Annotated in this window: 50 protein-coding genes, 2 tRNA genes, 1 other RNA gene and 4 pseudogenes (1 of these 57 running past the window's edge); 19 read left to right on the top strand and 38 right to left on the bottom strand. The window is 69.7% G+C overall.

All coding sequences use genetic code 11. The annotated features are described in order from the left end of the window. Both hutU and hutH read right to left on the bottom strand, forming a co-directional pair. Positions 1-678, bottom strand: the start of a protein-coding gene (gene hutU, locus AB0M56_RS27255) for a urocanate hydratase (RefSeq protein ID WP_364180604.1). Its footprint begins 975 nt before the window's first position; 678 of the gene's 1653 nt are visible here — the first part of the coding sequence; it begins with the start codon at positions 676-678; the stop codon falls past the left edge of the window. 2 nt (positions 679-680) lie between these two features. Beyond that, positions 681-2207, bottom strand: coding sequence for a histidine ammonia-lyase (gene hutH / locus AB0M56_RS27250; RefSeq protein WP_364180602.1), 1527 nt, complete (start codon positions 2205-2207; stop codon positions 681-683). Positions 2208-2349: 142 nt separating this feature from the next. Between hutH and AB0M56_RS27245 the strand changes: the two genes are divergently transcribed. Next, positions 2350-3315, top strand: a complete 966-nt coding sequence (locus tag AB0M56_RS27245) for an aldo/keto reductase (RefSeq protein ID WP_364180600.1) — start codon at positions 2350-2352, stop codon at positions 3313-3315. A gap of 26 nt (positions 3316-3341) precedes the next feature. Next, the gene (locus AB0M56_RS27240; protein WP_364180598.1) at positions 3342-4127 is read left to right on the top strand and encodes an IclR family transcriptional regulator; all 786 of its coding nucleotides are present in this window, start codon (positions 3342-3344) and stop codon (positions 4125-4127) included. A gap of 63 nt (positions 4128-4190) precedes the next feature. On the opposite strand, the gene ggt is transcribed toward AB0M56_RS27240, so the two are convergent. The 4 genes from ggt to ssrA form a co-directional block, all read right to left on the bottom strand. Beyond that, positions 4191-5978, bottom strand: coding sequence for a gamma-glutamyltransferase (gene ggt, locus AB0M56_RS27235; RefSeq protein WP_364180596.1), 1788 nt, complete (start codon positions 5976-5978; stop codon positions 4191-4193). A 200-nt stretch (positions 5979-6178) separates the two neighbouring features. Beyond that, positions 6179-6985 carry a hypothetical protein gene (locus tag AB0M56_RS27230; RefSeq protein ID WP_364180595.1) on the bottom strand — a complete coding sequence of 269 codons (807 nt, stop codon included), beginning with the start codon at positions 6983-6985 and terminating at the stop codon, positions 6179-6181. Beyond that, positions 6954-8021: a type IV toxin-antitoxin system AbiEi family antitoxin gene (locus AB0M56_RS27225; protein ID WP_364180593.1), complete on the bottom strand. Its 1068-nt coding sequence runs from the start codon at positions 8019-8021 to the stop codon at positions 6954-6956. Before AB0M56_RS27225 ends, AB0M56_RS27230 begins: the two co-directional genes overlap by 32 nt. A gap of 288 nt (positions 8022-8309) precedes the next feature. Next, positions 8310-8682: a transfer-messenger RNA gene (gene ssrA / locus AB0M56_RS27220) on the bottom strand. A 175-nt stretch (positions 8683-8857) separates the two neighbouring features. On the opposite strand from ssrA, the gene AB0M56_RS27215 reads away from it, so the two are divergent. The 5 genes and pseudogenes from AB0M56_RS27215 to AB0M56_RS27195 all read left to right on the top strand — a co-directional run bounded on the left by AB0M56_RS27215 (position 8858) and on the right by AB0M56_RS27195 (position 13117). Continuing rightward, on the top strand, positions 8858-9544 hold the full coding sequence (locus AB0M56_RS27215; RefSeq protein WP_364180592.1) for a sensor domain-containing protein: 687 nt from the start codon (positions 8858-8860) through the stop codon (positions 9542-9544). Next, positions 9541-10674 carry a sensor domain-containing protein gene (locus AB0M56_RS27210; RefSeq protein ID WP_364180590.1) on the top strand — a complete coding sequence of 378 codons (1134 nt, stop codon included), beginning with the start codon at positions 9541-9543 and terminating at the stop codon, positions 10672-10674. The genes AB0M56_RS27215 and AB0M56_RS27210 overlap by 4 nt, the downstream gene beginning before the upstream one ends. Positions 10675-10728: 54 nt before the next feature. Continuing rightward, the gene (locus AB0M56_RS27205) at positions 10729-11370 is read left to right on the top strand and encodes a response regulator transcription factor (RefSeq protein ID WP_364180588.1); all 642 of its coding nucleotides are present in this window, start codon (positions 10729-10731) and stop codon (positions 11368-11370) included. A gap of 79 nt (positions 11371-11449) precedes the next feature. After that, entirely contained in the window at positions 11450-11686 is a 237-nt protein-coding gene (locus AB0M56_RS27200) for a hypothetical protein (protein WP_364180586.1), read from the top strand. A gap of 94 nt (positions 11687-11780) precedes the next feature. After that, positions 11781-13117, top strand: a pseudogene (locus AB0M56_RS27195) (acyltransferase). Here the strand turns inward: AB0M56_RS27195 and AB0M56_RS27190 are convergent. The 9 genes and pseudogenes from AB0M56_RS27190 to AB0M56_RS27150 form a co-directional block, all read right to left on the bottom strand. After that, complete coding sequence (locus AB0M56_RS27190) at positions 13107-14003, bottom strand: amidohydrolase family protein (RefSeq protein WP_364180584.1); 897 nt, start codon at positions 14001-14003, stop codon at positions 13107-13109. The pseudogene AB0M56_RS27195 and the gene AB0M56_RS27190 overlap by 11 nt on opposite strands. Further along, positions 14000-14482, bottom strand: coding sequence for an SsrA-binding protein SmpB (smpB, locus tag AB0M56_RS27185; RefSeq protein ID WP_220246577.1), 483 nt, complete (start codon positions 14480-14482; stop codon positions 14000-14002). The genes AB0M56_RS27190 and smpB overlap by 4 nt, the downstream gene beginning before the upstream one ends. A gap of 64 nt (positions 14483-14546) precedes the next feature. Further along, a pseudogene (locus tag AB0M56_RS27180) lies at positions 14547-14690 on the bottom strand (hypothetical protein); the annotation flags it as partial. 120 nt (positions 14691-14810) lie between these two features. Then, positions 14811-15704, bottom strand: a complete 894-nt coding sequence (gene ftsX, locus AB0M56_RS27175) for a permease-like cell division protein FtsX (protein WP_220246575.1) — start codon at positions 15702-15704, stop codon at positions 14811-14813. Positions 15705-15762: 58 nt separating this feature from the next. Beyond that, positions 15763-16452 (bottom strand): cell division ATP-binding protein FtsE, encoded by a 690-nt coding sequence (gene ftsE / locus AB0M56_RS27170; RefSeq protein WP_220246574.1) that lies wholly within the window; start codon positions 16450-16452, stop codon positions 15763-15765. Positions 16453-16659: 207 nt separating this feature from the next. Next, the gene (prfB, locus tag AB0M56_RS27165; RefSeq protein WP_354866860.1) at positions 16660-17763 is read right to left on the bottom strand and encodes a peptide chain release factor 2; all 1104 of its coding nucleotides are present in this window, start codon (positions 17761-17763) and stop codon (positions 16660-16662) included. Between the two features lie 63 nt (positions 17764-17826). After that, positions 17827-18327 carry a helix-turn-helix transcriptional regulator gene (locus AB0M56_RS27160; protein ID WP_220246572.1) on the bottom strand — a complete coding sequence of 167 codons (501 nt, stop codon included), beginning with the start codon at positions 18325-18327 and terminating at the stop codon, positions 17827-17829. A 259-nt stretch (positions 18328-18586) separates the two neighbouring features. Continuing rightward, a tRNA-Met gene (locus tag AB0M56_RS27155) sits at positions 18587-18660 on the bottom strand. 53 nt (positions 18661-18713) lie between these two features. Then, positions 18714-19331 (bottom strand): TetR/AcrR family transcriptional regulator C-terminal domain-containing protein, encoded by a 618-nt coding sequence (locus AB0M56_RS27150; protein ID WP_364180582.1) that lies wholly within the window; start codon positions 19329-19331, stop codon positions 18714-18716. Between the two features lie 77 nt (positions 19332-19408). Here AB0M56_RS27150 and AB0M56_RS27145 point away from each other — a divergent pair. Then, positions 19409-20107: pseudogene (locus tag AB0M56_RS27145) on the top strand (FAD-dependent monooxygenase); the annotation flags it as partial. Positions 20108-20193: 86 nt separating this feature from the next. Further along, complete coding sequence (locus AB0M56_RS27140) at positions 20194-20814, top strand: FAD-dependent monooxygenase (protein ID WP_364180580.1); 621 nt, start codon at positions 20194-20196, stop codon at positions 20812-20814. A 183-nt stretch (positions 20815-20997) separates the two neighbouring features. On the opposite strand, the gene AB0M56_RS27135 is transcribed toward AB0M56_RS27140, so the two are convergent. The 3 genes from AB0M56_RS27135 to AB0M56_RS27125 form a co-directional block, all read right to left on the bottom strand. Beyond that, the gene (locus AB0M56_RS27135; RefSeq protein ID WP_364180578.1) at positions 20998-22119 is read right to left on the bottom strand and encodes a cytochrome P450; all 1122 of its coding nucleotides are present in this window, start codon (positions 22117-22119) and stop codon (positions 20998-21000) included. A gap of 1031 nt (positions 22120-23150) precedes the next feature. Continuing rightward, positions 23151-23224: transfer RNA gene (locus AB0M56_RS27130), tRNA-Met, on the bottom strand. Between the two features lie 67 nt (positions 23225-23291). After that, on the bottom strand, positions 23292-26288 hold the full coding sequence (locus tag AB0M56_RS27125; RefSeq protein WP_364180868.1) for a UPF0182 family protein: 2997 nt from the start codon (positions 26286-26288) through the stop codon (positions 23292-23294). A 165-nt stretch (positions 26289-26453) separates the two neighbouring features. On the opposite strand from AB0M56_RS27125, the gene AB0M56_RS27120 reads away from it, so the two are divergent. Continuing rightward, entirely contained in the window at positions 26454-27014 is a 561-nt protein-coding gene (locus AB0M56_RS27120) for a PPA1309 family protein (protein WP_364180576.1), read from the top strand. Positions 27015-27095: 81 nt separating this feature from the next. On the opposite strand, the gene AB0M56_RS27115 is transcribed toward AB0M56_RS27120, so the two are convergent. Next, positions 27096-28217: a PDZ domain-containing protein gene (locus AB0M56_RS27115; RefSeq protein WP_364180574.1), complete on the bottom strand. Its 1122-nt coding sequence runs from the start codon at positions 28215-28217 to the stop codon at positions 27096-27098. 89 nt (positions 28218-28306) lie between these two features. Between AB0M56_RS27115 and AB0M56_RS27110 the strand changes: the two genes are divergently transcribed. After that, positions 28307-29734, top strand: a complete 1428-nt coding sequence (locus AB0M56_RS27110) for a zinc-dependent metalloprotease (protein WP_364180573.1) — start codon at positions 28307-28309, stop codon at positions 29732-29734. A 486-nt stretch (positions 29735-30220) separates the two neighbouring features. Here AB0M56_RS27110 and AB0M56_RS27105 read toward each other — a convergent pair whose 3' ends face one another. After that, entirely contained in the window at positions 30221-30733 is a 513-nt protein-coding gene (locus AB0M56_RS27105; RefSeq protein ID WP_364180866.1) for a M48 family metallopeptidase, read from the bottom strand. Positions 30734-30954: 221 nt separating this feature from the next. Here AB0M56_RS27105 and AB0M56_RS27100 point away from each other — a divergent pair, with 221 nt between their 5' ends. The 3 genes from AB0M56_RS27100 to AB0M56_RS27090 all read left to right on the top strand — a co-directional run bounded on the left by AB0M56_RS27100 (position 30955) and on the right by AB0M56_RS27090 (position 34419). Then, entirely contained in the window at positions 30955-31992 is a 1038-nt protein-coding gene (locus AB0M56_RS27100; RefSeq protein ID WP_364180571.1) for a hypothetical protein, read from the top strand. 54 nt (positions 31993-32046) lie between these two features. Then, a complete protein-coding gene (locus AB0M56_RS27095; RefSeq protein WP_364180569.1) occupies positions 32047-33378 on the top strand; it encodes an AarF/ABC1/UbiB kinase family protein in 1332 nt (443 codons plus the stop codon). 102 nt (positions 33379-33480) lie between these two features. Continuing rightward, the gene (locus AB0M56_RS27090) at positions 33481-34419 is read left to right on the top strand and encodes a hypothetical protein (protein WP_364180567.1); all 939 of its coding nucleotides are present in this window, start codon (positions 33481-33483) and stop codon (positions 34417-34419) included. A 267-nt stretch (positions 34420-34686) separates the two neighbouring features. Here the strand turns inward: AB0M56_RS27090 and AB0M56_RS27085 are convergent. The 8 genes and pseudogenes from AB0M56_RS27085 to AB0M56_RS27050 form a co-directional block, all read right to left on the bottom strand. After that, positions 34687-34863: pseudogene (locus AB0M56_RS27085) on the bottom strand (sugar kinase); the annotation flags it as partial. A gap of 515 nt (positions 34864-35378) precedes the next feature. Continuing rightward, positions 35379-35561 carry a hypothetical protein gene (locus AB0M56_RS27080; protein WP_364180565.1) on the bottom strand — a complete coding sequence of 61 codons (183 nt, stop codon included), beginning with the start codon at positions 35559-35561 and terminating at the stop codon, positions 35379-35381. Continuing rightward, positions 35558-36178 carry a methyltransferase domain-containing protein gene (locus tag AB0M56_RS27075; protein WP_364180563.1) on the bottom strand — a complete coding sequence of 207 codons (621 nt, stop codon included), beginning with the start codon at positions 36176-36178 and terminating at the stop codon, positions 35558-35560. The genes AB0M56_RS27080 and AB0M56_RS27075 overlap by 4 nt, the downstream gene beginning before the upstream one ends. Before the next feature lie 4 nt (positions 36179-36182). Further along, positions 36183-36677, bottom strand: a complete 495-nt coding sequence (locus AB0M56_RS27070; protein WP_364180562.1) for a class I SAM-dependent methyltransferase — start codon at positions 36675-36677, stop codon at positions 36183-36185. 530 nt (positions 36678-37207) lie between these two features. Further along, a complete protein-coding gene (locus AB0M56_RS27065; protein ID WP_364180561.1) occupies positions 37208-37465 on the bottom strand; it encodes a hypothetical protein in 258 nt (85 codons plus the stop codon). Continuing rightward, a complete protein-coding gene (locus tag AB0M56_RS27060; RefSeq protein ID WP_364180559.1) occupies positions 37462-37803 on the bottom strand; it encodes a WhiB family transcriptional regulator in 342 nt (113 codons plus the stop codon). Before AB0M56_RS27060 ends, AB0M56_RS27065 begins: the two co-directional genes overlap by 4 nt. 154 nt (positions 37804-37957) lie before the next feature. Further along, entirely contained in the window at positions 37958-38218 is a 261-nt protein-coding gene (locus tag AB0M56_RS27055; RefSeq protein ID WP_364180557.1) for a hypothetical protein, read from the bottom strand. Between the two features lie 210 nt (positions 38219-38428). After that, entirely contained in the window at positions 38429-40522 is a 2094-nt protein-coding gene (locus tag AB0M56_RS27050) for an ATP-dependent DNA helicase UvrD2 (RefSeq protein ID WP_364180555.1), read from the bottom strand. Positions 40523-40586: 64 nt separating this feature from the next. Between AB0M56_RS27050 and AB0M56_RS27045 the strand changes: the two genes are divergently transcribed. Next, a complete protein-coding gene (locus AB0M56_RS27045) occupies positions 40587-41315 on the top strand; it encodes a DUF4191 domain-containing protein (protein ID WP_220246559.1) in 729 nt (242 codons plus the stop codon). Between the two features lie 64 nt (positions 41316-41379). Here AB0M56_RS27045 and AB0M56_RS27040 read toward each other — a convergent pair whose 3' ends face one another. Then, positions 41380-41865, bottom strand: a complete 486-nt coding sequence (locus AB0M56_RS27040; protein ID WP_364180553.1) for an RDD family protein — start codon at positions 41863-41865, stop codon at positions 41380-41382. Between the two features lie 175 nt (positions 41866-42040). Between AB0M56_RS27040 and glnA the strand changes: the two genes are divergently transcribed. After that, on the top strand, positions 42041-43465 hold the full coding sequence (glnA, locus tag AB0M56_RS27035) for a type I glutamate--ammonia ligase (RefSeq protein WP_364180551.1): 1425 nt from the start codon (positions 42041-42043) through the stop codon (positions 43463-43465). A 263-nt stretch (positions 43466-43728) separates the two neighbouring features. Then, positions 43729-45861, top strand: coding sequence for a hypothetical protein (locus tag AB0M56_RS27030; RefSeq protein ID WP_364180549.1), 2133 nt, complete (start codon positions 43729-43731; stop codon positions 45859-45861). A 163-nt stretch (positions 45862-46024) separates the two neighbouring features. Here AB0M56_RS27030 and AB0M56_RS27025 read toward each other — a convergent pair whose 3' ends face one another. The 3 genes from AB0M56_RS27025 to AB0M56_RS27015 are packed head-to-tail and all read right to left on the bottom strand — an operon-like array spanning position 46025 to position 49606. Further along, positions 46025-48196, bottom strand: coding sequence for a xanthine dehydrogenase family protein molybdopterin-binding subunit (locus AB0M56_RS27025; protein ID WP_364180548.1), 2172 nt, complete (start codon positions 48194-48196; stop codon positions 46025-46027). Continuing rightward, complete coding sequence (locus AB0M56_RS27020) at positions 48193-49155, bottom strand: xanthine dehydrogenase family protein subunit M (RefSeq protein WP_360588193.1); 963 nt, start codon at positions 49153-49155, stop codon at positions 48193-48195. Before AB0M56_RS27020 ends, AB0M56_RS27025 begins: the two co-directional genes overlap by 4 nt. Continuing rightward, positions 49142-49606 carry a (2Fe-2S)-binding protein gene (locus tag AB0M56_RS27015; protein WP_364180546.1) on the bottom strand — a complete coding sequence of 155 codons (465 nt, stop codon included), beginning with the start codon at positions 49604-49606 and terminating at the stop codon, positions 49142-49144. Before AB0M56_RS27015 ends, AB0M56_RS27020 begins: the two co-directional genes overlap by 14 nt. A gap of 217 nt (positions 49607-49823) precedes the next feature. Between AB0M56_RS27015 and AB0M56_RS27010 the strand changes: the two genes are divergently transcribed. After that, positions 49824-50390 (top strand): TetR/AcrR family transcriptional regulator, encoded by a 567-nt coding sequence (locus AB0M56_RS27010; protein ID WP_364180545.1) that lies wholly within the window; start codon positions 49824-49826, stop codon positions 50388-50390. A 67-nt stretch (positions 50391-50457) separates the two neighbouring features. On the opposite strand, the gene AB0M56_RS27005 is transcribed toward AB0M56_RS27010, so the two are convergent. The 6 genes from AB0M56_RS27005 to AB0M56_RS26980 all read right to left on the bottom strand — a co-directional run bounded on the left by AB0M56_RS27005 (position 50458) and on the right by AB0M56_RS26980 (position 56975). Next, entirely contained in the window at positions 50458-51090 is a 633-nt protein-coding gene (locus tag AB0M56_RS27005; protein ID WP_364180543.1) for a class I SAM-dependent methyltransferase, read from the bottom strand. Further along, positions 51090-51518 (bottom strand): acyl-CoA thioesterase, encoded by a 429-nt coding sequence (locus AB0M56_RS27000; RefSeq protein ID WP_364180541.1) that lies wholly within the window; start codon positions 51516-51518, stop codon positions 51090-51092. The genes AB0M56_RS27005 and AB0M56_RS27000 overlap by 1 nt, the downstream gene beginning before the upstream one ends. 26 nt (positions 51519-51544) lie before the next feature. Beyond that, positions 51545-54520 (bottom strand): bifunctional [glutamine synthetase] adenylyltransferase/[glutamine synthetase]-adenylyl-L-tyrosine phosphorylase, encoded by a 2976-nt coding sequence (locus tag AB0M56_RS26995; RefSeq protein WP_364180540.1) that lies wholly within the window; start codon positions 54518-54520, stop codon positions 51545-51547. 55 nt (positions 54521-54575) lie between these two features. Continuing rightward, positions 54576-55706 (bottom strand): inorganic phosphate transporter, encoded by a 1131-nt coding sequence (locus tag AB0M56_RS26990; RefSeq protein WP_364180538.1) that lies wholly within the window; start codon positions 55704-55706, stop codon positions 54576-54578. Between the two features lie 94 nt (positions 55707-55800). Further along, the gene (locus AB0M56_RS26985; RefSeq protein WP_364180536.1) at positions 55801-56550 is read right to left on the bottom strand and encodes a type 1 glutamine amidotransferase; all 750 of its coding nucleotides are present in this window, start codon (positions 56548-56550) and stop codon (positions 55801-55803) included. Further along, on the bottom strand, positions 56547-56975 hold the full coding sequence (locus tag AB0M56_RS26980) for a rhodanese-like domain-containing protein (RefSeq protein ID WP_364180535.1): 429 nt from the start codon (positions 56973-56975) through the stop codon (positions 56547-56549). Before AB0M56_RS26980 ends, AB0M56_RS26985 begins: the two co-directional genes overlap by 4 nt. Before the next feature lie 125 nt (positions 56976-57100). Between AB0M56_RS26980 and AB0M56_RS26975 the strand changes: the two genes are divergently transcribed. Further along, the gene (locus AB0M56_RS26975; RefSeq protein WP_364180863.1) at positions 57101-57544 is read left to right on the top strand and encodes an Lrp/AsnC family transcriptional regulator; all 444 of its coding nucleotides are present in this window, start codon (positions 57101-57103) and stop codon (positions 57542-57544) included. Positions 57545-57671: the final 127 nt, after the last annotated feature.

The following is a 57671-nucleotide window of genomic DNA, read 5'->3' as shown; positions in this document are numbered from 1 at the left end:
GCGCTCCTTCTTCGCCGCGGTGACCCGTTTGATGGCGTCGTCGAGGTGGTCGGCCACCTCGTCGAGGTAGCGCGTCTCGACGCGGCGGTGCGCGCGCTGCGGGTCGCACTCGACGACGAGCGCCACGCCGTCGTTCATGGTCACCGCGAGCGGCTGCGCGCCACCCATTCCGCCGAGGCCCGCGGTCACGGTGAGCGTGCCGCGCAGGGTACCTCCGAACTTCTTCTTCGCCACGGCGGCGAACGTCTCGTAGGTGCCCTGCAGGATGCCCTGCGTGCCGATGTAGATCCACGAACCGGCCGTCATCTGGCCGTACATCGTGAGGCCCTGCTGCTCCAGGCGGCGGAACTCGGGCCAAGTCGCCCAGTCGCCCACCAGGTTCGAGTTCGCGATCAGCACACGCGGCGCCCACTCGTGCGTGCGGAACACGCCGACCGGCTTGCCCGACTGCACGAGCAGCGTCTCGTCATTGTCCAAAATGGTCAGTTCACGCGTGATCGCGTCGAAGCTCGGCCAGTTGCGCGCGGCCTTGCCCGTGCCGCCGTAGACGACCAAATCCTGGGGCCGCTCGGCAACCTCAGGGTCCAGGTTGTTGTGGAACATCCGCAGCGCGGCTTCGGTCTGCCACGACTTCGCGGTGAGCTGGGTGCCGCGGGCGGCACGGACGATGCGAGACATTCTCAGACCTCCAGACGGGCGGCGGCCAGGACAGCGCCGGAGCGGACGAGTTCTTCGGCGGCCGCGATCTCGGGCGCCAGGTGCCGGTCGGGGCCCGGGCCCGCGACCTTCGTGCGGAGCAGGTCGCGCACCGCGCCGGTGATCGGCGACGGTTCCAGCGGCGCGCGGAAGTCGAGCGCGCGAGCGGCGGTGAGCAGCTCGATCGCCAGCACCGTGTTCAGGCCTTCGACGGCCTTGCGCAGCTTGCGCGCCGCGGACCAGCCCATGGAGACGTGGTCCTCCTGCATCGCGCTGCTCGGGATGGAGTCGACCGACGCCGGCACCGCGAGCCGCTTCAGCTCGCTGACCACCGCGGCCTGGGTGTACTGCGCGATCATGTGCCCGGAGTCGACGCCCGGGTCGTGCGCGAGGAACGGCGGCAGGCCGGCCGAACGCGCCTTGTCGAGCATCCGGTCGGTGCGCCGTTCGGCGATGCCGGCTACGTCGGCGACCGGAATCGCGAGGAAGTCGAGTACATACGCCACGGGCGCGCCGTGGAAGTTGCCGTTGGACTCGACGCGGCCGTCGGCCAGCACCACGGGATTGTCCACAGCAGACCGCAGCTCGCGGTCGGCCACGAGCTCGGCGTGCGTGAGCGTGTCGCGCGCGGCGCCGTGGACCTGTGGTGCGCAGCGCAGCGAGTACGCGTCCTGCACGCGGTTGCAATCGGGCCCGCGGTGGCTTTCGACGATCTTCGAGCCCTGCAGCGCCGCGAACATCCGCGCCGCGCTGACCGCCTGACCGGGGTGCGGCCGCAGTGCCTGCAGGTCGGCGGCGAAGGCCCGATCGGTGCCCAGCAGCGCCTCGACGCTCATCGCCGCGGTGAGGTCCGCGACGTCGAGCAGGTTGTGCAGGTCGGCGGCCGCGAGCAGCAGCATGCCGAGCATGCCGTCAGTGCCGTTGGTGAGCGCCAGGCCTTCCTTCTCGGCCAGCACGACGGGCGTGAGGCCGGCCGCGCGCAGGGCGTCGGCGGCGGGTTTGCGCTCACCTTCGTGGTCCACTTCGCCTTCGCCCATCAGCGCGAGCGCGATCGCCGCCAACGGCGCGAGGTCACCCGAGCAGCCGAGCGAGCCGTACTCGTGGACGACGGGCGTGATCCCCGCGTTGAGCAGGCCCGCAAGCGCTTGCGCGGTCTCCGGCCGCACGCCGGTGTAACCGCTCGCGAGCGTGCGCAGGCGCAGCAGCATCAGCGAGCGCACGACCTCCGCCTCCACCGCCGGCCCCGCGCCCGCGGCGTGCGAGCGGATGAGGCTGCGTTGCAGCGCGGTGCGGCTCTCCAGGGGGATGTGGCGCGTCGCGAGCGCGCCGAAGCCCGTCGAGACGCCATACGTGGGCGAGGTCGCGTGCGCGAGGTCCTCGATGTGCTGGCGGGTGGCGGCGAGGTTCTTCTCGGTCGCCTCGGTGAGCCCGACGTGCGCGTGTCCGCGGACGACGTCGACGACGTCGGACGCGGTCATCGGCTTCGAGCCCAAGAGCACTGGTTCCGGCATGTTTGCCATTGAAACAACGATCAGCGCCCGGGCGGGAGAGCCGAGTTGGCGCTAGTGTCTGGTATCCAAGACACAGCGAGGTTGGAGCTTCGCTGCGTGGCACGAGCGTCCCGCTCGTGCACCCTTCCGGAAGGTGGGTCCAGTGGAAACGTCTTCGCTCGGTGACACCGGGGTCGAGGTAACCAGGTTCGTCTACGGCGCCGGTTCCATCGGGGGCATCGGCAGCGCGGCGGCCACTCGGGGGCTGGGGATCGACGGCGCGGACGGGCTGCGCCGGCTCAGCGAGGCCTACGACCTGGGGATTCGCACCATCGACACCGCCGACAGCTACGGAGGTGGCGAGAGCGAGCGCACGGTCGGGCGCTGGCTGGCGGAGGAACCGCACGACGACGTGGTCGTGCTGACCAAGGTGGGCGGCCGCGTGCGCCCCGATCAGCCGGACATCGACCTGTCCGGGCCACACGTCGAACGGCAGCTGGCGGAGAGCATCCGGCGCCTGGGCCGCGTCGACCTCTACCTGTCCCACGCTCCCGATCCGCGCACGCCGATCGAGGAGACGCTCACCGCGTTCGCCGTCGCGCGGGAAGCGGGGCTGATCCGCGCTTACGGCGTCAGCAACGTCGATGCAGCGCTCCTGGACGCCATCCTGGACGTCGCCGCCAAGAGGTCGCTGCCTCGCCCGGTGTGCGTCCAGAATGGACTCAGCCTGCTCAATCGCGCTGACGAACGCGACCTGCTGCCGCTGGCCGCGGCGGAGGGCATCGGGTACCTGGCCTACTCACCCCTCGCGGGCGGCGTGCTCTCCGACCGGTACCTCGACGGAGCCGCGCCCGCGCCCGGGAGCCGCATCGCCCTCGCCGGGGATCGGTACTACGCGGGCATGCACTCGGCAGACAACCTCACCCGGGTCGGCGCGCTGCGGGATCTCGCACGGGACAACGGAATCAGCACGGCCGGGTTGGCGCTCGCCTGGCTGCTGGCACACCCTGCGGTGACCGCGCCGGTCGTCTCGCCCAGCACCGAGGCCCAGTGGCAGGCGGTCCGCGAGGCCGCCGGCGCGGACCTCGACGACACCCTGTTCGCCGCGGTCTCGGCCGTCTTCCGCTGACCCCCGCACCGACCGGAAGGAGCGACGTGAGCAGTTCGGACGTTCCGGCCCTGCGCAACGGCCTCGCTGTGCTGCGGCTGCTCGCGGGCCACGCCGGTCCCGTGTCCGCGGCGACCGTCGCCAGGGACCTGTATTTGCCGCGGTCGACGACGTACCACCTGCTCAACGAGCTCGTCGCCGCCGGTTTCGTCGCCCACCTCCCGGCCGAACGCCGCTACGGCCTCGGGATCGCCGCGTTCGAGCTCGGGTCGGCGTACCTGCGCCACGACCCGCTCGAACGGCTGGCCGCGCCGTTGCTGCGCAAGCTCGTGGACCGCGTCGGCCACACCGCGCACCTGGGTGTGCTGCACGGGAACGAGTCGCTGTACCTGATCAAGGAACGCCCGGCGCGACCGGAAACGTTGGTCACCGACGTCGGCGTGCGGCTGCCCGGGCAACTCACGGCGTCGGGGCGGGCGATCCTGAACCACCTGCCGGCCGCCCACGTCCGCGCGCTGTTCCCGATGGCGGCTTCGTTCGTGCTCCGGACTCAGCGTGGGCCGGATTCGCTGGCCGCGCTGCGCCGGACGTTGGCCGCGGAACGACGGCTGGGCTGGGCCGTCGAGGACGGACACGTGACGGACGGGTTCGCCTCGGTCGCGGCGCCTGTGTTCGACCACGGAGCGCGGCCGATGGCGTCGATTTCGGTGACACTGCGGCATCTTTGCCCTGACGACAGGCCGTGCGGCGAGACGTTTCCTGAGTACGCGGCGGCGGTTGCCGAGACGGCCGCGGAGCTGACGAGCCGGATCGGGGGCACGACGCCGCAGTGAAAAGGCCCGCTTCGCCACCCCTGGAATCCAAGGAGCGGCGAAGCGGGCCTTTCGTCGGGCGAATCAGCGGTGCGAAGAGATCACCATCGCCGAGGTGCCACCCCGGCGGACGGGTTCACCGGCCGCGAGGATCTTGCCGCCCGGCTTGAACTCCAGCCCGGCCGCGACACCGATGGAGCTGACCTGGCTGAAGCTCTGCCCCAGCGCTTCGAGCCCCTTCGTGGTGGGCAACGCGAGGAACGCCGGCTCCGCGTCGGACGTCTTCGCGTTGCGCTGCGACGCACGCGGCGCGGCGATCGCGTCCGGCAGGCTCATGCCGAGGTCGAGGCGGTTGACCAGGACCTGCAGCACGGTCGTGATGATCGTGGCGCCGCCCGGGGAACCGACGGCGAGCACGGGCTTGCCGTCCTTGAGCACGATCGTCGGCGACATGCTGGACCGCGGGCGCTTGCCGCCGGCCGGCAGGTTGGGGTCGGCCGCGGTGCCCTGGGTGGGCGTGAAGTTGAAGTCCGTGAGCTCGTTGTTGAGCAGGAAGCCGCGGCCCGAGACCGTGATGCCGCTGCCGGCGAGCTGCTCGATCGTGTTGGTGTAGGAGACGACGTTGCCCCACTTGTCGCTGACGACGAAGTGGTTGGTGTGCTGCTCGTTGCCGTCGGACGAAGCGGCGGGCGCGGTGGTGCAGCCGCCCTTGTGGGAGTACGGGTCACCGGGCGCGACGGGGCTCTGCCCGGCCTTGTTCGGGTCGATCTGGCACGCGCGCGTGGCCGCGAACTGCTTCGACAGGAGCTGCTGCTGCGGGACCTTCACGTACCGGGAGTCGCCGATGTAGCGGTTGCGGTCGGCGAACGCGAGGCGGCTGGCCTCCAGGTAGTGGTGCAGCGCCTGCGTGCGGTCCATCTTCGACAGGTTGTAGTTGCCCAGGATGTTCAGCGACTCCCCGACGGTGATGCCACCGCTGGAGGACGGGGCCATGCCGTAGACGTCGTAGCCGCGGTAGTTCACGCGCGTCGGCGAGCCGTCCAGTGCGCGGTAGGCGCGCAGGTCCGACAGCTGCATCGGGCCGGACATCGGCTTGATCGGCGCACCGTCGGCGACCGGCGGCTTCTGCACGGTCTTCACCAGGTCACGGCCGACGGAACCGCCGTAGAACACGCCCGTGCCCTCGCGGCTGATCTGGCGGTAGGTGTCGGCGAGCTCCGGGTTGCGGAACACCGTGCCGACCTTCGGCGCCTCGCCGCCGGGCAGGAACAGCTTGGCACTGGGCGCGAAGTGCGACAGCTTGTCCTTCAGCGACGCCGTCTCGGAGGAGAACTCGGGGTTCACCACGAATCCGCGCTCCGCGACCTGCACAGCGGGCTTGAGGTTGTCGGCGAGGCTGAACTTGCCCCAGCGCTGCAGCGCGCGCTGCCACGTGGCGAGCATGCCGGGCACGCCGACGGACCGGCCGCTCTCCACGGCGGTCTCGAAGTCGTAGGCCTTGCCGGTGGCCGGGTCGACGAACATGTCCGACCCGTCGGCGGCCGGCGTGGCCTCGCGGCCGTCGATGGTGGAGACGCGCTTGGTCTTGGCGTCGTAGTAGACGAAGTAGCCACCCCCGCCCAGCCCCGCGACGTACGGGTCGGTCACGCCGAGCGTCGACGCCACGGCGACCGCGGCGTCGGCCGCCGTGCCCCCCTTGCGCAACACGTCGATGCCCGCCTGGGTGGACTCGACGGTGTCCGAGACGACCGCGCCGCCGTACCCCTCGGCGACCGGCTGCTTGCCCCCTTGCTGCGCCTGGGCCGCGGGCACCGCGGTCCCCACGGCGACCCCCGCGGCCAGCAGAACGGTAAGTATTCGACGACGGCGCATGGCACTCCCTTTCTCAGACCACCCAGGGCCTTCCGGGACTCCCGACGAGATACGGACCACACCACGCACTCGCCGGTGAGCTTCGTGGTCGGAGGTTTACCACCCGTTGGGGTTCGACAGGAAGCTGACTTGAGGCGGATTTAGGGTGGTTGCTCCGTACGCCCACTCTCGTCCCGTCTGCCCCACGCCGCACGCTGGGCTCACTCCGCTTGAGCAGCCACCTCCTTGATGCCCTCAGCCAGAGCGAGAACGAGATCCGAACCGCGGGCACGGCGAACCTCAGTGGCCAATCGAGCCAATGCATCGTCATCGCCGACGATGTCGAGCAGCACGGCGACGCCCTCGTGGTCGAGCAGGCCAGGCATGTGTGAACCCAGAAGCCAGGCTCCCGCGAACTGGGGATCGAAGCCGTTCCGCTCGAGAACTTCGAGTTCCTCGTCGTATATGCGATCCAGGTATGGCCCGCACGAGTACCAGCCGATCATCATTCCGAGGTCGATGGCATCGTGCGTAGTCGTGAGGCGTCGATCCCACCAGGTCAGGAGCTTGAGCAAAGCCAAGGCCGGTACTGCGGGAACCTTGATGACGAGCTCGCCGGGCAGGCGCACCTGCTCGGCTGTTGCCACAGCTTCGCTCAGGCCGCGGACATTCATCCGGTGGTCGTCGGGCCAGAGGATGGTCCGATCTGCCTCCTCGATGCCGCCGTAAGGCACCACATCAACCTCGACGCCCTCCACGAGGAACGAATGGAAGCTCCGGTCACGCCGTTCGAGTTGGCTCACGAACCGTTCGAAGTCGTCCCAGGTGCCTATCGCAGCGGCGATGTCGATGTCCCGGGTGGCCCGTTCGGGTGGGCCACCGACCAGCCCGATCGACAGGATCGTGCGCGCTGTCGCCCCGACCACGAGATAGTCGACTTCTTCCCCGCGGGCGACGACATCCACCCGGGCCAGCACTCTCGCGGCGAGGAGAAGATCAGGTTCGGTCGATGCGCTTAAGTCGATCATCGCCCCTCCTGATCCGGTCTCCGTGCTCACGCTGGCGGGGGTCGCCGGACGCCAGCAGGTCTGCGTAGATCAACGGGGCCGGCACAATCCAGGACTCCGGCTCGGGCGACTGCCAGAATCGCGTCCGGATATGTACGTTTGCGTCGTTTTCCGCCCGAGCCAGACGGTGCCGGCCGATGAGCTTGACCGGCAGCCGGTCGGCGTAGAGCGTGAGTGAGGCGGGCCGCAGATGCCGATCGATGAGGCTCGCTCCCGATTCCCCGCCGACCTGGACTCCCAGGGAGAGCATCTCCACTTTCGCCTTGCTCCACCACGAAAGGTCAGCCGTGACGAACTCGGCCAGGACGAGCGAGGAGTCCAGGGTGGTCGAGTAGGCCTCCGACCAACGATCGAGAAGCTCGGCTCCGTGAGCGAGCCGCCGCTCGTTCCGAGCCTCATACAGGTAGCCGGCACCGGAGAGCTCATCGATCACCGTCTTGACCGTGCCGAGCGAAACACCGCTTGTCTCAGCCAGTCGACGGTACGGAAAGGCGATCGCCTCCGGCCAGCTGAGCAGGGCAAAAAGGACCTGAAGTCCGGCCCGGCCAAACGCCCCCGCACCTCGCAACGAGGTTCGTCCGGCAGACTTGGCGGGCTTGCGGCGGCCCCGGACGTCGATCAGGACGTCGTCCCAAGCGAGGTGGGCATTGCCCGCGGTGTCCGCATAGTCGATCCCCCGGGAACGCAGCACCTCGGCGACCGGTTCGCCGAGGTGCGTGGTGAACAGCAGAGGCGGAAGGACCGGCGGAAAATGGACTGCCGTGGCCAGCTCCGCGGTCACCCGCTGCTTGGCCTCGACGACGTACGTCCGGGTGGCACCGGATGCCGTACTGAGCTTCACGACGGCATCCATCCGATGCCCTCGCAGCGCATCGGTCTCCCGCGCCTCGGTGTTCAGCACTTCGACCCGGAGACCCAGTTCCTCGAGTCGGGAACACACCTCGGCAGGCCAGCCCATCGCGTTCAGTAAGCCTTCATGTTCATTCGAATTGAACATGCTCATATTTTGAACGCGCCCGCGCCTTCCCGCAACCTGCCACGCCGGACAGACGCCCACCCGCACACAGCAACCAGCCCGCGGGCCAACGACGAAGCCCCCACCCCTGCCACCCGCACCCGCACCCGCACCCGCACCCGCACCCGCACCCGGCAACGCAACACAACCCACCACGATGGGGGTCCAGGGGGCGCAGCCCCTTGGCGGGGGTTTGGGGGTCCGACCCCCAAAAGACACCCGACACAAGAAAACCGGCTCACGCTCCCAGTGAGCATGAGCCGGCCATTCTTGTGGAGGTGCCGGGAATTGAACCCGGGTCCTCTAGCGTCTTGACAGGGCTTCTCCGTGTGCAGTCCACTCTGTCTCTACTTGGCCCCTTCAGTCACGTGAACAAGCTGAAGTGACGAGCCCAGCCACTGTTTGCTTCCCAACCAGGCCCCGTGACCGGGTCTGGCGGTAAGCCTCCTAGCTGATGCCGGCTACCGGGTCGGAGGCGATCCCGGGCCGACAGACTCACTCTGCTACTTAGGCAGCAAGAGCGAAGTCGCGCTGGCTATTGGCCTTGGCGCTTATTGGTTTGCGATGACGCTTGCGGTGGTCTCTCGCCTGCACCGACACGCTTCCCCTGACTCAACGTCCAGAGTCGAAACCGTTCACCCCCTTGTAGGTGCTACATAACCTCACCATCATAACGCGTCCGGCAACCTGGTTGATTCCCGGAGGCATGGGGCGGGGTGGGGTTGGCCCTACCCGGAACATGCCCGCGCGCCCCATTCAGGTGAGGGCCCGGCGAAGCGATGCTGAGCAGGTCGTTCGCTTGGAGAAGGAGCCCCGCCATGGTCACCGTGTCCGCCGCGAGGAGGCGCCACCCGCCGTTGGGTCGGGCGCTGGCGTTTCTGCTGCTCAACCTGCCCTTGGGCATCGTCTCGTTCACCCTCATCACGGTGCTGCTGTCGGCCGGCGCCGGGACGCTCGTGGTGTGGCTGGGAGTGCCGCTGCTGGGACTGCTCGTCCTCCTGGCCCGTGGGGCCGGCCGGATGGAGCGCGCGCGGGTGTTTTCGCTGCTCGACACGTACGTGGACAGCCCGTATCTGCCGCTGCCGCCCACCGGCCCGCGCGCTCGCTGGACCACGCGGCTGAAGGACGGCGCCACGTGGCGGGACCTGTCGTACTTCTTCCTGCTCTTCCCCGTCGGTCTCGTCGAGTTCGTGCTGGTCGTGACGTTCTGGGCGACGAGCCTGGGCCTGGTCGCGCTGCCGATCTACTACCGCTTCCTGCCCGAGGGCGCCTGGTACTTCCCGGGATACGATGTGCGGTGGCTCACCGTCGACTCGACGGTGAGCGCGCTGCCCTGGGCGGCGCTGGGGGTGCTGTTCGCCGCCCTGTCCGTGGCGCTGACCAGGGGCCTGGCGGCGCTGCACGGCGGGCTCGCCGTGGCTCTGCTGCGGCCCACCGTGTCCCAGCGCCGGCGCATGGAGCGCTCGTGGCTGGAACTCGACGAGACGAGCACGGTGACCGGATGAGCACGGAGCAGCAGCTGCCGGAGCATCCCCGGCCGAACCCCGCGCGCACGATCGTCTACATGATCACGAGCTTCGTGTTCCGCCTGGTCCAGTTCGTGCTCATCGTGGTGGGCGCGACGGTGGGCGTGGGCACGGTCGTGGTCTGGGTCGGGTTCCCGATCCTGCTCGCGACCACGGCGTTCGTCCGCTGGTCAGGCGACGCGGAGCGCCGGTGGGCGCACACGATGCTGCGGACGCCGCTCACGAAGGTCGAGCGGCTGCCGCTCGAGGGCCAGTCGATGACGCGCCGCTGGCTCACCCGCCTCACCGACCCGACGACGTGGCGTGACCTCGCGTACCTGATGATCGCGTTCCCCCTGGCCTGCGTGGAGCTACCGGTGGCGATCGCGTCGATCGTGCTGCTCCCGATGGCGATCTGGGTGACGCCGTGGCTGGGCTGGCTCCACGGCAACCTCGCCCTGTCCCTCCTGGGCCCGAACCGCACGAAGAAGCTCGAGGAAAAGGCCGAGCACCTGCAGGCCTCCCGGGCCCGTGGCGTCGACGCGGCGGAGGCCGAGCGGCGACGCATCGAGCGCGACCTGCACGACGGCGCCCAGCAGCGGCTCGTCGCTGTCGCCATGAGCCTCGGGCGCGCGAAGTCGAAGTTCGACAACGACCCCGCCGCGGTGCGCGACCTCATCGACGAAGCCCATGCCGACGCCAAGCTCGCCGTCTCCGAGCTGCGCGACCTCGCGCGCGGCATCTACCCCGCCGTGCTCGGCGACCGCGGCCTCGACGCCGCGCTTTCGGCCCAGGCCGCGAAGTCGCCGATCCCGGTCGACGTGAGCGTGGACGTCGAGCCCCGCCCGCCGGCCGCGGTGGAGACCACCGCGTACTTCATCGTCGGCGAGACGCTCACCAACATCGCTAAGCACTCCGGTGCCACCGAGGCGGTCGTGAAGGTGTGGCGCAGCGAGACGCACGTGATCGTCGAGATCACCGACAACGGGCACGGCGGCGCCGAGGTGCGTCCCGGCGGCGGGCTCGCCGGCCTGGCCGACCGCGCCGCGACCATCGACGGCGTGATCACCGTGGTCAGCCCCGTCGGCGGACCGACCGTGATCCGGGCGGACCTGCCGTGCCAATGGTGACCCGCTCGTGAGTGAATAGCCCCGGAGCTTTTCTCTCACGAGCCTGGGGGCCTGATGCGAGTAGTGATCGCCGAAGACGCCGTGCTGCTGCGGGCGGGGGTCACGCGCCTGCTCGCCGACGAGGGCATCGAGACCGTCGCCGCCGTCGACAACGGTGACGACCTCCTCGGCGCGGTCACCGAACACCGGCCCGACCTCGCGATCGTCGACGTGCGCATGCCGCCGACGTTCACCGACGAAGGCCTGCGCGCGGCCCTCGCCGCGCGCACCGCTGTGCCCGGCTTACCCGTGCTGGTGCTTTCGCAGTACGTCGAGGAGAGCTACGCCGTGGAGCTGCTCTCCGGCGGCGCCGGCGGGGTCGGTTACCTGCTCAAGGAACGCGTCGCCGACGTCGCCGACTTCCTCGACGCCGTGCGCCGTGTCGCAGGAGGCGGCACCGCGATCGACCCGGACGTGATCGCGCAGCTGATGGCCCGCGGGCGCCGCAACCCGCTCGACGCGCTCACCGCGCGCGAATCGGAAGTGCTGGGCCTGATGGCGCAAGGGTTGTCGAACACGGCGATCGCCAACCGGCTCGTGGTGTCGCACGGTGCCGTCGAAAAGCACATCGGCAACATCTTCTCCAAGCTCGGTCTCGAAGCCAGCTCGGAAGAACACCGGCGGGTGCGAGCGGTCCTGACGTACCTGGGCCGCTGACTGCCGTCACCCGTATTGGCGGCAGCACGCGCGTAAGCGCCTCGCTTACCATGGACCAATGTCTGGTGAGGAGTTCCCGGTGACCGACCGTAGCGTCCGCTTCTTCGGCGGTCCGCTCGACGGCCGTGTCCAGGAGCTCACCGACGAGGAACCGGTCCCAGGCACGATCGTGCGCCACATCCACCTCCACGGCGGCCCGAAGATCGAGACGCTGTACGAGCTCGGCATGACCGATCACGGCTGGGAGTACCGCGTGAGCGCCACCACGCACTCGGAACCCACGCACTCCGAACCCGAGTCCGACGGCCTGAGGTAGGGACAACCCCCGTATCGACCACGGGCTGGCCGGAGGTCGAACTCGGCGGCTCACCCCGCTGTCTCAAAAGCCCGCGGCGACCAGCCTTAGAGCCATGACGACGAGCCTGCTGCGGGTCAGCACACCGGTCGCTCCCGGCGGCCGCGACAAGTTCCTCGACGTGGTGCGGGCAGGCGCGATCCTGGCCGTGATCACGCAGCACTGGGTGATGCCGGTGCTCTCCTACTCCCACGGCACGCTGGCGACGGGCAACGCGCTCGCGACGCCCGGCTGGTGGGCTATTACCTGGCTTTCGCAAGTGATGCCGTTGGTCTTCTTCGCCGGCGGCGCGGCGAACCTGATCTCCTTGCGCCGCGCGGAATCCTCCCGCGCGTGGCTCGCCGCGCGCGTCCGAAGGCTGCTGGTGCCGGTGCTTCCGCTGCTCGCCGTGTGGCTCGTGGTGCCGGATCTGCTGCAGGGCATGGGAATTCCGGCGCAGCCGCTGCAGGTGGCGAGCTCGATCGCCGCGCAGCTGCTGTGGTTCCTGTCCGTCTACCTGCTCACGGTGCTGCTCACGCCGGTGATGGTCGCGGCGCACCGCCGCTGGGGCCTGTGGGTGCCGCTGGTGATGGCCGTGGCGGGCGCGCTCGTTGACGTCGCGCGGTTCGCCGACCTCGGTCTGATCGGGTACGTCAACGCGGTTTTCGTGTGGGTGGCCGTGCACCAGCTCGGTTTCGCTTACGTGGAAGGCCGGCTCGGTGAGCTGACCCGCCGTGGTGCGCTCGCGTTGTCCGCCGCCGGTTTCGGGGTCACGGCGCTGCTGGTCGCGTTCGGTCCGTACCCGGCCAGCATGATCGGCATGCCGGGCGCGCCGGTGTCGAACATGAGCCCGCCCACCGTGTTGCTGCTGTTCCTGGCCGTGGGTCAGCTCGGTCTGCTGCTCGCGTTCCGCCCGCAACTGGTCGCCCTGGCCACCCGGCCTGGTGTCGGCACCGCGCTGAGCTGGATCGGCGCGCGGTTCATGAGCGTTTACCTCTGGCACATGCCGGCCCTGATCGTGGTCTCCGGGGTGACGGTGCTCGGCCTCGGGTACGCGAGCCGACGCCCGGTTCGGTGCTGTGGGCCGTGATGGCGCCGGCGTGGTTCGCGCTGTGCGCGGCCGTGCTGCTGGTGCTGCTGCGGCTGTTCTCCCGCTTTGAAACGCAGCGCGACGACGCGGTGATCACCGCTCGAACGCCGCAGCTCGTGCTGGCCGGGCTGCTCGCATCGGGTGGCCTGCTCGGGCTCGCCGCGCACGGGTTCCAGCCGCTGAGCGAAGGTTTCGCCCACGGCCCGATCCCCTGGGTCGTGCTGCTCGCCGCCGGGTTCGCGCTGGCCGGCCGTCAGGTGTCGCTGACGCCGCTGCTCGGCCGGGCCGTCGCGATCACGGAGGCGGCGAAGATCAAACGCTGAGCAGCTTCGCGGGGGTGTCGTGCAGCACGGCCCGCAGGAACGGCTCACCCAGGCGATCGTCGGCCGCCCAGCCGGCGATCGCCTGCAGCTGCGTGGCGTAGGAGTACGGGATGTTCGGGAAGTCCGTGCCCAGCACCACGCGGTCGGCGAACTCGACGAGCCGGTCGGTCCAGTCTGGCGGCAGCGGCGACATCTTCTGCGCGAACGGCACGCCGACCATCGTGGTGTCGATGTGCACGCGCGGGAAGCGCGCCATCAGCTCGAACGCGCTGGTGAACTCGGGCATCGCCGCGTGGGCCAGCACGGCCGTGAGGTCCGGGTGCCGTTCGAGGACCTCGGCGAACACGTTCAGACCCGTGAAATCGCCGCGCAGTGGCCCGTGTCCACAGTGGACGACGACGGGCACGCCCGCGTCGGCCAGCGAACCCCACACCGGCTTCAGCAGGTCGTCTCGCGGGTCGTACGCACCGACCTGCACGTGGGCCTTGAAGCACCGCGCGCCGGCGCGCAGGGTGGCGTCCACTGAGGACGCGGCGGCCGGCTCGGGGTAGAACGTGCCCGTGGGCACCGCTTCGGGCACCTGCTCGGCAAACTCCAGTACCCATGACGTGAGCCACTCCGCCATCCCCGGCTTGTGCGGGTAGACCAGCGGTGCGAACTGCGTCACGCCCAGCTCGCGCAGGGTCTGCACGCGCTCTTGCTCCGCCGTCCGGTAGTGCACCGGCCATTCGGTGCCGTAGTGCGCCTGCGCCTGATCGAAGTAGGCCCAGACCTTGTCCATCACGGACTTCGGCAGGAAGTGCACGTGCATGTCGACGAGCCCGTCGAGGCCGAGGGCAGCGGTCCACCGAGCGACGTCGGCGTCCGAGGTGGGACCGAGTGTCACTCCGTGAACCGGCCCTTCAGCGCGCGGCCCATGGCCTTGCTGATGTCGCGTTCGGCGTCGCGTTTGGCCAGCGTCTGGCGCTTGTCGTAGGCCTTCTTGCCCTTGGCCAGCGCGATCTCGACCTTGACCTTGCCGTCCTTGAAGTACATCGACAGCGGCACCAGCGAGAGGCCGCTCTCCTTCGTCTTGCCGATCAGCTTCTCGATCTCGCCGCGGTGCAGCAGCAGCTTGCGCGTGCGCCGCGGCGTGTGGTTGGTCCAGGTGCCCTGCGTGTACTCCGGGATGTGCACGTTGCGCAGCCACACCTCGCCGTCGTCCACGGTCGCGAACGCGTCGGCGAGCGAAGCCTTGCCCTCCCGAAGGCTCTTCACCTCCGTGCCCTGGAGCACCAGTCCCGCTTCGTAGGTGTCCAGGATGGAGTAGTCGTGCCGAGCCTTGCGGTTCGACGCGATGACCTTCTGTCCACGTTCCTTGGGCATGATGTCAACTCTACGTGGTTTCGCCCACGCGAGCCGACAGGGTTTCTCCACGCCGGCCCGCTGGTCAGGACACCGCGCTGGGCCACCGATCCGGCACGGTGACCTCGTCGGCCAGGATGTCGCTGAGCAGCCGCGGCGAAGGGTCTACGCCGAGCTCGCCTTCCAGGATCGTGTGCAGGTCGCGCAACGCCCGCACTGCGTCGGCCCGGCGGTCGCAGCACCTCGATCAGGCAGGAGGTGCGCTTGACGATTCGACCCGGCACGACAAACGCCGCGCGGGCCGGGTCGAACCCGGCCCGCGCGGCGTCTGCGGAATTTCGGCGGGAAGCTAGTGGCGCACGTACAGGCGGAGAGTGACGTACCCGGTGATCGCCGAGATCACGACCGACACGGCGAGCAGCATCGGCGCCACGGGGAACAGCAGCTCCAGCGTGGTGATCTGCGGGAAGACCTCACCCGTGAGCACGGAGTCGAGGAACGTGAGCTTGGCAGCCAGCAGGAACAGGATGCCGAGCACGGCACCGACCACGCCGGCGACCACCGCCTCCAGGAGGAACGGTAGCTGTGTGTACCACCGGGTCGCGCCGACCAGGCGCATGATGCCGACCTCCGTGCGCCTCGTGAACGCCGACACCTGGATGGTGTTCGCGATCAGCAGCAGCGCCGCGATGGCCATGATGAGCGCGATCCCGAACGCGATGTTGCGGATGCCGTTGAACACGTTGAACACGCGGTCGAGGAACTTCTTCTGGTCGTCGACCTTGCGCACGCCGGGCTTGCCCGAGTACTCCGCGATGATCGCGGCACTGCGGTCCGGGTCCTTCAGCTTCACCTGCAGCGACGCCGGCAGCGCCTCCGGGCCGGTGAGCTCCAGCAGCTCGGGCTGGCTCGCGAAGATCTTCTTGAACCGGTCGTAGGCCTGGTCGCGGTTCTCGTACACCACGGACTCGACGCCGGGGTTGTTCTGCAGCGACTCGCGCAGCCCGCTGCACAGCGGCTGCGAGCAGTTCTTGTCGTTGGCGCTGATGTCCTCGACCAGACTGACCTGGACCTCGACCTCGGCGAGGAAGTTCGCCTTCATCTTGTCGATCGTCCGCACGGCCAGGAGGCCACCGCCGAGCATGGCGAGGGAGACCGCCGTGGTGAGGATCATCGCGATGGTCATCGTGACGTTCCGGCGCAAACCGGTGAGGACCTCGCTGAAGACGAAACTGGCACGCATCGCAGGTGTCTGTCCCTTGTTGGGTCGGGGCTGTCGGGGAAGGCGGGCGGCGGGTCGCTCAGCGACCGATGCCGTACACCCCGCGGGCGTCGTCGCGGATCACGCGGCCGAGCTGCAGCTCGACGACCCGGCGCCGCATCGAGTCCACGATGGAGTGGTCGTGGGTGGCCATCAGCACGGTCGTGCCCGTGCGGTTGATGCGCTCCAGCAGCAGCATGATGTCCTGGCTCGTGTCGGGGTCCAGGTTCCCGGTCGGCTCGTCGGCCAGCAGCACCAGCGGCCGGTTCACGAACGCGCGCGCGATCGCCACGCGCTGCTGCTCGCCACCGGAGAGCTCGTTGGGCAGGCGGTCGGCCTTGCCCTCCAAGCCCACGAGCTCCAGCACCTCCGGCACGACCTTCTTGATGGTCAGGCGCGGCTTGCCGATCACCTCGAGCGCGAACGCGACGTTCTCGGCCACGGTCTTGTTGGCCAGCAGGCGGAAGTCCTGGAAGACGCAGCCGATCGTCTGGCGCAGGCGGGGGACCCTGCGCCGCGCGAGCTTGGCGACGTCGAAGTTGGACACCATCACGCGGCCCTTGCTCGGGACCTCTTCGCGCAGCAACAGGCGCAGGAACGTCGACTTCCCGGAACCCGAAGGGCCGATGAGGAAGACGAACTCACCCTTGTCGATCTCGACCGACACCCGTTCGAGGGCAGGACGGGTCGAGGTCTTGTAGACCTTGGAAACCTCTTCGAGCCGGATCACGGTTCGGCATACTACCCATGGGCCTCGTTAAGCCCGGGTTGCCCGTGCCCCCGAAACGAGCAAGGGACCCCCGCCGTCGCCAAGCGTGGCGTTTGCCGCGCCGGACGGTAGCCGAAGTCCCTTGCCCCGGAATCGGTTCCGGGTGTCGACAGTGGATCCTGTCGCCCGCTCGTGGATCAGGCGACAGTGGACTCACGCAGCCGCGGACTAGGCGACCGCGGCCTGCTTGCGCCAGCGGATGCCCGCCTCGAGGAAGCCGTCGATCTCGCCGTCGAGCACAGCGCTCGGGTTGCCGACCTCGAAGTCGGTGCGCAGATCCTTGACCATCTGGTACGGGTGCAGCACGTAGGAGCGCATCTGGTTGCCCCAGCTGGAGCCGCCGTCCTTGAGGGCGTCCATTTCGGCCCGCTCCTCTTCCTTCTTGCGCAGCATCAGGCGGGCCTGCAGGACCTTCAGCGCCGCGGCTTTGTTCTGCAGCTGCGACTTCTCGTTCTGGCAGGAGACGACGATGCCGGTCGGCAGGTGCGTGATGCGCACCGCGGAGTCGGTGGTGTTCACGCTCTGTCCACCGGGGCCCGACGAGCGGTACACGTCGACGCGGATGTCCTTCTCCGCGATGTCGACGTGGTCGACCTCCTCGACCTCCGGCAGCACCTCGACGTGGGCGAAGGACGTCTGGCGGCGGCTCTGGTTGTCGAACGGCGAGATCCGCACCAGGCGGTGCGTGCCCTGCTCGACCGAGAGGGTGCCGTAGACGTAGGGGGCGCTCACCTTGAACGTCGCCGACTTGATGCCCGCCTCTTCGGCGTAGGAGATGTCGTAGACGTCGGTGGGGTAACCGTGGCGCTCGGCCCAGCGCAGGTACATGCGCAGCAGCATCTCGGCCCAGTCGGCCGCGTCGACGCCGCCGGCCTCCGCGCGGATGGTGACGACGGCGTTGCGGTCGTCGTACTCACCGGACAGCAGCGTGCGGACTTCGAGCGCGTCGACGTCCTTGCCGAGGTCGGTGAGCTCGCCCTCCGCCTCCTGCATGCTGCCGGCGTCGCCCTCGGCCTCGGCCAGCTCGTAGAGCACGCCCAGGTCGTCGAGGCGCGAACGCAGGTCGGAGACGCGGCGCAGCTCGCTCTGGCGGTGCGAGAGCTGGCTGGTGACCTTCTGCGCCTCCTCCGGGTTGTCCCAGAGGGTGGGGCTGGAAGCCTGGCTCTCGAGCTCCGCGACCTGCGCACGCAGCGCATCGAGGTCCATCACCGACTCGATCTGCGTCAGCTTGCCGGTCAGGTCCTTGAGGGCCGCATCGAACTCATCACTCACGTTTACCAAGGTTACGGCAAAACCCACGACCGGTTGCGAACCGGTCGTGGGCTGTGGCGTGGGTCAGGCCGACGGGATGGCGTCGAGCAGCTTCAGAGCGGCCTTGGCCTGCGCCTGCGCGAACTCGGCGACAGCCTTGGCGTAGGGGCCGTCGGCCGACTTGGTGGCCGTCCTGGCCTCGTCGAGCTGCACCTGGTAGGTGCCGCGGGCGGTCTCGAGCAGAGCGGTGCGCTGCTTCGCCGTGAGCGAACCGGCGTGCACGAGCCGCAGGATGAGCGGGCTGCGCAGGTGGTCGGGACCGGCCTCGGACGTGAGCCACGTCTTGAAGGCCTTCTTGCCGGCCGCGGTCAGCACGTACTGCTGGCTCGAGCGCGGACCCTGCTTGCCCAGCCGGACGAGGCCCTCCTTGGACAACGCCGGGAGCTCGCGGTAGACCTGGCTGCGGGTGACACTGAAGAAGGCGCCGAAGCGCTCGTCGGCTCCCGCGACCAGTTGCCCGCCCGTGGCGGGACCGTCGTGGAGGAGACCGAGCAGAGCGGCGGCTGTTGCATTCAATTCGGACACACCTCTACGTTCCCACTTCTTCGGCGGTATGTCCACAGTGGCCTCGGGATCTGTCCATTGTGGCTAGTGTTATCCCCTCGTTCGGCCCAATCCGGAAGTGGGTCCACTGTGGACCCGGACACGCTCCGCAACCGCGAGGGCGCGAGTTCCGGCGCAAAACGACCAAGGGGCCCGAGCGCAACCACCACCCGAGCGAACCGGCAGGTCAGCGCACGAAAAAGCCCGGCTTGCATCAAGTGCAAACCGGGCTTTTCGACAGTAGCGGGGACAGGATTTGAACCTGCGACCTCTGGGTTATGAGCCCAGCGAGCTACCGAGCTGCTCCACCCCGCGTCGTTGTGTTTATAGATTACACGGGGGGTTAAGGGGTTTTCAGGCACCCCCACTTAAGGGCTTTCCGATGTCTCCACCTGCGACGATGGCCCGTCGAGCCACTGACGGGCGCCGGCGAGCACGATGGCCAGCCCATCGGAGAATCCGGCTTCGGGGTCGCCCAGCACAGCGGCGCCCGCGTCGTCGGGGCCGTAGCGCTCGTCCCGCCGGCCGCGCACCGGGTACACGGCCTGCTCTTCGATGGTGAACCCGATCACGAAGCTGTAAACGGCGAAGTGCGCCCGGGCGGCGCGCACGGGGTCGAGCCCGGCGTCGATCCGCTCCTGTAGCGGAGGCGGCCCGATCAGGCTCGTGTCGGTGAGGAAAGTGCCGGAGAAGACCTTCGCACCGTCCCGATAGGTCAGCAGCGCCTCGCGCAGACGCCTGGCCAGGTGCTCCAGGCGCTGCCACTCGTCGAGTCCGTCTGGCGGCACGCGCTCGGCCGCGGCGTCGGCGAGCATCTGTGTGGCCATCTCGTCGAGCAGTTCCTGCTTGTTCTTGACGTGCCAGTACAGCGCGGGCGCCTTCACGCCGAGGTTGCCGGCGATCAGGCGCAGCGTCAGCCCGTTGAGGCCCACCTCGTTGAGCAGGCGCAGTCCCGAGCGCGCGATGTCCCGCCTGGTCAGTGCCACGGGTTACCTCCTTGACAATTTAACGATGTTAAGGGCACTCTGGCGACGGGTCAATTTAACAACGTTAAGGAGCGGTCATGAACGAGCTGCACGCCGATGTCGTCGTCGCCGGGGCCGGCCCGACGGGCCTGATGCTGGCGGCCGAGCTGCGCCTGGCCGGCGTCGACGCCGTTGTGGTCGAGCGGCTGCCCGAGCGCACCGGCCTGTCGAAGGCGCTGAACCTGCAGCCGCGCACGGCGGAGGTGCTGGACCTGCGCGGACTGCTGCCGAGAGCAGAGGAACGTGCGTTCGCCACCGTCCAGGAGGGACACTTCGCGGCGGTCCCGATCAGCTACGCGGGGTGGGACACGCGGCGCCCGTACCAGCTGGGAATCCCGCAGGCGCAGGTCGAGGAGCTGCTGGAAGAGCGGTTCGCGGAGCTCGGCGGCAAGGTGCTGCGCGGGCACGAGCTGGTGGGGCTGTCGCAGGACGCTTCGGGCGTTCGCGTGGTCAAGCCGGAGCTCGTCTTGAGCTGCCGCTACCTCGTCGGCTGCGACGGCGGCCGCAGCACCGTGCGCAAGCTGCTGGACGTGCCGTTTGAAGGCGAGGACGGCAGCGGCTACGGCGTGGTCGCCGACGTTGTCGTCGACCGCGTCCCCGACCGCGCCGCCGGCACGTGGACGTCGATGCGCGGAATGGTCCAGTCCGCCGGCGCCACGGGCTTCTGCGGCCTCATCCCCCTCGCCGAGCCGCTCCTCTACCGCCTGACCTTCGGCGACCGCGGCCGGCGACCCGCGACGTTCGGCTCACCGGTCACCGAGGCCGAGGTCCACACGGCCTTCGCGGCGACCTACGGCCCGGCGGTGATCAAGGAATCCGCTGGATGTCCCGCTTCTCCGACGCGTCCCGCCTGGCCGCGCAGTATCGCGTCGGGCGCGTCCTCCTCGCCGGCGACGCCGCCCACATCCACTTCCCCGCCGGCGGCCAGGGCCTCAACCTGGGCGTTCAGGACGCCGCCAACCTGGGCTGGAAGCTCGCCGCGGCCCTCAACGGCTTCGACGACGTGCTCGGCACCTACGAGCCCGAACGCCGCGCCGTCGGTGCCGCCGTGCTCGACAACGTGGCAGCCCAGAACGGCCTCATCCCGCAAAGCCGCGCCGGCCGCGCCCTGCGCGCCCTGTTCACCACACTCGCTGAGCTGCCCGAGGTGTCCCACCGCCTGTCCGGCCTGGTCTCCGGCCTCGCCGTCCGCTACCCCGCACCCCCGCACGCCCACCCCCTCACCGGCACCCGCCTCCCCGACTTCCGCCTCCCCGGCGACGCCTGGGCCAGCACGCTGTTCCACACGGGCCACCACGTCCTGCTCACCACCCCGGGCGCCGACCTGTCGGGCCTGCCCGCGGTTCCGGGCCCACTGTCCACAACGGACCTCCCGACCCTGCCGTTCGCGTCCGCCGCGTTGGTCCGTCCGGACGGCTACTTCGCCTGGCTGCCCGTCACCTGACCGCGACCGGCAGCGTTCGCAGGCTGCGCAACGTCACCGTCTCCGCCCACTGCGGCTTGCCGGCCGGCCGCAGCTCCGGCGCCCGGCGAGCTCGCGCACTACCACCGGCTCAGCTCGCCGGCCAACCGGTTCTCCAACACCTGCAACACCGCTCGCGCAACGGCTGCTTCGCCTGGCTGCCCGTCACCTGACCGCGACCGGCAGCGTTCGCAGGCCGCGCAACGTCACCGTCTCCACCCACTCCGGCTCGCCGGCCAACCGCAGCTCCGGCGCCCGGCGCGCGAGCTCGCGCAACACCGTCCGCCCCTGCAGCCTCGCCAGCGGAGCGCCCAGGCAGAAGTGAATCCCGCGCCCGAAAGCCAAATGCCGTCCCGGCGCACGGGTGATGTCGAACCGGTCCGGCTCCTCGCGCACCCGCGGATCCCGATTCGCCGCGCCCACCAACACGAGCACCATCGTCCCGGCCGCCAGCTCGACGCTGCCCAAGGTCGTGTCGGTCTGGACCGTTCTCGTCGTCAGCTGGATCGGCGAGTCGTACCGCAAAATCTCCTCGACGGCCCCCTCGGCCAACGCCGCATCGCGCGCCTGATCTCGAGCCAGAGCCGCGTACTGCTCCGGATTCCGCAGCAACGCCAACACCCCGTTGCCGATCAGGTTCGTCGTCGTCTCGTGCCCGGCCACGAGCAACAACGTCAACGTGACCAGCAACTCCCCCTCACTGAGCCGTTTCCCCTCATCCGACACCGCCACGAGCGCCGACAACAGGTCGTCCGCCGGAGCCCTTCGCCGCTCAGCCGCCAACTCCCTGAAGTACGCCACGAACTCCCGCCGCGCCCCGGCCGCCGCCTCCGCAACCCCGGGCCCGAGCAGGAACCCGGGCTCCGCCGCCCGCGCCATGGCCCCCGACCACGCCCCGAACCGCTCCCGATCCTCGACCGGCACCCCCAGCAGCTCCGCGATCACCGTTACCGGCAACGGGACCGCCGGCTCCGCCATCAAGTCGCTCTCGCCGGCCTCCACCACCCGACCGACGAACTCCCCCACCAACTCCTCCACGCGCGGCACCAGCCTCTCCACCGTCCGCGCCGTGAACGCCTTCCCCACCAACCTCCGCAACCGCGTGTGATCCGGCGGATTCAGGAACGCGAACGCCCTCACCACCCGTCCGGCCTCATCCACCGGCAGATCCGGATCCCCACCCCCGACCACCTCCGGCTCCGGATGCCCGAACTCCGCCCCCGTCACCACCCGCTCGGCCTCCGCGAACCCGAGCACCACCACAACCGGATCCCCCACCTGCACCACCGGCGCCCTCCGCCGCCATTCCCCATACGCCCCATACGGATCCGCCCCCCTTGCCGCTCCAACCAACTCCCCCAACGTCAACGCCAACCCCACACCTTCACCCATCCCCGCACCCTATTCCCGTCCGACGACAACGGCCCCCGCCGCTCGCGGGGATGGTCTGGCGTGGAGATGCGAGGACTGAGGGACCCAGGGTCCCGTCGAAGGGCCGCGTAGGAGAGCCGGCGGGCTGGCCCGGATGGTGCGCGGCATTCCAGCGGCCCGCGGCTGCGCAGCGGCCGTGCCGTGGGGCAATGAGTTGGGATGTGCGGCGAGCAGAAGGCCCTCGCTCAAGTGCGCTCCAAACCCGGCACCAACTCACCAACGGCCACCCCACAAGCGCACCCAAGGCCGCCGCCACTCACCAACCGCCACCTCGGCACCCAAACTGACTCACCGAGGAAGCGAAGGGGCACAGCCCCTCTCACCAACCACACATCGCACCCCGGCAACCTCACCGGGAGTTCCAAGCGGCGCAGCACAACGACCACACACCACATCCCCACCCAAGGCCGCACCACCACCGCGAGTCAGGACTTTCCCTCGCCCCCAGGCCAACTCATCGAGCGCCCCACGACGGCCCCGCCATCACCTGGCCCCGACTTTCACCGCTCACCAACGGCCACATCACCACCCGACGCCACTCACCAAGCGCCCCAAGACAGCTGTGCCACCAGCTGGCCCCGAACCTTCACCGCTCACCAACGACCACACACCACATCCCCACCCAAGGCGCCGCACCCACCACCGCGAGTCAGGACGTTCCCTCGCCCCCAGGCCAACTCACGGAACGTCCCACGACAACCCCGCCACCAACCAGCGCAGAAACTTGACCCACCACCACCCCGCCACCCCACCACCCAACGCAACTCACCGGGGGGATCCAAGGGGGCGCAGCCCCTCTTGGCGGGGGCCCGGGGGTCCGACCCCCGAATAAAACGCGAAAGAGGCCCGTGCTTGCGAACTCCGCAAGCACGGGCCTCCTACCTCTGTAGCGGGGACAGGATTTGAACCTGCGACCTCTGGGTTATGAGCCCAGCGAGCTACCGAGCTGCTCCACCCCGCGTCGTGACACCTACCTTACGCCCGGGTTTCAGCCGGGTGCAAAGCAGGTGCCACTACCGTGCGCGAGGTCACCCGCCGGGTTGCTGCGGGGCGCCGCTGCCGGACGGAGGGGTGGCGTTTTTGGCGGTCTCGTAGGCCTTGGCCGCGACGTCGAGGGCCTGGAGCGCGGCGCCTTGGTCAGCGAAGTTGCCCGACTGTTGCGCTGTCTTCAGCTTCGCCAGCGCCGACTGGATGTCGGTCACCGCCTTGTCGAGGGCCGGGTTCGAGCCGCCCGAGTTGGGGGGCGGTGTGGTCGGCGACGTGGGTGTCGACGGGTTCGTCGGCGGGTTCGTGTTCGACGAGGGCGGCGGCGTGCCTGCCACCGGGGTGGTCGCCCCGGCGCCGGTGCCCTTGCCGAAGACCTGATCCAGCGCTTCGCTCAGCGTCGGCGCGTAGCCGACCTTCGAACCGAACGACACCAATACGCGGGCCAGCTGCGGGTAACTCAGCTGGTTGCGCTGCCTGATGTACACCGGTTCGACGTACAGGAACCCGTCGGCGACCGGCAACGTGATCATGTTGCCGTAGATGGGGATCACGTTGGGGTTGTTGAGCAGTGTCCGGTCCGAAGCGACCTGTGGATCACTTTGGAACTTGTTCTGCACCTGCACCGGCCCGTCGACTTGGTTCGCGCCAGTGACCGTGGGTAGTCGGAGCACGCGGATGGTGCCGTAGTCCTGTGGATCGGACGACACCGACATCCATGACGCGAGGTACTGCCGTTGCAGACCGGTGAGCCCGCTCGTCAGCTGGAACGTCGGTGTGCCTTCACCCGCCGCGTCGGCGAGCACGTAATAGCCGGGTTGGTTGGCGACGTTCGCCGCCGCCGTGGTCGCGCTGCCGTCTTCCGTCGGGTCCTGCGGGACGCTCCAGAACGACTGCTGCGCGTAGAACTGCTGCGGGTTGTCCACGTGATACCGGGCGAGCAGCTCACGCTGGACCTTGAAGAGATCTTCGGGGTAGCGGAAGTGCGCGCGCAGGTCCGGCGGGATCTCGGAGCTCGGCTTCACGAGGCCCGGGAATACCTTCTCCCACGCGTTGAGCACGGGTTCCTTGTCGTCGATCGAGTACACGGTGACCGTGCCGTCGAACGCGTCGACGGTCGCCTTCACCGAGTTGCGGATGTAGTTGATCGAGTTGTTGGCCTGGCGCGTGACGCCGTTGAGCGAGTCGTTGGTGGCATCGCCGAGCTGCGTCTGCTGCGCGTACGGGTAGTTGTTGAGCGTGGTGTACCCGTCGACGATCCACACGATCTTGCCGTTGACGACCGCCGGGTACGGGTCGCCGTCGAGCGTCAGCCACGGCGCGACCTTGCTGACCCGGTCGCGCGGGGTGCGGTTGTACATGATCTTCGAGCCGTCGCCGATGGCGTCGGAGAAGAGGATGTTGCGCTCGCCGTACTCGGCCGCGAAGGCGAGCCGGTTGAACCAGCTGTCGAGCGAAACGCCGCCCGTGCCGTTGTAGTAGTAGTTCTTCTGGTCCGGGGAGTCGGACTCGCCCGGGGCCTTGCCGGGAGTGCCGCCGACGATCGCGTAGTCGTTCTGGTCGGCCAGCTCGCCGTAGTAGATGCGCGGCTGGTCGACCTTGATGCCGGGCTTGCCGCCGACCGCGCCGGCGCCGGTGGGGTTCTTCGTGTCGCTGGTGCCGATGAGCGGGTAGCCGGCGCTGCTCGTGTCGGACACGTCCGTGACGGCGCGGTTGATCGTGTTGGCCGGCGCGGCGACGAAGCCGTTGCCGTGGGTGTACACGAGGTGCTTGGTGATCCAGTTGGTCTGGTTGCCCGTGAGCCCGTCGGTCTTGATCTCCTTGGCGGCCACGATGTAGTCCTGCGTGGAGCCGTTGACGGTGTAGCGGTCGATGTCGAGCTTCTCGGGGAAGCCGTAGTAGTTCTGACCGCCGGCGAGCTGGGTGTAGGTGGCGGACAGCACGTTCGGATCGAGGAGCCGGATGTTGGACACGGTGCCCGCGTCGGCCTTCACCTGGTCGCCGGTCGCCTGGTTGCTGCCCTGGTAGTCCTCGTACTTCACGTTCTGCAGCCCGAACGCCGCGCGCGTCGCGTCCATGTTGCGCTGGATCGATGTGGCTTCCTTGTCGTTCGCGTTCGGCTTCACCGAGAACTGGTCGAGGATCGCGGGCCACGCGACACCCACCAGCACGCCCGACAGGATCAGCAGCACGAGCGCGATCGCCGGCAGCTGCAGGTTGCGCAGGAACGCGCCCGCGAAGAACGCGATCGCGCAGATCACCGAGATGCACAGCAGGATCAGCTTGGCCGGCAGCACCGCGTTGAGGTCGGTGTAGGTGGCGCCGTTGAACAGCGGCATGTCGCGATCGGACAGAAGCAGGTTGTACCGGTCGAAGAAGTACTCGGCCGCCTTCAGCAGCACGAAGATGCCGACGGTGATGGCGAGCTGCGCGCGCGTCGGGCCCGCCAGCTGGCCGCCGCGGCCGGCGAGGCGGATGCCGCCGAAGATGTAGTGGGCGATCAGGGCGCCGAAGAACGAGACCACGACCGTGACGAACAGCCAGCCGAGCAGCCAGTTCACGAACGGCAGGGTGAACGCGTAGAAGCCGATGTCGATCCCGAACTGCGGGTCTTTCTGGCCGAACGACGTGCCGTTGAGGAACAGCTGGATCGTCTGCCAGTCGCCCATCGCGGACGCGCCGGAGATGAGTCCGGTGATCAGCGGGATGCCGATGCCGAACAGCCGGATGCGGCTCACGATCATCGAGCGGTAGCGCGAGAGCGGATCGTCGCTGCCCGAGACGGGCACGAACACCGGACGCGTGCGGTAGGCGATGATGAGGCTGATCGCGAGCGAACCGCCCACGAGCAACCCGACGGCCACGAAGAGGACTATCCGCGTGAGGATTTCCGTGGTGAACACCGAGCGCGCGTGGACCTCGCCGAACCACAGCCAGTCGACGTAGGTGTCGAGCAGTCTCACACCCAGCAGCAGCGCCAGCACGATCACCGCGGCGATGATGAGGAGAATCCTGCTGCGGCGGGACAGCTTCAGGCTCACCGGGGGCCGAGTCGCCACGGCAACGCTCCTGTCTTCGTGAACACGTTCGCGGGGACGGCGTCGTCCCCTGACGGTCTAACTCTACGGATGGGTTCCCGAGTTCCCGGGACCGCCCGAATCGGACGTCGTAGGACGGCGCGGGGACCGGCCTGCGACGATGTCGCCATGCAGCCGAGTGAGCCGCCCGCCGCCAACCCCGTCGCCGGCCTGGCCCGGGAAGTCGAAGAGTTCGTCGCGTCCGGGGGCTGGGACCAGCCGCCGCAGCTGTTCGCGCTGGTGCCCACAGCGGCCCTGCTCGACGAGCAGCCCGAGCTGGCCGGCCAGCTCGACCGCGCGAACCCGCTGACACCTGTGGCGCAAGAAGCGTTGCCAGAAGGTGACCTCGCCGAGTCGCTCGGCCGGATCGCCTGGCCCGAGATCGTGGTGGGCTGCGCGCTCGCGCAGGAGATCATCGTGCTGCCGCCCGACGTCGAGGCGGAGCTCGAAGGCCTCGCGGAGGCCGACGCCGAACGCCTGCGCCGCGCGGCGGCCGACCACCCGCGGCGCACGGAGGCGCGGCTCGTGGCGGCGGTGCTGCGCGAGGGCGACGTGGCTTGCGTGATGCGGCTGCGCGGGACGCGGCCCGAAGGTTCTTCGGCCGAAGCGGACGCCGTCGACGAGATCGTGGAGAGCCCCGACCTCGCGCCGAACCTGCTCGACGCGTTGAAGACGACCTTCTTGCCCTGAGCCCTGCCCTCAGCCCCGTCGAGCCGGAGGCCTCCGCGTGGGGGCCTCCGGCTCGGGACAGGTGCTGGCACTTCTTCTTCCTCAGCAGTGCGCCGTGGGCCGGCCGGCCTTGAGGTTCTGGAGCTGGGTGAGCGCGTCGTCCAGAGTGGACACCTTGATCAGGTTGAGCCCGTCCGGCACCGCCGACTTCGCCTCGGCACAGTTGTGCGCCGGCACGAGGAAGTCGGTCGCCCCGGCCTCGCGCGCGCCCACGACCTTGAACGAGATGCCGCCGATCGGGCCGACCTCGCCGGTCTCGGTGATCTCGCCGGTACCCGCGATGTGCCGGCCGCCGGCGAGGTTGTTGTCCGACTTCCCGGGCGGGGTGAGGCGGTCGATGATGGCCAGCGTGAACATCAGGCCGGCCGAGGGGCCGCCGACGTCCTGCAGCGAGATGTTGACGTTGAACGGTGCGATCGCGTGGTCGACGGCCGTGAGGCCCATGAAGCCCTGCGTGCGGTCGTCGCGCTTGGCGAGCGTGATCGGCACGGTGCGTTCGGGCTGGCCGTCGGCCTGGAAGGTGATCGGCACGGCCTGGCCGGGCTTGGTGTTGGTGAGGGCCTTGGCGACGTCGGCGGCTTCGGTGACCTTCGTGCCGTTGACGGTGACGAGCTTGTCGCCGGGCGCGAGCACGTGGTCGGCGGGGCTGCCGGACACGATCTCCTTGGCGAGGACCTCCACGGGGTAGCCGAGGTGGCGCAGGGCGGCGACCTGGGCGTTGCTCTGGGAGTCCTGAAGCTGCTGGATGTTCTCCTGCTTGACCTGCTCGTTGGTCTCGCCGGGGCGGTAGTACTCCTCGCGCGGCGCGAGCGCGTAGCGGCCGCTGGCCCAGAGGCCGAGCGCGGTGAAGAGGTTGATCCCGTCGTTGAGCGACACGGTGGTCATGCGCAGCTCGCCGTTGGTCTGGTACGTCTCGTGGCCCTTGACCTGCACGACTTCGTTGCCCGCGGCGTCGCGACCGAGCGTGTCGTACGTCGGGCCCGGACTGATGGCCACGTACGGCACCTGGACCAGGAAACCGGTTACGACGAACACCAGGAACAGCGCGCCGCTGACCAGCAGGGTCCAGCCGCGGCGCGTCAGGCGGCGCTCGTCGCGCGCCGGTTCCCTCGACGGCTCGGTCCGGCTGCTCGCGGTCGCGGTCTCCTCGTCGGGTTTGGTCACGAGCGACAGCGTACGGTGACCGTGTTCGCTTCCCGGTGAAGGCCATGGTTGACGCGCTGGGAGAGGCCCTACCCGCGTACGGTGGACGTATGAGCAAACCCCCGTTCGGTTTCGGACCGCCCGATCCCGACAGACGAGGCGACAACGACCCCTCGGAGCAGCCGTCAGGCGCGGAGGCGTTCAACCAGCTCGGGCAGATGCTGAGCCAGCTGGGCCAGATGCTCAGCCAGGCGGGCTCGTCGAGCGGGCCGGTGAACTACGACCTGGCGAAACAGATCGCACTCCAGAACCTCAGCGGTTCGCAGGACGCGAAGCTCGGTTTCGCGTCGTCCACCGGCGACTCGTCCACGGCCGTGCGCGACGCCGCGCACCTGGCGGAGCTGTGGCTCGACGCGGCGACGATCCTGCCCGCCGGCGCGAACACCACCGTCGCGTGGTCCGCGCGCACGTGGGTCGAGAAGACGCTGCCCACGTGGCAGCGGCTCTGCGACCCGGTCGCGCAGCAGGTGTCCGGCGCGTGGATCCAGGCGCTGCCCGAGGAGGCCAAGCAGGCCGCCGGGCCGCTGCTGTCCATGATGGGGCAGATGGGCGGGATGGCCTTCGGCTCCCAGCTCGGCAACGCGCTCGCGCAGCTGGCCCAGGAGGTGCTGACGTCCACGGAGGTCGGCCTGCCGCTGGGCCCGGCCAACACGTCGGCGCTGCTGCCCGCGAACATCGAGAAGTTCACCGAGGGGCTCGAAGTCCCCAGCAGCGAAGTGCTCGTGTTCCTCGCCGCGCGCGAGGCCGCGCACCAGCGCCTGTTCGCCCACGTGCCGTGGCTGCGGCAGCGGCTGCTGGCGACCGTGGAGGAGTTCGCGCGCGGGATCACCGTCGACACGTCCGCGCTGGAGTCGCTGGCCGGCCAGATCGACCCGTCGAACCCGGCGAGCATCGAAGAGGCCATGTCGTCCGGGCTGTTGGAGCCGAAGACCACGCCCGAGCAGGAGTCGGCTCTGAAGCGGCTCGAAACCCTGCTCGCCCTGGTCGAGGGCTGGGTGGACGTCGTGGTCGCCGAGGCGATCGGTGACCGCCTGCCGGGCGCCGACGCGCTGCGCGAGACGCTCCGCCGCCGCCGCGCCACGGGCGGCCCCGCCGAGCAGACCTTCGCGACCCTCGTGGGCCTCGAACTGCGCCCCCGCCGCATGCGCGCCGCCTCCTCCCTCTGGAAGCTCGTGGGCGACCGCCACGGCATCGACAAGCGCGACGGCCTCTGGTCCCACCCGGACCTCATGCCGACCGCCGAGGACCTCGACGAGCCCCTGGACTTCGCCGACCGCCTCGGCGACACCCCGGTCCTGGGCTCCGACTTCGATCCGATCGCGGAGCTGGAGAGGACGGAGAAGCGCGAGGCGGCGGAGTCTGGCTCTGCTTCAGAGTCTTCGTCGGCCTCGGGTTCAAACTCGGGCTCGGGCCCGGATGCCAAGCCGGACTCGGCCCCTGACTCGGACCAGGACAAGGGCGACAACCCGACCTCCTGACCCCTTCGGTCCAGCCCCGGTCCTCCGTCGCCTTCGCGCCGGAGGACCGGTTGCTTTCCGGGCTCTCAAAAGCTCCTTATTGGAGATCTTCAACGCGCGACGACCATTGACCTCGGGTACCGGCTGCTCGGTCTGGATCGCTCATCCCGATGAGGCCGCCGGCCCGCCGCGAACCGATTCCGACTCGGCAGGCTCGGCACTGGCTCGCCGGCGGTCCAGCGCCGAGACGCCTGCTCGTCGAAACCGCCCCGAGCCGGCGGTCGGCCAGATCCCGCTCCTGCGAGCCGGCCACGCCGTGCTGAACGCGACTTCGCGATGCATCAGTTCACTCGCGAGCCGCAGTCTCGGCCCCAGGAAAGGGACAGGCCCAGCCTTGCCGCGAACTCTCGATCGCACCAGCGTGCCGCCGAGCCTCGGGCCGCAGCCTCACCGCCTGCCCGCGCTCGCGAGCCACCGTCCCCGACTCAGGCGAGAGGCCCGCTCCGCTCAGTCCTCCTCCCCCGAAATCCCCCACCCGGCCGCCGCCGACAACCCCTCCAAATACCCGATCGCGCGTTCGGTCTTCGGGTACCGGTTGACCAGCGTCCAGAACGCCGCATCGTGTCCGGGTTCGCGCAGGTGGGCGAGCTCGTGGACCAGCACGTAGTCCAGGACCCACTGCGGCACGCGCCGCAGGCGGTCGCTGACGCGGATGGTCGCGTCGACGGGCGTGCAGGAGGCCCAGCGGGTGCGCATGGGCGGCACCCAGCGCACGCTCGCGGGTATCGCCCGTGGATCGACGTACTTCGCCGCCAGCACGGCGCAGCGTGCCAGCAGCGCGTCGTCCGAGGACTTCGGCGACGCGACTTTCCGCGGTTCGGTGCGCAGGAGCTTGCGCTCCATCTCCGCGACCCAGTGCCTCTCTTCCGCGCGGGTCATCCGTGCCGGGATGAGCACCACGAGGGTGTCGTCTTTCCAGTACGCGGTGACCGTTCGGTGCCGGCGCGCGCTGCGCCGCACCTCGACCTTGTGTTCAGGAGTGTCCGACGGGGGGTTCGTTCCGCCCCGGCCCCGCAGTGCGGGCATCCGTGCTTCGACCACCCGACAACGGTAAGGCCACCGACCGACAACTTGGGAGCGTCGAAAGGTCACAGCCCCGAGTTGTCCACAACTCGCCTTGCCTGTGGATAACTCGGCTTTGAGCGCCAGTCGGCCGCCGCGGGGGTGTCAAGCTGATCATCATGACGCTGTCGACCGTTCCCCCGCCGAACGTCCTCCTCCCCGCCTACCCGACCCTGCTCCCGGGCCTCCACGTGCTCGAACGCGGCAATGACGAAGTCCAGATCGGCCTCGATCCGCGCCACGGCGTGGTGGCCACCGGGCTGGCGCCGAGCGTCGTCGCGCTCGTGCGCCGGCTCGACGGCAGCCGCCGTCTCGACGTGGTGCTCGCCGAGAGCGAACACCGCGACCAGCTGCGCCTTCTGCTCAAACAACTCACCGCGCTCGGCCTCGTCACGGAGGCGCCGAGCCCCGCGTCCAAGCGCGTCGAGACCGGCTTCTGGTCCCTGCGCGCCCGCCACCACCAGACCGCGCTCACCGAGCGAAGACGCCAGAGCCTGGTGGCCGTCCGGGGCGACGGCCGGATCGCCGTGGCCGTCGCCGTGCTGCTGGCCAACGCCGGGGTCGGGCACATCGACGTCCGCTCAGGCGGCGTCGTCACCGAGGCCGACCTCGGCTCGGGCTTCACCGCCGCCGAGCTGGGCCTGTCGCGCCGCAAAGCCACTCAGAACGTGCTGGCCCGCGTCGCGCCCGAGGTCAGCACCGCCCGCAACCTGCAGCGCGCGCCTGACGTCGTGGTACTCACCGACGCCGTCGTGCCCGCCCCGGAACTGGTGGCGGAGCTGGTCGACGACGGCGTCACCCACCTGCCGGCCCGCGTCCGCGACGGCACGATCCTCGTCGGCCCTCTCGTCGTGCCGGGGCGAAGCACCTGCCTGCGCTGCTGCGACCTGAGCAAGACCGACCTCGACGACTCGTGGCCGCGCGTCGCGACCCAGCTCGTGGACGTCGACCAGCGGCCCGATCTCGGGTCCGTCCAGGCCTGCGCGTCGCTGGCCGTCGCGCAGGCCCTGCGCGTGCTGTCGCCGAGCGCCGAGCCACCGCCGACGTGGAACAGCACGCTCGAGCTCGACCCGTTCGAAGGCCATCTGCGCCACCGCTACTGGGAACCGCACCCGGACTGCGATTGCGGAGCGCCCGAAGCACCACCGGAGACGTAGCCCACACCCCCTGGCAGGCTGCGGCCACCAAGGTCACCAAGGCAGAATCGGAGGGTGACCGACTCCGCAGACCGCGAATCCGCAATGCCGCGCAAAGGTGCGGCGCGCACCGCGAAACTCGCCAGCATTCCCCTCGGGATAGCCGGCCGAGCCGTCGGCGGATGGGGCAAGCGCCTCGCGGGCCAGAGCGCGGAACAGGTGAGCGCGACGCTGTCGGCGAAGGCCGCGGAGCAGCTGTTCGAGGTGCTGGGCACGCTCAAGGGCGGCGCGATGAAGTTCGGCCAGGCTCTGAGCGTCTTCGAGGCAGCGGTGCCCGACGACATGGCCAAGCCGTACCGCGAAGCGCTGACCAAGCTGCAGTCCGCCGCGCCGCCGATGTCGGCGCAGCAGACGCGCCGGGTGCTGGCCCAGCAGCTCGGCCGTTCGTGGGAAGGGCGGTTCAAGCACTTCGACGACGTCCCGGCGGCGTCGGCCAGCATCGGCCAGGTCCACCGCGCCACCTGGCACGACGGGCGCGAGGTCGCCGTGAAGGTCCAGTACCCGGGGGCCGACGAGGCGCTGCGCACCGACCTGCGCCAGCTGCAGCGGTTCAGCAGGCTGTTCCAGGCGTTCGTGCCCGGCACCGACGTGAAACCCCTGATGGCGGAGCTCGCCGACCGCATGGACGAGGAGCTCGACTACCTCAACGAGGCCGACAACCAGCGCGCGTTCGTGAAGGCGTTCGAGGGCGACCCCGCGTTCCTCATCCCGCGTGTGGTGGCGAGCGCACCGAAGGTCGTGATCACGGAATGGGCCACCGGCACGCCGTTGTCCAAGGTCATCGCGGGCGGCGACCAGGAGACGCGCAATCTCGCGGGTCGGCTGCTGATGGAGTTCCACTACTCGTCGCCGGCGCGGGCGCACCTGCTGCACTCCGATCCGCACCCCGGCAACTTCATGGTCACCGACGACGGCCGCCTGTGCGTGCTCGACTTCGGCGGCGTCGCGAAGCTGCCGAACGGCATCCCGCGCCACCTCGGCGAGATGACGCGCCTGGCCCTCGACGGCGAGTCCGACGACCTCATGCGGCTCCTGCGTGAGAACGGCTTCGTCCGCACCGACTCCGACCTCGCCGCCGACGAGGTGCTGGCGTACCTCGCGCCGTTCACGGAACCGCTGGCCACGCCGACGTTCCACTTCACGCGCCGCTGGATGCAACGCCAGGCCGGCCGCGTCGGCGACACCCGCGGCAGTGACTTCCGCGTCGGCCGGTCGCTGAACTTGCCGCCGGAGTACCTGATGATCCACCGCGTCACGGCGGGGTCCACGGGCATCCTCTGCCAGCTCGACGCGGAAGTCCCGGCGCGCGGCATCGTGGAGCGCTGGCAGCCCGGTTTCGCTCGCTGAGTTGTCCACAGGCCCGGCGGTGCCACGGGCCCATTTCACGGAGTTATCCACAGATCTGAAAAGCCGGTTCCACTCGGATGGCCGAGCGGTCATCCTCGAACCATGACGACTACCGCAAGCATCAGGGACGTGGCTCACCGTGACTCCACGTCGGTCGGCGTGATCGACCTCAAGAAGCTGCGCAGCGCCGGGATCTCGAGCCGAAGAGCCGCCAGGCTGGCGCGGCCGGGCGGGCCGTGGCGCCGCGTGTACCCCGGCGTGTTCGTGATCCAGGACAAACCGCCGACCCGATTACAGCTGCTGCACGCCACGATCGCGCGCTACGGCCCCGGCGCCATCATCACGGGCACCGACGCGCTGCGCGCCCACGGCGTCACCCACCCGCTCACGGGCGAGATCCACCTGCTCCTGCCGCACTACCGTCGCCCGGGTTCCGAACCCGGCGTCCTGACCTACCGCACCGCCCGCATGCCCGAGCCCGTGATCATCGACGGCCTCCCCTACGCCGGGGCCCCGCGCGCCGCCCTGGACCTGGCGCGCCGAGAGAGTGATCCGAAGGCCGTCGAGCGCCTGGCAACGCTCCCGCTGTTCTGGGGCCTGTGCGACCGCACCGAACTCCTGGCCGAGCTGAACGCCGGCAACCAACGCGGGTCGTCAGCGGTCCGCGCCGTGCTGCGGGGATTGGACGACCGCGAAACCTTCACCCACGGCCAGGCCCTGCGCCTCCTCCGCGACACTCCCCTGCCGTCCCCCCAGTGGAACGTCACGGTCTGCGACCTGCGCGGCCGCCGCATCGGCATCGCCGACGCCTGGTGGGACCAGGTCGGCCTCGCCTGGCGCTACCGCACGGCCGCCGGCCCCACCGACTTCAGCCACCTCGCGCTGACCGCCACCGGCACCGTCCTCGTGCGCTGCACGCCCCGCCAACTCAACGACACCCCGGCCGACATCACCCACGAACTGGTCCGCGCCTACACCCAGGCCGCCCGTACACCCCGCCCGAAGGTCCGCGCGGTGCACCGCCGGGAGACAGCCGCATGACGCCGGGGTGACCACCCACGGCGGGACTGGCCGACGCGCGCCCGTCACGCCGGCCGGCCGGGCGGGCATGGCCTGCGATTCGCACGCCGGCCACTCCGGCCACGCGGGCATTGCCGGAGGTTCGCACGGAGCGAGGGCCGTGCCGAGCCTCCCCGCAAAGCACGGGCGGCCCGGCCAAACACCGCCCGAGCTGACCGGCCCATCGCCGGCCGGCCTGGAAGGTCCAGGCGGCGACGGCGGTGCCAGCGCCTCCGACAACAGCTCCCGGAGGTCGCTCAGCTCCACGTCGATGCGCTGCCAGTGCGGCACCGGCAGCAGCTCGCTCAGCTCCGCCGCCACCGTGTCCCGGTAGACCTCGGGCACCGCGCGAATGGCGCGGCCGAACAACACGATCCGCTCCAGGTCCAGGACCTGCACGAGGTCGGCGAGCCCGACCCCCAGCAGCACCCCGGCCTCGGCGGGGTCGCCCGGGCGGCCGACGAGCACAGACCGAACGGCTGGGACACGTGGTGGCGAAGCTACTAAGCCAGCTCTGTCCGCGAAGTGAGTTGGATAGCGGCGAAAGCGCACTAGGCTGCCGGGCGCGGGCTGTCCGGCTCGCGCGCACGACGAGGAAGCTGCCCAACCCGCCTTCAGCCTGCGATGCGGGTTGGGCAGCGGTGCGAGCGCAGAAGACGGCAGTTCAGACCGGTAGACGATCGCGGGCCGAATGGCACGTGCTCACGGCGGCGAAACTGCCAACCGCCCTCCGGCCACGATGCCCAGGCGGGGTGGAGCGCTCAGCGCGCGTTCGGCCGCCAGGCGAAGTGAGGGCGAGCGAGCCGACAGCTCGCGCCGCCTGAACAAGGCGTGGGGTCCTACAGGCGAGCCGGCCCGGAAGGTCCGGGGGGTGCGCGCGGCCGACTCGGTCGGCGACCACCCGACAACCAGCGAAGGGAAGGTGAGAGCCGCCCGAGGGGTCACCAGTACTCGTCGGGGAGCTTGGCTTCGATGTCGCGGACGTGGTCGCGGGCGCAGGTCGCGCAGAGCCACTGGGCGCGGCCGTTGTCCTTGGTCGAGACCCAGGACAGCGCGGCGAGCGGGTCGGGCTCGGCGGAGCGGGTGTGACCGCAGCGGGAGCAGGCGGGGTCCGGGGCGGTCACGGGCGGCGTCCACAGTGGACGGTCTTCGCGCCGGTGAGATAGAGGTCGCGGCGGGTGGCGAGGTGGTGGGGGCTGTCCGGGTCGAGGAGGGAGGTGAGGGTTTCGCGGTCGTTCGGGGTGAGGTACTCGCCGCCGAACTCGAAGATGCGGGCGACGCGGTGGACGACGTAGTCCGCGAGCATGGCGGGGCCCGGAGCGGGGTGGTGCACGAGCGCGCCGAAGGAGTCGACGTCGGTGAGCCCGGCGCGCTCCAGCGCGACGGACCAGCCGTAAGGCATCGCGACGGCTCCCTCGATCCCCTCGCGCATGCCGATGAACCACTCGGCCTGCGCGGCGAGCAGCCGGTCCTCGAGCCCGGGCCTGCCGACGCCCAAATCCCAAGGCAGGCAACGGAAATCGAGCCCGCCCTCGGCCAGCGCGACCAGCCCGCCCGCCTTCGCGACCGCCGCGACCGTCCCCACGGCCTCCTGCTGGTCCGGCAAGTGGTGCACCACGCGCGACGCCCACACCAAATCCGCCGTCGGCAGCGCCCGGGGCAGCCCGGCATCCGCAAGATCACCCCGCACCGCCCGAACCTCGACGGCACCGGAGGCCGCATTGGTCGAACCACCGTCCACGCGGTCATCCGGCGCCGGCCGGCGCCCTGCCGAACCAGTGCCCACAACGTCGCCGCGCGCGGTCTGCGCATCGGCCGCACCGGTATCGGAGGCCCCATCGGTGAAGCCACCGTCCGTGCGGTCGCCCGGCACCCGCCGGCGTCCTGCCGAACCAGTGCCCACAACGTCGCCGCGCGCGGTCTGCGCATCGGCCGCACCGGCGCTGTTCGAGGCGGTGTCGACGGCTGCCCCGGACCGACTTCTCGGCTTCGGCGAGCAGCTCCGGCGTCGCGTCGACGAGGACTAGGGTGCCGCCGCCGTGGGTGGCCAGGGCGCGGGCGAAGTGGGTGCTCATGCCGCCCGCGCCGCAGCCGAGGTCGACGATCGTCGGGGTCGGGGGCAGGGCGGCGACCAGCCGCCGGGCGATGGCCGAAAGGGCGTTGGCGTCGAGGGCGTCGGCCGTGCGGAGCTGAGTCAGCCGGTCGGCCCAGTCGATGTGGTCGTGCGTATGAGCGGACACGACTTCATTCAACACCCGAAGCCCCACCGGAACCGAACCGACAAGCCGGCGGCGGCAACCGGCAATGCCCACGGTGGTCCGGCAGTACTGCGGGGAACAGCTGAGGCGCCAAGTAGTTGACGGGTGGCTGCCGACCAAGAGCGCCCACGCTGCGCAGTTCGAGCGGCCGAAGCTACGAACTTCGCGGCCGGGAGGCCGAATCCGGCAGGGATCCGCCTCGCCGACCGGAACCGCAGCGACAGCCGCGAAGCACCGAGGCCCACGCGGCTGACCGCAACCCCGATTCTGACAAACCCCGAAATGACCGTAGGGCCGGCCACCACACGGGTGACCGGCCCTCCACGCGGACAACGAACCAAGGACTTCGAAGGCCCGAAGATCTCAGAGACGTCGGAGAAACCTCAAGGACCTCATTGGCCCCGAGACTCAGCGCCGCACAGGCTTACCAGCCTCAACGACGTTGAGCCTCAAAGGCCTCAAAGGCCTCAAAGGTCTCAACGCTTCAGAGCCTCAACGACCCCGAAGATCACTCAGTCCTCAAACCTCTTCGAGCGGTCCGCCGCCCAGCGGGCGAGGCGGGACCACCGGTGGGCGGCTCGGGCGCGGCGCCAGGGTCGCAGCGCTTGGGATTCTTGGTAGAAGTCCCGTATTCGGGCCCGGGACAGTTCTTCGTGAAGCAACATTTCGCTGGTCTCCTGAGTATCGAGCTGTTTGGGTAGCGGGTGCGCGCGGTCGGGTTCGCGGGTGCGCGCTTCGTAGTCGCGGATGGTGATGAGTTCGACGGTCATGCGGCGCTCCGGGCTGCGGCGGCGGGCTCGAGGGCGGCGTTCTTGCGCGGGCGGCCACGGGGCCGCTTGCGCGCGATCACGGCACCGCGCTCGAAGATCTCGCCACCCCAGACGCCCCAAGGCTCGCGCCGGGCGAGGGCACCCGCGAGGCAGGCCTCGCGGACGGGGCAGTCGGCGCACAGGGCCTTGGCGCGCTCGAGCTCGGCGGGAGACTCGGCGAACCAGAGGTCGGCGTCGCGGGAACGGCAGGGCAGGTCGAGCTCAGGGGCGGCGACCCCGTCGAGCAGGTCGCCGATACCGAGGTCGAAGCCCTCGGCGAAGGCGATGGCGGACGACATTTCCGTGCTCCTTCTTGTCGTTTCGGTGGTTTTGGGACTGTCGATCGAACTGGACAACTTGTTCCTCGTGGGGGTTGTGCAGCCAAAAAAACACGAAGGCCGCGGATCCGGTTACCGGTTCCGCGGCCTTCGTGAGCCTCGTGTCCTGACTAGGTCAGGAACTTCGCTCCCGTATCGACAACGGAACACGGAACTGCTTGATGGTCGGCAGATCGACGTCAACCTGCGGGTACGCGCCAACGAGGGCGGCGTTGGCCAGGGTGACCTCAACGGCGGTCCACGTACGCTCGTCAATCCGACGGAATCCGCCGAAGTGGGCGCTCGTGGACACACCGGTACCCTGGCGCGAAGCGGGGATGAGACCGCAGCCGGACAGACCGGTGCCAGGGTTCGAGAGCATCATGTTGCTGATCATTTCACCGGCACCACCTTCCGCTGTCCGGACGTTCGCCACCCGAGGCGGCGCGCGTCATGTGAATCCCCAGACCGGGGGCTTCCCACCCGGGTACGAGCAGATTATTGCCCCTCGCACACCGGGGCAACTTATTTTCCCGAAAACTCTCCGAAGCTACGAAGATCGCCTCCGAGCAGCGGGTTCGCCGCACCGATCAGGGTGCGGACGCGGTCAAGACCGCATCGAGGCACGAACCACGTCGAGCACCTCCGCGCCGAAGCGTTCGAGCTTCGTCGCGCCGATGCCGGAGATCGACACGAGCGCTCCGTCGTCGGTCGGTCGCTGTTCGGCGATGGCCATGAGTGTCGCGTCGGTGAACACCACGAACGCCGGCACCTTCAGCTCCCGCGAACGCTCGCCGCGCCACGTCTTCAGCTTCTCCAGCAGCCCTTCATCCACTGTGGACGGGCACTTCGAGCACCGCCCCAGCTTCACCTCGATCGTCTGCAGCAGCGGCCCGCCGCAGAGCCGGCAGCGCGCCGTCTTCGAACCCGGCGCCGACGAATTCTGCTGCGACCGCGCGACGCGGGCGGCCGGGTGGTCCTCCGGGATCAGCCCGTAGAGGAAGCGGCTGCGGCGACGGTTGCGCCGGCCACCCGGCGTACGCGACAGCGACCACGAGAGTGACAGGTGCTCCCGCGCCCGGGTGACGCCGACGTAGAACAGCCGCCGTTCCTCCTCGATCGCGGCTTCGTCGTCGCCCGCGTGGAGGATCGGCATGGTGCCCTCGGACAGGCCGACGAGGAACACCGCGTCCCACTCCAGGCCCTTCGCCGCGTGCAGTGACGCCAGCGTGACGCCCTCGACCGTCGGCGGGTGCTGCGCCGCCGCGCGCTGCTCCAGCTCCGCGACGAGCCGCGGCAGGTCGGCGTCGGCGACGCTCGCCGCGAGCTCCTCGGCCAGCTCCACCAGCGCGAGCAGCGCGTCCCACCGCTCCTTCGCCGCACCGCCGGCGGGCGGCTGCTCGGTGAGCCCGACGCGCGCGAGCACCGACCGCACCGCCGTCACCAGGTCGAGCGACGTCGGATCGGCCGACGCCACCCGCAGCGCCGACATCGCCTGCCGCACCTCGGCGCGTGCGAAGAACCGCTCGCCGCCGCGCACGAGGTACGGGATGCCGGACTCGGACAGCGCCTGCTCGTAGGCCTCCGACTGCGCGTTCACGCGGAACAGGACGGCGATCTCGCTCGCCGACACTCCCCCGTCCAGCAGTTCGCGCACGCGCCGCGCGACCGCCGCCGCTTCGGCCGACTCGTCCTCGTACTCGGCGAAGCGCGGCTCGGGCCCCGGCGGCCGCTGGCCGACGAGCTTCAGCCGCGACCCCGCCGGACGCCCGCGCGCCGCGCCGATCACCCGGTTCGCCAGCCCGACGACCTCGGGCGTCGACCGGTAGTCGCGCTCGAGCCGCACGACGGTGGCCTCGGGGAAGCGTCGCGTGAACTCCAGCAGCGGCCGCGGCGAGGCGCCGCCGAAGGAGTAGATGGTCTGGTTGGCGTCGCCGACGACGGTGAGGTCGTCGCGGCCACCGAGCCACGCGTCGAGCAGGCGCTGCTGCAACGGCGTGACGTCCTGGTACTCGTCGACCACGAAGCAGCGGTAGCGATCGCGGAACTCGACGGCGACGGCTTCGTGTTCTTCGAGCACGGCGGTGGTGTGCAGGAGCAGGTCGTCGAAGTCGAGGACCTGCGCGGAGTTCTTGATCTCCTCGTACAGCCGGTAGACCTGCGCGACCTGCGCCACCGGCGCCGGGGTGTCGCGCTGCGTGCGCGCGGCGACGGCCGGGTAGTCGTCGGGCGAAACGAGCGAGGCCTTACTCCACTCGATCTCGCTCGCGAGGTCGCGCAGCACCTCCGTCTCCGTGCTCAGCCGCGCGCGCTGCGCGGCCTGCGCCACGAGCCGGAACTTGTTGTCGACGAGATCCCACGGCCGGTCGCCGACCACGCGCGGCCAGAAGTACCGCAGCTGCCGGCGCGCGGCGGCGTGGAAGGTGAGCGCCTGCGCGGCGTCGACGCCGAGTCCGCGTAGCCGCGTGCGCATCTCGCCCGCCGCGCGCGTGGTGAAGGTGACGGCGAGTACTTGCCCGGCGGAGACGTGACCTGCGCCGACCAGGTGCGCGATGCGGTGCGTGATCGTGCGCGTCTTGCCCGTGCCGGCGCCGGCGAGAACACAGACAGGCCCGCGCGGCGCGGAGGCGGCGGCTCGTTGCTCGGGATCCAGCCCGTCGAGCAGGCCCTGGCGACTCTTCGGAGACGATGCGCTTGCCACCCCTCGATCCTCGCAGAGGGGGCCGAGGGATTCGTGGCAGGGCACGCGGCCGTATCCTGGTCAGATGGCGGGAAAGCAGGACAAGGAAGCGGCCAAGCTGGCCAAGCAGGAGAAGCGCGCGGCCGGCAAGGCGCGGCGCGGGCAGCTCTTCGAGGCGTTCAAGATGCAACGCCGCGAAGACCCGATGCTGATTCCTTGGATGGCCGGCTCGATCGTGGTCGTCGCGGGCGTCCTGTTCGGTGTCGGGTTCATCTTCAACGTGCAGTGGGCGCTGCTGCCGCTGGGCATCGTGCTGGGCGTGCTGCTCGCGGTGATCATCTTCGGCCGTCGCGTGCAGAAGACCGTGTACACGAAGGCCGACGGCCAGCCCGGCGCCGGCGCGTGGGCGCTGGAGAACATGCGCGGCAGCTGGCGCGTGACGCCGACCGTCGCCGCGACCACGCAGCTCGACGCCGTGCACCGCGTGCTCGGCGCGCCCGGCGTGATCCTCGTGGCCGAGGGCGCGCCGCACCGCGTGAAGGCCCTGCTCTCGCAGGAGAAGAAGCGGGTGTCGCGCCTGATCGGCGACACCCCGATCTACGACTACACCATCGGCAACAGCGAGAACGAGATCCCGCTCAAGAAGCTGCAGAGCACGCTGATGAAGCTGCCGCGCAACCTCAAGCCGCCGCAGGTCGACGCACTGGAGGCCAAGCTCGCGGCGCTCGGCAACCGCGGCGCGGCGATGCCGAAGGGCCCGATGCCGGCCGGCGCGAAGATGCGCAACGTGCAGCGGACGATCCGCCGACGCTGACCCTCTTACCGCTGAAAAGGCCTCCCGCTCGCGCTGAGCAGGAGGCCTTTTTGTTCGGGGACGGTCAGCGCATCCGGATCACGACGGTGCCGGTCACGCGGTCGAGCCAGCTGCGGCCGTCGGTGTTGCGGACGAGGGCGGGCACGATCACGACCGTCAGCACCATTCGCAACACCGCGCGCCAGGGGCCGACCATCGTGGCGCCGTCGAGGCGCGCGACGCGCACGCCCACGGCGCCCATGCCCGGCGTGAAGCCGAAGAACATCGCCGGCACGGTCGTGATGACGGCCCAGACGACGCCGGCCCACCAGTTGAACGTCTGCATCGCGGCGACGTCCTGCACGTCGTAGCGCACGAAAAGCGTGGTGATCAGGCCCGCGAGGACCAGGTCGATGACCAGCGCCAACAGCCGCGACCCGAAGCCGGCGACGGAGCCGACGCCCGATTCGGGCAGACCGAACGTTTCACCGGGCCACTTCGGCGCGGTTCGGTTTTCCGAGCCCGGGCCGCTGCCAGTCCCGGGGAGCCATTCGCCCGTCCATCTCGCCACCCGTCCAGGGTATGCCGGTGGCGCACACCACATCCGCCCTGGTCGGATGGCGCGTGTCACGCCACCCGTTAACGTGTGTGAAACATACGGGTGACGGTCGGGCAACACCGCACTCTTAGCGTGAGCCGAAGAGAGTACTGCCGAGCGAGCTCGATCGAAGAAGGAGTCACCGAGGGTGCCCACTACTCCAGACGACATCCAGCGCCTGATCGCCGACGAGAAGGTGGAGTCCATCGACGTCAGGTTCTGCGACCTGCCGGGCGTGATGCAGCACTTCACGGTGCCCGCGAAGGCCTTCGACCTCGAAGCCTACGAGGAAGGCCTCGCCTTCGACGGCTCGTCCGTCCGCGGCTTCCAGTCGATCCACGAGTCCGACATGCTGCTGCTGCCGGACCCTGAGACCGCGCGCATCGACCCGTTCCGCAAGGCGAAGACGCTCTCGCTGAACTTCTTCGTGCACGACCCGTTCACGCGTGAGGCCTACAGCCGCGACCCGCGCAACATCGCGCGCAAGGCCGAGCAGTACATCGCCGAGTACGGCGTGGCCGACAACGTGTACTTCGGCCCGGAGGCGGAGTTCTACATCTTCGACTCCGTGCGCTTCGACTCGGCCGAGCACGCGTCGTTCCACGAGATCGACTCCGTCGAGGGCTGGTGGAACACCGGCACCGACGAGGTCGGCGGCAACCAGGGCTACAAGACGAAGTTCAAGGGCGGCTACTTCCCCGTCCCGCCGGTCGACCACTTCGCCGACCTGCGTGACGACATCGTCCGCCAGCTGCAGGGCTCCGGCTTCGAGATCGAGCGCGCGCACCACGAGGTGGGCACCGCCGGCCAGACGGAGATCAACTACAAGTTCAACACGCTGCTGCACGCTGCCGACGACCTGCAGCTGTTCAAGTACATCGTGAAGAACACCGTGTTCGCCGCCGGCAAGACCGCGACGTTCATGCCGAAGCCGCTCGCCGGCGACAACGGCTCGGGCATGCACTGCCACCAGTCGCTGTGGAAGGACGGCCTGCCGCTGTTCCACGACGAGTCCGGCTACGCGGGCCTGTCCGACACGGCGCGCCACTACATCGGCGGCCTGCTCAAGCACGCGCCGAGCCTGCTGGCCTTCACGAACCCGACGGTGAACTCGTACCACCGCCTCGTGCCGGGCTTCGAGGCCCCGGTTTCGCTGGTGTACTCGCAGCGCAACCGTTCGGCGTGTGTCCGCATCCCCATCACGGGCAACAACCCGAAGGCCAAGCGCGCCGAGTTCCGCTGCCCGGACTCGTCGGGCAACCCGTACCTGGCCTTCTCCGCGATGATGATGGCCGGCCTCGACGGCATCAAGAACAAGATCGAGCCGCCGGAGCCCATCGACAAGGACCTCTACGAGCTCCCGCCCGAGGAGGCCAAGAACGTCAAGCTCGTTCCCGGCGACCTCGGCACGGTCCTCGACACCTTGGAAGCCGACCACGACTTCCTGCTCGAGGGCGGCGTCTTCACGCCCGACGTGATCGACACCTGGATCTCCTACAAGCGCGAAAACGAAATCGACCCGCTGCGGCTGCGTCCGCACCCGTACGAGTTCTCGCTCTACTACGACGTGTGATCCTGGAAGTCCGCACAATGTCCTGACCAGCGGAAACGCTGGCAGGCCACTTCCCAGGCCGTCTGAACGCGAAGTCATGGCCCGCCGACGCTCCGTCGGCGGGCCATGACTTTTTCGCTGTCACGACGCGAACGCCGAGCGCTTCAGGGGACTTCCTCCACGATGCCGCGTGCCACTGCTGCTCCTTCGCGATGGGTCGGGGCTCAGCCCCTAGGCTGTGCTTGTGCTCGCTTTGGACACGTTCGACCTCGGTGAGATCGCGGATGCCCGCTTTCCGCCGCTTCAAAGACCAGCCGTACAGCGACTATCCCGAACTTCCTTCCTTTGGCACGCCTTCCGCGACGTGCAGCGAGGACCGTGAGACCGCGATGCGCACGTATTTCGAGCTTGAAGACACCGACGCGTTCGAAGCGGCCAAGGCGCTGCTGATACGTCGCTGCGCGGCCTGGGCAGAGCACGAGGACGTCGATCCGGTGGCGCTGGAAGCGGCGTTGGAGTTCCGGCACTACAGCGTCGACGGACGCCTGGGGTACTGGACCACCGGCCTGGTCGAGGAATTTCTGCTGTCGCACACGCCTCGAACGCTGTCGGCCACCCCAGAGGACTCGGCCCATGTCCCGGAAGGCCTGCGGCTACTTCTGCGTTATCTGCACGCGACCGGACTGGCCGACCCGACCGGTGATCCACTGGCGGGTCTCGAGGCGGCTGTGACGAAAGCCGGCGCCGAATTCGCTGCGGCAATGGCCGATGAACGCAACTTCGGCGTGTCCAAATTCTGGGTGATGAACGCGTTCCGGCACGGAATCGATCCCGCTGACGAAACCGCCATGGAGAGCTTCGTCAACGAGGTCCGCGAGGGCCGGGTCGACTACGACGACGAGGTGCTCAGCGAGATCGCCGCGCGACACGTCCTCGCCGGTGACAGCCGGCCCGAACGAGCAATGGCGCAGCTTCCGGTATCGCTTCCCCCCGATGCAGAACTCGCGGCAGCCGCCGAGCAGACGCCGGTCGTCACCTGGTTGCGCACATTGGTCGAATGGGCTGGCAACGGACGAGCGCTGACACCGACCGGCAACCTCAAACTGGCTGATGCACGCGAGCTCGTGACACTGCTGGACACCGGCGACGAGCTCGATCCGAGGATCGGGGACCGGACCTATCGGACCCAGAGCAGCGCCGATCTGCCCGTCTTGGCCAGTCTGGTCGAGCTCGCCAAGAAGATCCGCGTAGTCCGGGTGATCAAGGGCAAGCTGGTACGGGTGGAGAAGAACGCGCGGCTGCTGCGCGAAGGCCTGGCACTCTGGACCGCAGCGTTCGACGCACTACCCTCCTCCGACCTCGTCAGGCGCGGGCGTGGCTGGGTACCCGAGTACACCTTCATGCTCGGCAGCATCATCGACGAAGTGCTACCCGACGTCCTCAACACCCTCTACAGCTTTCCCGAACCGATTCCGGTGGTCCGGCTCGAAGAGAGCGTCTGGCTGTCGTTTGGCGAAGCGTTCTACCTCGACGAGCTGGATGAGACGACCGAGACGGCGTGGCGCGAGGGAGTCCTCGCGGACCTGCGCCGGCTGTTTACCACGCTCGCCGACTTCGGTGCGGTCAAACTCACGACCGGTGACCCCGATCCAATTTTCGGCGCGGACCTCGGACGGGACGGACCTGACGTGTTCCCGCCGGATGCAGCCGATCGCCTGCGGTCCACGCTCTCCGCCGGCGCCGTGGACCTGATGACCCTGACGCCACTCGCCGCTCGGGCGGTACGCACCCGCCTGGTTGAAGCGGGCCGCCACGCGCCGCTGGTCGGGGAGCTGTCCAACGCCGAACCCGCCGGGCTGCTGGGTGCGCTCACCGAGCACTACACCCCGGAGACGGCGGAAGCGGAACTCGCCGGATGGCTGGACACCCACGGTGGTCTGGAGCGTGGTCTGTCTCTGCTGCTGGACGCCATCCGCAACTGCCCATTCCGTTCGCGCGCAGGCGCAACGCTCGACGTGTTGACCCAGGCCATTCCCGACGGTTCCACGTTCCTGCGGGGTCTGCGTCAGGACCGGCAGCTGGGCCCGATCGTCGTGCAGATCCTCGTCGGCAACGGAGAGCTCGCGGTGGAGGAGCTCAGCGACGAGGAAAGACTGTGTGCCATGGCTGAGCAGTTCATCCTCCTGCTTGAGGTCGGCGGCCCCGACGCCATTGCCGACGCCCTCGCCGCGATCCCTCCCGACGAGGCTCGCAGCCTGACTGCGGAACTGCTGGCCTGCGGCCATCCGGACGAGCCCGGGATAGCGGAGCTGCGGGAGATATTCACCAAACGGCGGTCTGGGCTTGCGACTGTGCACCCGCTGGCCGGAATGCCACGGCCGTCTCGAAAGGTCCGGGGGAAGCGGAAGAGCCGGTGACGTTGAGGGCGTTCGGCCACAAAGGAGCAGGTCCGCGCGGCGGAGTCGCTGTACCGCGACGTGTGCTGGGCGGCCCTGAACCGACGGCCCCATAGAACGCGCGGGACGGCGGCCGAGGGGAAACCCCAGCCGCCGTCCCGTTTTCGCACCCCCGCCGAAAAGCTCAGTCCACCAGCAGGTCCTCCACCATGATCGGGATGTGGCGGACCCGCACGCCGGTCGCGTTGTAGATGGCGTTGGCGATGGCGGCGGCAACGCCGACGGTGGCGATTTCGCCGATGCCGCGGGCGCCGACGGCGTTGTGGAAGGTGTCGGGGTACTGGACGAAGTGGACGTCGATGTCGGGGATGTCGGCGTTGACCGGCAGGAGGTAGCTCGCGAAGTCGCCCGTGGCGAAGCGGCCCCAGGTGTCCAGCTCGAGAGCCTCGTGCAGCGCCGCGGAGACGCCCCAGATCATGCCGCCCTTGATTTGGCTGCGGGCGAGCTTGTCGTTGATGATGCGGCCGCCGTCGAAGACGCCCAGGAGGCGCGAGACGCGGGCCTCGCCGGTGAGGCGGTGGACGCGGGCCTCGCAGAACTGGGCGCCGAACGAGCTGAACGAGTGTTTGGTCAGCTCCTCGCCCGGCGCTGAGGAACCCGTGGCGGACAAGGAATCCCGGCCGACGGCGCGCAGCAGTGAGCCGAAGGGCATGGTGTCCGTGTCGCCGTGGATGTGGCCGTCGGCGTAGGTCACCTCTTGGCCCGCGAAGGGGGCGCCCGGCGCGGAAGCCAGAGCCAGCAGCGCGTCGAGGACCTCGCTCGCCGCGAGCATGATCGCGGTGCCGACGCTGGCCGTCGCCGTGGAGCCGCCGGACATGCCGCCCGGGGGAAGCTTGGAGTCGCCCAGCCGAGGGGTGATCCGGGACGGCACGAGGTCCAGCGATTCCGCGCCGACCGACGACATCACGTTCAGCAGGCCCGTTCCCGGGTCGGCGCCGCTGGTGGCGACCTCGGCGGTGCCGTCCGCGTTAAGGGTGATGCCGACCGTCGCGGGGAAGCGCAGGGCGGGGAACATCGCCGTCGCCATGCCGACGCCGACCAGCCAGTCGCCGTCGACGCGGCCCTGCGGCCGCGGAGACCAGCCGAACTCGCGCGCACCGACGGCGAAGCACTCGTCGAGGTGTTTGCTCGACCACTGCAGGTCTTTGCCGGGTGGGGCGAGCGAGCTGTTGCGCACGCGCAGCTCGATCGGGTCCATGCCCAGCGCCACGGCCAGCTCGTCCATCGCGCTCTCCAGCGCGAACGAGCCCGGCGCCTCACCCGGCGCGCGCATGAACGTGGTCGGCGGGATGTTGAGCGGCACCATCTTCTGGCTGATGGACAGGTTCTTCGTGGCGTACCACTCGCGCGAGGTGCCGTGCGAGGTCGGCTCCACGAACGACCGGTCCATCGCCGTGCTGGACCACGAGTCGTGGCGCAGGCCGAGGATCGTGCCGTCGGCGTCGGCGCCGATGGTGACCTTCTGCAGCGTCGCGGCTCGCGTGGCCGTCGCCGTGAAGACCTGCTCGCGCGTCAGCGCCGCCTTCACCGGCCGGCCCAGCTCCTTCGCCGCCGCGGCCGCGAGGAACGCGGGCGTGGACGTGCGCCCCTTGCCGCCGAACGCGCCGCCGACGTAGGGGTTGATCACGTGCACGGCCGAGACGTCGAGGGCGAGCGCGCCGGCGAGCTCCATGGCGATGAGGTTGCTGCCCTGGTTGCCGGTGTAGACCGTGAGCTCGCCGTCGTCCCACACCGCGACGGCCGAGTGCGGCTCCATCGCGGCGTGGTTCTGCGTGGCCGTGCGATAAGCGTGGTCCACCACGAACGGCGCGGCGGCGAACACGTCCTCAATGGACTCGACGTCGTCGGCCAGCACCTCGATCTGAGGCGGGTTCCCGCGCGACTCCGGCGCGTCCTCGGCCGAGGCGAGCCCTTCGTCGAACGAAACCAGCGCCGGCTTCTCGTCGTACGTGACGTCCACCAGCATGGCCGCGTCGCGCGCCTGCTCGAACGACTCCGCGACGACGAACCCGATCGGCTGCCCGTAGTAGTCGACGTCGGTGTTGCGCAGCGGCACCCAGGTCTCGCCCATGATCGGCGACACCGGCGGCGTGCGCAGGTCCAACCGGTCGAACGGCGTGTAGACGGCGAGGACGCCCGGCGCCTTCTTCGCCGCATCGGAGTCCATGCTCTCGACCTGGCCGTGGGCCACAGTGCTGACCACGACGTAGCCGTAGGCCATGCCCGGGAAGTTGTGGTCCATCGCGTACTTCGCGCGCCCGGTGACCTTCAACGGCGCGTCGAGCCTGTCAGTCATCGACGGCTCCCTTCGGTCAGCTCCAGCAGCGCGCGCACGACGGTGCGCTTCACCAGGGACACCTTGAACGAGTTGAACGCCAGCGGCCGCGCGCCTTCCGCGGCCAGAGAAGCTGCCTGCTCGAACGACTCCTGCGTGACAGGCTTGCCCCGCAACGCTTCCTCCACCGCCGTGAGCCGCCACGGAACGGTCGCCACCCCACCGACGGCCACCCGCGCGTCGGCGATCACGCCATCCCGCACGTCCAGCGCCACCGCCGCCGACGCCAACGCGAACTCGTACGACTGGCGGTCGCGAACCTTGACGTAGGTGGAGTTTTCGGCCCAGTCCAGCCGCGGCACGCGCACCTCGGTGATCAGCTCGCCGGGGCGCAGGTCGTTCTCCACGTCCGGTGTTTCGCCTGGTGTGCGGTAGAAATCGGTGAGCTTCACCGTGCGCTTGCCGGTCTTGCCGGTGAGTTCCACCTCGGCATCCAGCGCGACGAGCGCCACCGCGACGTCGCTGGCGTGTGTCGCCACGCAGGAGTCGCTGGTGCCGAGGATCGCGTGCATGCGGTTGACGCCCGCCAGCGCGGAGCAACCGCTGCCCGGGTCGCGCCGGTTGCACGGCATGGTGACGTCGCGGAAGTACGAGCACCGCGTGCGCTGCATCAGGTTGCCGCCGATGCTGGCCATGTTCCGCAGCTGCTGCGAAGCACTCAGCAGCAGCGCGCGCGAGATCGCCGGGTACACGCCGGGGTGCGCGGCGATGTCGCCCATTCGTTCCAGAGCCCCGAAACGCAGGCCGTCAGTGGTGTCGATGCCGCGCAGCGGGAGGTCGTTGATGTCCAGCACCCGCTGCGGGGTGAGGACGTCGAGCTTCATCAGGTCGACGAGCGTGGTGCCGCCGGCGAGGAAGGTTCCGGACGCGTCGAGCGCGTCTTCGACAGTGGTGGGCGCGGTCAGCTCAAACGGTCGCATCGGCCCGCCTTGCCTGCTCGGCGGCCTGCTCGACTGCGGCCACGATGTTCGGGTACGCCGAACAGCGGCACAGGTTGCCGGACATGAACTCGCGGACGTCCGCGATGTCGTCGCGCACGGCGGCGACGGCCGACATCACCTGCCCGGACGTGCAGAAGCCGCACTGCAACGCGTCCTGGTCCACGAACGCCTGTTGCACGGGATGCAACCCGTCCTCAGTGGACAGACCTTCGACCGTGGTGACCGGCCTGCGCACGGTGGCCGCGAGGGTGAGGCACGACAGGACGGGTTTGCCGTCGACGTGCACGGTGCAGGCGCCGCACTGGCCGCGGTCACAGCCCTTCTTGGGGCCGGTCACGTCCAAGCGTTCGCGCAACGCGTCGAGCAGCGTGACGCCGGGTTCGACGGCGAGCTGTTCGACGCGTCCATTGATTTCGAGGGAGATGTCCACTGGAACTCTTTCCCGCAGGATGGGGTTGTGGTGGGAGAAGCCGGCCACTCGGAACGCGAGCGCCGGGTACGCTAGCGGATAGTCATCCGCTCAGACTCGCGTTTCCGAGGTTATCGGATTACTATCCGCTTCGCAACGAGGTGCAGGTCCTGGAGCTGCTCCAAGCCCTGCACTACAGTCCTGAGCAGGGAAGACGCCGGCTGGAACGGGAGGAACGATGTCGACGGGATCGGTCAGCCCGCGACGTGCGGACACCCGGCGCAACCACGAGCGCATCCTCGCTGTCGCGGCCCAGTCGCTCGCGTGCTCGGGCGAGGTCTCGTTCAACGCCATCGCGAAGCAGGCCGAAGTCGGCGTCGGCACCGTGTACCGCCACTTCCCCACCGTGGCCGACCTCATCCTCGCCGTGTACGAGCGGGAGGTGTGCCAGCTCGTGAACGTCGTGCCGACGCTGCTGGAGCGGTGCCCGCCGGAACAAGCGTTCCGCGTGTGGGCGAGCGAGCACCTCGCGCACTACCTGATCACCAAACGCGGCCTCGCCACGGCCCTGCGCGCGGCCTCGAGCAGCGCCCAACTGCCGGCCCACGCGTACAAATCCCTGGTCGACGCCCTCGACACCCTGCTGAAGGCCAACATCGCCGCCGGCACCGTCCGCCCGGACATCTCGGTGGACACGGTGATGCGCGCCATGGCGGGCTTGCTGCTGCTCCGCCCGGACGAGGATTGGAAGGCGGCCACGGAAAGTCTCGTGGACTTCGTGTGGCGAGGGATGCGCGCGGACTGACGGCCGAGCTCAGCGACCGCAAATCCGCAGTGCCGGCCGTAGTCGCGCCAAGCGAGGCACTCTTCAACTACTGGGACTGACCTGCCCGCGCGATGACCACCGCGACCGGAACTCGGGCGTCCGGGTCGAAGAGCGTCTCCGATTCGATGGTGAAGCCCGCGGTGCGCAGGAAGGCCGACATGGTGGCGGGGCGGCGTCGGTGGATGTGGACGTGCATGGGGTGGCCGCCGTAGCCGGAGGTTTTGCACGTGGTCACGTCGCCGACGTGGAAACCGACCAGGGCCACGCCGCCGGGGCGGAGGGCCCTGTGGAAATGGGTCAGAACCGTCGGCAGGACGGCGTCGGGAATGTGGATGAGGGACCAGATGGCGAGGACGCCGCCCAGCGAACCGCTGGGGACGGGGAGGTCCGTCATCGAACCGACGGCGAACGGCACGCCGGTGTGGGCGCTGCGGGTGAAGGCGATCATCTCGGGTGAGAGGTCGAGGCCGAAGGCGTCGACGCCCAGGGTGCGCAGGTGGGCGGTGACCCAGCCGGGGCCGGAGCCGATGTCGGCGACGCGGCCGTCGGTGAGTTCCGCGAAGAGGCCCAGCAAGGAGCGCAAGTGCGGCTTGCCGGCGAGGGTGTCGCGCAGTTGGGCCGCGTAGCTGGGGGCGACGGTGTCGTAGGAGGCGCGGATATCCGACAGCCAGGAAGTCACTACTCCCCCGTCGAGAGGACCTTGAGGTTCAGGCCGGCGCGTTCGAAGCGGCCGCGGGGGTCGTCGACGAGGCGGCGGGCCTCCAGATCCATTAGGCCTACCGTGCAGGTGATCTCGGCCGAGAGGGTGCCGTCGAGTTTGAGGATGCGGGAGGTCATCCAGAAGACCTTGCCGTCGCCGAAACGGGCGTCGCAGGTGACGTCGACGGTGTCGCCGCCGCGGAGTTCGCGGCGGTAGACGATGTGGGACTCCAGCAGGACCGGCGCGACGTTTTCCTCGCGCAGCCGGGAATCGCCCGCGGATTCGAAGAGTTCGATGCGCGAGACCTCGCCGTAGGAGTGGTAGACGGCATGGTTGAGGTGGCCCAGCGAGTCGAGCTCGTAATGGCGCACCTTGATGCGGGTGCGGAACGGTTCGCGATCGGTCACGCGCCCACTCTAGATCTCGGTGAAAGCTAGGTCTCGTAGAACAGCTCCTCGACCACCGCGTGCGCGCGGCGTGTGACGCGGCGGTAGGTGTCGAGGAACTCGCCCGGGTCGTCGTCCACGGTGTAGCCGAACACGCGCGCCACGGCGGCCAGGTCCCGGCCCGAGCCGGGCACCTCGTCGACGGCCTTGCCGCGCACGAGCATCCCGGCGTTGCGCACGTGCGTGGCCAGCAGCCACGCCTCGCGCAGGTAGTCGACCGACTCCTGGGGCGCCAGACCCGTTTCCGCGAGCGCCGTCAAAGCGTCGAGCGTCGACGCGGTGCGCAGGCTCGGCTGCTCGTGCGCGTGCTGCAGCTGCAACAGCTGCACGGTCCACTCGACGTCGGCCAGCCCGCCGCGGCCGAGCTTGGTGTGGCGCGTCGGGTCGGCGCCGCGGGGCAGCCGCTCGGTTTCCACGCGCGCTTTGATGCGGCGGATCTCGCGGGCCTTCGTCGCGTCCAAGCCGCCCTCGGGGTAGCGGACGGGGTCGATCATCGTGATGAACCGCTCGCCCAGCTCCTCGTCGCCGGCGATGAACCGCGCGCGCAGCAGCGCCTGTGCCTCCCAGACCTCGCCCCAACGCTGGTAGTACGCGCGATACGACTCCAGCGTCCGGACCAGCGGCCCGCTGCGTCCCTCCGGCCGCAGGTCGGCGTCGACGACCAGCGCCGGGTCGGAGCTCGGCGCGCCCAGCATCTTGCGCACGGTCTCGGCCACCGACGAAGCGAACTTCACCGCGTCGGAGTCCGACACACCTTCCGCGGGCTCGCAGACGAACAGCACGTCGGCATCCGAGCCGTAGCCCAACTCCGCGCCGCCGAGCCGGCCCATGCCGATCACGGCGACGGTGGCCGGCGTGCGTCCCAGCTCCGCCTGCCGCTTCCGGTACGCCGCGGCCAGCGCACCCTGCAGCACGGCGACCCACACACTCGACAGCGCCTCGCACACGGCCGGAACGTCCAGCAACCCCAGCAAATCCGCACACGCCACGCGCAGCAACTCGTGCCGCCGCAACGAACGCGCTGCCGCCACCGCCGCGTTCAACCCGGGCTGACGCCGCACGGCCGCCCGCAACGACGTCGCCACCTCGGCCGGCTTCCGCCCCGTCAGCCGAGCCGGTTCTCCCAGCAGCTGCAACACTTCCGGCGCACGCACGAGCAGGTCGGGCACCAGCTTCGACGTGCCGAGCAGGAACGCGAGCCGCTCCACCACCGTGCCCTCGTCGCGCAGCACGCGCAGGTACCACGGCGTGTCCTCCAGCGCCTCGGACACCTTCCGGTACGACAGCAGCCCGCCGTCGGGATCCGGTGTGTCGGCGAGGAAATCGAGCAGCACGGGCAGCAGTGCCTGCTGGATCGCCGCGCGCCGCGACACGCCCGAAGTCAGCGCCTTGATGTGCTGCAGCGCGCCTTCCGGCGCCGCGTACCCGAGCGCGGCGAGCCGGCTCGCGGCCTGCTTTGTCGTGAGCCGCAACGCTTCCGTCGGCACGTTCGCCACCGACTGCAGCAGCGGACGGTAGAAGACCTTCTCGTGCAGCCGCCGGATGCCCTGCGCGTGGCGGCGGAACTCGGCGAGCAGCTCCTGGCCCTGGCTCCGCCCGCGCACCGCGCGAATCCCGCACGCGCGCGCGAGGATGCGCAGCTCGTCGGTGTCGTTCGACTCCGGGAACAGATGCGTGCGCCGCAGCCGGCGCAGTTGCAGCCGGTGCTCGACGGTGCGCAGGAACTCGTACGAAGTCCCCATTTCGGCCGAGTCCGCGCGCCCGACGTATCCGCCCTCGCCCAGCGCCGCCAGAGCCTCCATTGTGGACGGTGAGCGCAGCTCGGGGTCCACGCGCCCGTGCACGAGCTGCAGCAGCTGCACAGCGAACTCGACGTCACGCAGCCCGCCGCGGCCCAGCTTCAGCTCGCGCTCGGCGTGCGCCGCGGAGACGTGGTCCTCCACGCGCCGGCGCATCTGCTGCACTTCGGTCACGAAGTTCTCGCGATCGGCGGCCGCCCACACCATCGGGGCGACCATCTTCGCGTATTCCTCGCCCAGCCCGGCATCACCTGCGACCGGGCGCGCTTTGAGCAGCGCCTGGTACTCCCAGGTCTTCGCCCACTTCTGGTAGTACGCCGTATGTCCCTCGAGCGTGCGCACGAGCGCGCCGCTCTTGCCCTCCGGTCGCAGCGCCGCGTCGACCTCGAAACACGCCTTGCCGACCACCCGCATCATCGTGCTGGCCAGCCGCGTCGCCACGCCGAGGTCGCCGGCGCCGACGAAGATCACGTCGACGTCGCTCACGTAGTTGAGCTCGCGCCCGCCGGTCTTGCCCATCGCGATCACGGCCAGCGCGCCCTCGGCACTCGCCCCAACCTCCTGTTCGGCCACGGCGAGGCCCGCCTTCAGCGCGGCCTCGGCCAGAAGCGTCAGCTGGTGGGTGATGTCCTTGAACGACGGGTGGTCGAGCCCCTCCTCCACGAGGTGCCCGAGGTCGACGGCCGCGATGCCGAGCAGCAGCCGCCGGTACGCCGTCCGCAGTGCCTGCTCGGCGGCCAGACCGGTGACGTACGTGCCGTCGTCCTGGCGCAGGTCGTCGCACAGCCGATCGGCGAACTGCTCGGGCACGGTGCAGCGGTGGTCGACAAGGCAGTGCCACTCGCCGGGGTTGGCGGCGAGGAAGTCGCCTAGCGCGGTGGACGTGCCGAGCACCCCGAGCAGGCGGCCGCGAAACGTCCGGTTGTCGCGCAGGGCCCGGTCCAGCTCGGGCCACGCGCCTTCGTCGGCCTCGCGGATGCGGTCGAGGCCCTGCAACGCGAGGTCCGGGTCGGCGGCGCGCGAGAGGGCCGCGAGCACGTCGGCGGTGCCCTCGACCGGTCCCGCGGCGTCCCACCAGCCCGCCGCACGCAACTGGGCGTCGGCCTTGTCGTCGGTGAAGCCGTACCGGGCCGCCGATGCGGCCGTCCGCGCGCGCTCTGCCATCTCCTTCACCGTAGCCGGATCCGCGTCGGCTGAGCAGGCAGGCACACGTTCACTTTCAGGCGGCGAGGCGGTCGGGTTCCGTGTCGGCGGCCGAGGGCTCCGGCACCTGGAAGCTGTGCGCGGTGACGGGCCGGCGGCGTGAGAGCACGTAGATGCCGACGCCGATGGCGATGCCCACGACACCGACGCCGATGGTCCCCGCCGTGCCGAGCGACGCGAGCTTCCCCGCGGCCGCGCCGACGAGGGCGGCCGCCGGCAGCGTGAACAGCCAGGCCACGACCATGCGCCCGGCCATCCGCCAGCGCACCGGCGCCTCGCGACGGCCGACACCCGAGCCGACGATCCCGCCGGAGCACACGTGCGTGGTCGAGAGCGGGAAACCGAAGTGCGACGACAGCAGGATCACGGCGGCGCTGCTCGTCTGGGCGGCGAAGCCCTGCGGGCCTTCGATGTCGGTGAGGCCCTTGCCGAGCGTGTGCGTGATGCGCCAGCCGCCGAGGTACGTGCCGAGCGCGAGGGCCGACGCAGCGCTGATGATCACCCAGATCGGCGGCGCCGAGCCCGCGGGCAGGCCGCCGGCGCTGACCAGCGTCAGGGTGATCACGCCCATGGTCTTCTGGGCGTCGTTGGTGCCGTGCGCGAGGGAGACGAGCGACGCGGACAAGATCTGACCGACGCGGAAGCCGCGTCCACCGCGCTTGCGGACGAACAGCTTGTAGACCAGATACGTGAAGCCGGCCGCCACCAGGCCGGCGATGATCGGCGACGCGGCGGCCGGCACGAGGACCTTGTCCACGATCTTGCCGAAGTGCACCGAGTCGGCGCCCGCCGAAACCCAGGTGGCGCCGATGAGGCCGCCGAACAGCGCGTGCGACGAACTCGACGGCAGGCCGACGTACCAGGTGACGAGGTTCCAGACGATCGCCCCGATCAGGCCGCCGAAGACGATCGACGGTCCGATCTTGGTGTCGTCGACGAGACCGCTGGAGATCGTCTTCGCGACCTCCACCGACAGGAACGCACCGGCGAGGTTCAGCACCGCCGAGATGGCTACCGCGACCCGCGGTTTGAGCGCGCCCGTGGCGATGGAGGTAGCCATCGCGTTGGCCGTGTCGTGGAAGCCGTTGGTGAAGTCGAAGACGAGGGCCGTGCCGATGACGACGACGACCACTAGCGAGGGATCCACCCCGGTCCTCCATACCTACGGGAGCATCTCTCGCAAGGTACCCGACCGATCGAGTGAATCGTCAACGCTGCGTTAGTGATCCGTGCATCATCCGTTAAGCAAGCGGCAATGTGTGTTGACTCTCCGCCGCCGCGTCGAGCTCACCGGCGGCCAATCGAACGAACCGGTGCGCGAACGGCCGCCAAGTCTCGGCGATGTCCGCGTGCACAGAGATCAGCCTCTCCGGCGTGAGCGCCCCCGGTCGGGTGAGTTCCGCCATCTCGGGCTCGTCCTCGGCCCAGCGGCGCACGAGGTCCGGCGTCGTCTCGATGTGGAACTGCACGCCGTAGACGCAGCGCCGCAGGCGGAACGCCTGGTTCTGGTACAGCGGCGCGGACGCGAGCAGCTCGGCGCCGGGCGGGAGGCGCTTGATCACGTCGTTGTGGAACTGGATCACGTCCTGCATCAGCGGCAGGTCGGCGAACAGCGGGTCGGTCCAGGCGGCGTCCTTCTTGGAGACGAGCGCGGGGCCGACCTCGGGCCCGTTCTCGCCGACCACGACCTGGCCGCCGGTGGCCGCGGCGAGCAGCTGCGCGCCGAGGCAGATGCCGAGCGTCGGGAGCTGCTTGCCGGTGGCCTGGCCGAGCAGCCTGCGGACATCGGCGAGCCACGGATGGCGCTCGTCGTCCAGGGCACCCATGCCGCCGCCGAGGCAGACGACGCCCGCGTAGCCGTCGAGGTCGGCGGGCAGCTCGTGCTCCGGTGGGTTTCGGACCTCGAGCTCGGCGCCGGCCTCGGTCAGCCAGTCACCGAGCGGGCCGAGGGGGTCGCCGACGTCGGGTTGGATGATCAGCAGACGTGTCACCTCTCCAGGGTACGGAGTGGGGTGAGGTGCGCGGTCTCGGTGGGGTAGCCGGCGTTCTGCCACGTGGTGATGCCGCCGGAGAGACGCTTCGCCGTGAAGCCGAGGGCAGACAGGCGGAGCGCGCCCTGGGTGGCGGCGTTGCAGTGGATGCTTTCGCAGTAGCAGACGTAGACGAGGTTCTTGTCGAGGTCGCGGGTGCTGTCCTCGGTGATGTTCTTGTAGGGCAGGTGGATGGCACCGGGGATGCGCGCGCTCGCGTACGCCTCGGCCCCGCGGGTCTCGGCCAGGACGTACCCGTCGGTGCGGCCCGCGGCGAGGTCTTCTGCCAGGTCGACGGGGTCGACCTCGAAGCCGAGCTCGCGCCCGAAGTAGGTGACGGCTTGGTTCGGTGCCGGGGTCTCGAACTGGAGGATGCGGGGTTTCATGGGGTCAATCGTCGCTTGGCGCTGGGTGTTCGCCACAGAGCCGAACCCTGGTGATCGGGTTGGTTAGCCTGGGATTTCCTCGTTCGGGCCGTGCTCTGCCGGGAGTTTGTTCTGTGAACCACTTCGTGGACCTCGACACCGTCGACTGGCAGCTGATCGAACTCCTGCAGTCCGACGGCCGCCTCACGTTCTCCGAACTCGGCCGGCGGGTGTCGCTGTCCGCCCCCGCCGTGACGGAGCGAGTGCGCCGGCTCGAGCAGCGCGGGGTGATCACGGGTTATACCGCTCGCATCGACGCGTCCAAGCTGGGCCTGCCGATCGAGGCGATGGTCCGCGTGCGCGTCCGCAGCCTCGACGGCCCACGGTTCCGCGCGACGATTCTGCCCCTGTCCGAGGTTGTCGCCGCCGACCACATCACGGGCGACGAATGCTGGCTGCTGCGCGTGCGCTGCCGTTCGACGAGCGAGCTGGAGACCTTCGTGGAGCGCGCCCAGCGCTACGGCGAGACGACGACGTCGCTGGTCTTCTCGTCTCCCGTGGTGAGCCGGCCGATCACCCGTCCCAGCTGAGCCGGCCGGTCGAAAAGGTCGGGAAATAGAGTCAGGCCCCGGGAGAACCGTGAAGATTCTCGACCGGGGCCTACTCTAAGTAAGTTCGGCGGCGTCCTACTCTCCCACAACCCTTCGGTTGCAGTAC

The sequence above is a fragment of the Amycolatopsis sp. NPDC051372 genome, from assembly GCF_040682095.1.
In the GTDB taxonomy this organism is placed as follows: domain Bacteria; phylum Actinomycetota; class Actinomycetes; order Mycobacteriales; family Pseudonocardiaceae; genus Amycolatopsis.
This window is presented reverse-complemented; position numbering and strand designations above follow the sequence as displayed.

Excerpts from the sequence above, each read along its gene's own strand:
- hutH (WP_364180602.1), bottom strand. The coding sequence starts at position 2,207 with ATGCCGGAACCAGTGCTCTTGGGCTCGAAGCCGATGACCGCGTCCGAC.
- ggt (WP_364180596.1), bottom strand. The coding sequence starts at position 5,978 with ATGCGCCGTCGTCGAATACTTACCGTTCTGCTGGCCGCGGGGGTCGCC.
- AB0M56_RS27230 (WP_364180595.1), bottom strand. The coding sequence starts at position 6,985 with ATGATCGACTTAAGCGCATCGACCGAACCTGATCTTCTCCTCGCCGCG.
- AB0M56_RS27225 (WP_364180593.1), bottom strand. The coding sequence starts at position 8,021 with ATGTTCAATTCGAATGAACATGAAGGCTTACTGAACGCGATGGGCTGG.
- AB0M56_RS27215 (WP_364180592.1), top strand. The coding sequence starts at position 8,858 with ATGGTCACCGTGTCCGCCGCGAGGAGGCGCCACCCGCCGTTGGGTCGG.
- AB0M56_RS27210 (WP_364180590.1), top strand. The coding sequence starts at position 9,541 with ATGAGCACGGAGCAGCAGCTGCCGGAGCATCCCCGGCCGAACCCCGCG.
- AB0M56_RS27205 (WP_364180588.1), top strand. The coding sequence starts at position 10,729 with ATGCGAGTAGTGATCGCCGAAGACGCCGTGCTGCTGCGGGCGGGGGTC.
- smpB (WP_220246577.1), bottom strand. The coding sequence starts at position 14,482 with ATGCCCAAGGAACGTGGACAGAAGGTCATCGCGTCGAACCGCAAGGCT.
- ftsX (WP_220246575.1), bottom strand. The coding sequence starts at position 15,704 with ATGCGTGCCAGTTTCGTCTTCAGCGAGGTCCTCACCGGTTTGCGCCGG.
- AB0M56_RS27140 (WP_364180580.1), top strand. The coding sequence starts at position 20,194 with ATGTCCCGCTTCTCCGACGCGTCCCGCCTGGCCGCGCAGTATCGCGTC.
- AB0M56_RS27120 (WP_364180576.1), top strand. The coding sequence starts at position 26,454 with ATGCAGCCGAGTGAGCCGCCCGCCGCCAACCCCGTCGCCGGCCTGGCC.
- AB0M56_RS27110 (WP_364180573.1), top strand. The coding sequence starts at position 28,307 with ATGAGCAAACCCCCGTTCGGTTTCGGACCGCCCGATCCCGACAGACGA.
- AB0M56_RS27100 (WP_364180571.1), top strand. The coding sequence starts at position 30,955 with ATGACGCTGTCGACCGTTCCCCCGCCGAACGTCCTCCTCCCCGCCTAC.
- AB0M56_RS27090 (WP_364180567.1), top strand. The coding sequence starts at position 33,481 with ATGACGACTACCGCAAGCATCAGGGACGTGGCTCACCGTGACTCCACG.
- AB0M56_RS27065 (WP_364180561.1), bottom strand. The coding sequence starts at position 37,465 with ATGACCGTCGAACTCATCACCATCCGCGACTACGAAGCGCGCACCCGC.
- AB0M56_RS27060 (WP_364180559.1), bottom strand. The coding sequence starts at position 37,803 with ATGTCGTCCGCCATCGCCTTCGCCGAGGGCTTCGACCTCGGTATCGGC.
- AB0M56_RS27055 (WP_364180557.1), bottom strand. The coding sequence starts at position 38,218 with ATGATCAGCAACATGATGCTCTCGAACCCTGGCACCGGTCTGTCCGGC.
- AB0M56_RS27045 (WP_220246559.1), top strand. The coding sequence starts at position 40,587 with ATGGCGGGAAAGCAGGACAAGGAAGCGGCCAAGCTGGCCAAGCAGGAG.
- AB0M56_RS27030 (WP_364180549.1), top strand. The coding sequence starts at position 43,729 with ATGCCCGCTTTCCGCCGCTTCAAAGACCAGCCGTACAGCGACTATCCC.
- AB0M56_RS27025 (WP_364180548.1), bottom strand. The coding sequence starts at position 48,196 with ATGACTGACAGGCTCGACGCGCCGTTGAAGGTCACCGGGCGCGCGAAG.
- AB0M56_RS27020 (WP_360588193.1), bottom strand. The coding sequence starts at position 49,155 with ATGCGACCGTTTGAGCTGACCGCGCCCACCACTGTCGAAGACGCGCTC.
- AB0M56_RS27010 (WP_364180545.1), top strand. The coding sequence starts at position 49,824 with ATGTCGACGGGATCGGTCAGCCCGCGACGTGCGGACACCCGGCGCAAC.
- AB0M56_RS26995 (WP_364180540.1), bottom strand. The coding sequence starts at position 54,520 with ATGGCAGAGCGCGCGCGGACGGCCGCATCGGCGGCCCGGTACGGCTTC.
- AB0M56_RS26980 (WP_364180535.1), bottom strand. The coding sequence starts at position 56,975 with ATGAAACCCCGCATCCTCCAGTTCGAGACCCCGGCACCGAACCAAGCC.